Here is a 55,399-nt window from a genome sequence, read left to right as displayed (position 1 = left end):
GATACGGCGCGGGGTGAGGCGTTCGGCGAGATCATTGACGCCGTCGGCCAGACGGGCGCCGGCATCATCGGCCGCGCGCGCAAGATCTTCGATGGTGGCCTGTTCAGTCATTATTCCTGTCCTTCGCCGTCTCTTCTTCATTCTTGGTCAAATCGGAGAACCGGTCAATCTGGGCTTGCAATGCGGTAATGCTGCGGCGCGGTGCAAGGTCGATCTGCTCCAGCCGCGACAGGCCGGTCCAACCCAGCGCCAGGCCAACCACCGCCGCAATTGCGGCCACGATGGCGGTTGCCGCCGTGGCGCCAACGAGTTGCGCCAGCGCCAGCACGCCTGCGACCAGTGCCAGGGTCATGGCGATCATCAACAAGCCGCCGGCGGCCGCCACCATCGCCATCGGCAGGCGCAAGGCGCCGAAATTGGCCTTGAGCTCGGCGGACGTCAGGGCTGCCAACGTCTGCAGCAATGTCAGAAAGCCGGCGACAAGGTGCCGGGGTTTCATCGTCGGACGGGTGGGCGGGCCGTGGGGAGGTGTCATCAATCCTGCGCTGCCTTCATGAAACGACCGGCCAGAAAGCCGATGGCGATCGCCAGGCCCACTGCCACAACCGGTTGCGCGCGAACCAGTTCCCGGCCTTCTTCCACCAATTCCTCGACCGATTTTTCGGCCAGGGCATCGGCGACATTGTCGATGGCGCCGGTGGCATTGCCGATCATGCGGGTGAAGGGTTCGCCGGTATCGCCCAGCGAGCCACCGATCGTGTCGGTGATCTGGTCGGCAATTGATTTCAGGCTGCGCACCTGGCCGACCAGCGTGTCGCGGGCGTCCTCCACCAGGCCGACCAGCCGGCTGCGGGCAAAATCGGCCAGCGCGTTGCGACCAGATCCGCTGCCGCGTCGGGATGGCACGACCTGACTGGTCAAATCTTCGGCCCAATCGGCGGCATCGATGGGCAATGGCGCAGTGGCCGGATCAATCTTGCTCGTCAAAGCGCTGCTCCTTGGTTCGGTGATGCTTGCCCGCACCGGCAACCCCTTCTATCTGGCGTGTCACACGCGCAGGTGCAAGGCCGGGCGCGACACGCCACCGCGCAGAAAGGCCAGACCGTCATGACCGCCATCATCGATATTCACGCACGCGAAATCCTCGACAGCCGCGGCAATCCGACCGTGGAGGTGGATGTGGTGCTGGAGGATGGCAGCACCGGCCGCGCCGCCGTGCCGTCGGGCGCATCGACCGGTGCGCACGAGGCCGTGGAGCTGCGCGATGGCGACAAGGCGCGATATCTGGGCAAGGGCGTGCTGCAGGCGGTCGCAGCGGTGAATGGCGAACTTCATGATGCGCTGGCCGGCATGGAGGCCGAGGAACAGGGCGCCATCGATGCCGCAATGATCGAGCTGGATGGCACGGCCAACAAGGCGCGACTGGGCGCCAATGCCATATTGGGCGTCAGCCTGGCCGTGGCCAAGGCAGCAGCGGATTCGCGCGGGCTGCCGCTGCACCGCTATGTCGGCGGGGTGTCGGCGCGGCTGCTGCCAGTGCCGATGATGAACATCGTCAATGGCGGCGCCCATGCCGACAACCCCATCGATGTGCAGGAATTCATGGTGATGCCGGTGGGCGCCAGCAGCATCGCCGAGGCCGTGCGCTGGGGCGCGGAGATTTTTCACACGTTGAAGGGCGAGTTGAAGGCGCATGGCCACAACACGGCAGTGGGCGATGAGGGCGGCTTTGCGCCGAACCTGAATGGAACACGGGCCGCGCTGGATTTCGTGATGGCAGCGGTGGAAAAGGCCGGCTTCACGCCCGGTGACGACGTGATGCTGGCGCTGGATGCCGCCGCCACCGAATTCTTCAAGGATGGGCATTATCATCTGCACGGCGAGGGCCTGACGCTGTCGCCGGAACAGATGGCGGATTATTGGGCCGCGCTGTGCGGCGATTATCCGATCCTGTCGATCGAGGACGGGATGAGCGAAGACGACATGGTCGGCTGGAAGATCCTGACCGACAAATTGGGCAGCAGCGTGCAACTGGTTGGCGATGATCTGTTCGTCACCAACCCGCTGCGGCTGGGGCAGGGCATCCGTGATGGCCTGGCTAATGCATTGCTGGTGAAGGTCAACCAGATCGGCACCCTGACCGAGACTCTGGCGGCGGTCGATATGGCGCATCGCAACCGGTATCGCACGGTGATGTCGCACCGTTCGGGCGAGACCGAGGATGCCACCATCGCCGATCTGGCGGTCGCCTGTGGTTGCGGCCAGATCAAGACCGGCAGCCTGGCGCGGTCGGACCGGTTGGCCAAGTACAACCAGTTGATCCGCATCGAGGAAGAGCTGGGCACGGACGCGGTGTACGCCGGGCGTTCCGTGCTGCGCTGAGGGCGAGCCGATCGGGGCAGCGGTTGCTCCGGCGCGTGGGCCGTTCTATCCATGGCGGCGTGCGCCGTGTTCTGCTGATCCTGTGCCTGATGCTGGCTGCACCCGCCTGGGCCGCGCGCATCACGGCGATCGAAAGCCAGCCCGGCCGGGTGACCATCACGGCCGACGCGCCGCTGCCGGCGGCACAGGCCTTTGCGCTGATCGACCCCTATCGCCTGGTGGTGGATTTTGTCGGCGTGGTCGATCCGGTGACGGCACCGGGAAGCAACAGTGTCGCCGCCTTGCGGGCCGCCATGTTTGCGCCCGGCACGGCGCGGCTGGTGATCGATCTGAAGGCGCCGGTGATCATCCGGGAAGCGCGTGCCAGCGGCAATGAAGTGGTGATCCTGCTGGACCGCACCACGGCCGACGTGTTCGCTGCAACCGTGGCACGCGGGCGCCGGCCCCTGGCGTTGCTGCGCAGCGATGGCCCGCCGCCGCCGCCGACGGTGGCGACGGACAGTTTCAGCCTGCCGGACAATTTCGGGCGCCGGCCGGAAGCGTCAGCCAGTCAGGCGCCGACTCCGGACCTGGCCCCGACCTTGGCCCCAACTGCGACGCCCGCTCCGGCATCGTTACCCGCCACCGTCGCAGCGCCGCCGGAGCCGCCGCCCGCCCGCGCGCCGGAGCGCACGGCGCCGCGCGGGCGGGCCGGCGGCAAGCCGCTGGTGGTGATCGACGCTGGCCATGGTGGCAAGGATGTCGGTGCGATTGCCGTCACCGGTGGTTACGAGAAGGACATCACCCTGGCCATCGCCCTCGAAACGGCCAAGATCCTGCGCCAATCGGGCCGGGTGCAGGTGAAACTGGTGCGGGAGGATGATCGCTTCATCCCGCTGGGCGGGCGGGTGCGCATTGCCCGCGATGCGCGTGCCGATCTGTTCATTTCGATCCATGCCGACAGTGCGCCGAACGATGGTGCGCGCGGTGCATCGGTCTACACCTTGTCGGCGGTGGCGAGCGACGCGATCGCGGCACGGCTGGCCGCACGCGAGAACAAGGCGGACATCATCGGCGGGGTCAATCTGGGGGTGGAGGCACCGGAGGTGGGCGAGATCATGGTCGATCTGGTGCGCCGCGCCACCGGCAATGTTTCAGCGCAGTTTGCCGAGGAACTGCAGAATGGCCTGGAGCGCGAGGGCGTGAATTTCCGCGGGCAATTCCATCATTTCGCAGCGTTCGCCGTGCTGAAGGCGCCCGATGTGCCGTCGGTGCTGCTCGAAACCGGTTATGTGACCAACAAGGATGATGCCGAGCGTCTGTTTTCTGGCACGGGCCGCAAGCGGTTGGCCAAGGGCATTGCCCGTGCCATCGAGCGCCACCTTGTTGGAACATAGCCTCAGGGCTATCGCGGCGCGCGGTGCGCGGCTATTCGTGGCGCCGTGAAGCGTTTGGGCGTCCTTGTTCTGCTGTTGCTGGTGCCGTTGGTGCTGGCCGGCACTTTCTATTGGCAGGCGACCCAGGGCCTGCCATCGGAGGCGGAGCTGGCATCATTCAGCCCGGCGTTGCCATCGACGGTGCGCGATGTGAACGGCGAGGTGGCAACCATCTACACCCGCGAACGCCGTATCTATGTGCCGTTCGACGAACTGCCACCTCAGTTGGTCCAGGCGTTCATCTCGGCCGAGGACAAGACCTTCTTCGAGCATGAGGGCATCGATTGGGTCGGCATCGCCGGCGCCGTGGTCACCAACGTCCAGTCGTTTTTCTCCGACAAGCGCCCGGTCGGCGCCTCGACGATCACCCAGCAGGTGGCCAAATCACTGGTCGGCAACGAAGTGTCGCTGTGGCGCAAGGTGCGTGAAGCGATCCTGGCGCGGCGGCTGGAGGCCGTGCTGTCCAAGCAGCAGATTCTGGAAATCTACCTCAATCAGATTTTTCTGGGCCGCAACGCCTATGGGGTGGAGGCGGCGGCGCAATCCTATTTCGGCAAGTCGGTCGAGCAGCTCCGGCTGGAAGAAATCGCCTATCTCGCCATCCTGCCCAAGGCGCCGTCCACCTATGATCCGGTGCGTCAGCAGGGCCGGGCGCTGGCGCGGCGCGATTATGTGCTGGGCCGGATGCTGGCCGATGGCAAGATCAGTGCCGCCGAGCGCGCAGCGGCCGCCGCCATGCCGCTGGAGGCCGTGCCCAACCGCGCCATCCCCCGCGGCCGCCAGGATTATTTCATCGAGGATGTCCGCCGCACGCTGATCGCCAAATATGGCGACGCGCCGGAGGATGGGCCGAACAGCGTTTACGGCGGCGGCCTGTGGGTGCGCACCTCGCTCGACCCCGTCATGCAGGCGGCGGCCGAAGCCGCGATGCGCGATGGCATGACCCGGTATGAATCGCAGCGCGCCTGGCGCGGCCCGGCCGGGCAGATCGAGGCAGGCGATGGCTGGCAGAATCGTCTGTCGGGCGTGGCAGTGGCGCTGGGCTATCCAAGCTGGGTGAAGGCGGTTGTGCTGTCGAAAAAGGGTAATGACAGCACGATCGGCTTGTCTGACGGCAGCACTGCTACGCTGCCGGGCCGCAATGCCGCCAAGCCCTATCGCGCCACCAACAGGTCGGCGGCGCAAGTGCTGAAGCCCGGCGATGTGATCATCGTCACCCGCACCTCATCGGGCTGGGCACTGCGCCAGACGCCGGAAATTTCGGGCGGCATGGTGGTGGAGGAAGTGGCCACCGGGCGCGTGCGGGCCATGGTCGGGGGCTTCGATGCGCGGGCCCAGGCCTTCAACCGCGCCACCCAGGCCAATCGCCAGCCGGGTTCGACGTTCAAGCCGATTGTCTATGCCACTGCGATGGACAATGGCTTCACGCCGGCCAGCATCGTTGTGGATGGGCCCTATTGCGTGTTCCAGACCAAGCTGCTGGGCACCAAATGTTTCCGCAATTTCGGCAACATGCGCGGCGCTGGCGCGCAGACCTTGCGTTGGGGCCTGGAACAATCGCGCAATCTGATGACGGTGCGCGTCGCCGATGCCACCGGCATGGACCGTATCGTCACCCAGGCAAAGGCACTGGGCATCGGTGATTATCAGCCGGTGCTGTCGATTGCGCTGGGCGCTGGCGAAACGACGGTGCTGAAGCTGACCAATGCCTATGCGCAGATTTTCAACCAGGGCCGCCGGGTGGAGCCCAGCCTGATCGATTATGTCCAGGATCGCACCGGCAAGGTGATCTGGCGGCGCGACACGCGCGGCTGCCCGGGCTGCAATGCGCCGCGCTGGAATGGCGAGGCGATGCCGCGACCGCAGGGGCGGGTGGTGCAGGCCATCGATGCGCGCACCGCCTATCAGATCGTGCATGTGATGGAAGGCGTGATCCAGCGCGGCACCGGCACGGCGCTGGCGGTGCTCGATCGGCCGCTGGCCGGCAAGACCGGCACCACCAATGGCCCCAACGATGTATGGTTCGTCGGCGGCACCCCCGATATCGTCGCCGGCCTGTATCTGGGCTATGACCAGCCGCGCGCCATGGGCGGCTATGCCCAGGGTGGCACCATGGCCGCGCCGATCTGGCGGCAATGGGGCGAGGCGGCGTTGAAGGACTGGCCGAAGAAGCCATTCGTGATTCCGCCCGGCGTGCGCATGGTGCGCATCGATCGCCGCAGCGGGCAGCGCGTGTTCGGCATGTGGCCGGATGGCGGTCCGCGCCCGGCGGTGATCTGGGAAGCCTTCAAGCCGCAGAGCGAACCGCGCCGTACCGAACGCGCGGAGGATGTGCTGGCGCGCCGCGGTTCGTCGCGCATCCGGTCTGATGCGCAATTCCTGGAGCAGGAAGGCGGGATATACTGACGGCTTCTCTTGCGTCGCCGCCGCTAGCCTCCTATTTGCGCCGTTCAGAATTTTTGTTGGATTTTTGCATGAGAGCCGAAGCCGAAACCGCTGCCCTCCAGATCAAGCAGGCGCTGGACCTGCTGAGGAGGTCTCTTTGACTGGGATCGTGCCCTCCGCCGCCTGGACGAACTGAACGCGCGGGTCGAAGATCCGAAATTGTGGGACAATCCCAAGGCCGCTCAGGCGCTGATGACCGAGCGGCGCCGGCTGGACGAAGCCATCACCGCGACGCGGACCATCGAGCGTGATCTGAACGACACCAGCGAACTCATTGAAATGGCTGAGGCTGAAGGCGACGAGGCGATGGCCAATGATGGCGTTGCTGCGCTGAAGGCGTTGGCGGCCAAGGCCGAAAAGGACAAGGTCGCGGCGCTGCTGTCGGGGGAGGCCGACAACAACGACACCTATATCGAAATCAACAGCGGCGCGGGCGGCACCGAGAGCCAGGATTGGGCCAGCATGCTGCTGCGCATGTACCAACGCTGGGCGGAAGGCCATGGCTACAAGGTCGAGCTGATGGATTTCAACTCGGGCGAAACCGCTGGCATCAAGAACGCCACCCTGTTGATCAAGGGCGCCCAGGCCTATGGCTGGGCCAAGACCGAAAGCGGCGTGCATCGGCTGGTGCGCATCAGCCCGTATGACAGCGCGGCGCGGCGGCACACCAGCTTTGCCAGCGTGTGGGTTTATCCCCAGGTCGATGACGACATCGAGATCGAAGTGAAGGAAGCCGATCTGCGCATCGACACCTACCGCGCGTCGGGTGCCGGCGGCCAGCATATCAACACCACCGACAGCGCGATCCGCATCACCCATGTGCCCACCGGCGTGGTGGTGGCCTGCCAGAACGAACGCAGCCAGCACAAGAACCGTGCCACGGCGATGAAGATGCTGAAGGCGCGATTGTACGAACGGGAACTGGCCATTCGTGAAGCCGAAGCCGCCAAGACCGAAGCCAGCAAGACCGATATCGGCTGGGGGCACCAGATCAGGTCCTACGTGCTGCAGCCCTATCAGTTGGTGAAGGATCTGCGCACCGGGGTGACGTCAACCAGCCCGGATGACGTGCTGGATGGTGATGTCGATCCGTTCATGGCCGCCGCGCTGTCGCAGCGGGTGACGGGCGAGGCGGTGGACGTGGACGACGTGGACTGACCCTTGGACTGATCCGCCTGGTCAAAGGTGGCGCGAGGCGTCCATCCGCTGATGCAGGATGCGGATCACGGCGATCCCGTAGCTTGTTGCCTTGAAGAAGATCACGTGGCCGCCGACGCCGAGGCGACGATAGCCCGGACGAATGGCTTCGCAACTGCGGGCGCGCTGTGGCGCACCGGCCAGCATCGCGAACGCGGCCTGCAGATTTTCGGTGTATCGCAGCGCCGTCGCCAGCCCCCACAAGCTGACGCTGTGTTCGAAAATGTCGTCGAGATCCTGCTGAGCGGCGGGTGTCAGCCGATATTCAGCCATGCTGCGCTGTCTTGCGGTGCCGGAATGCGTCGAAATCAAACGGTTCAGGCTCGCCGCTGGCTTCGCCATCAATCAACGCCTGCCGAAGCGCGGCGAGCGATTCATCGCGTTCCTGGGCACGGCGGATGAGATCGCGAATGGCTTCGCTGTCGTTGGTGTAACTGCCGTTGGCTATCTTGCCCGCAATCCAGGCGTCCTGTTGCGCTGTCAGCGTGATCGTCTTGCGAATCGTGGCCATGGGGCCTCCTCACCAGCATGCTTGATCGTCATACTATTGGTGCAGTTTAGCCAGACGGCAGCGCGGCTTCAATCGAATTGAAATTGCGCCATGTAGCGCGCCAGCCCGGCATCGAGATCGGCGATCAGGTCGTCCACATCCTCCAGCCCGATCGACAGGCGCACGATCGGGCCGGGCAGTGGGGCCGGACTGGTGGCAGTGCGGATGCGGTCAAGCTCCACGGGCAGCACCAGCGATTCATAGCCGCCCCAGGAAAAGCCGATGCCGAAATGCTGCAGGCCATCGATCAGCGCGGCGGTGTGCGGCCGGCTGCCGTGTTTCAGCACACAAGCGAACAGGCCAGTGGCGCCGGCAAAGTCGCGTTTGAACAGCGCGTGCTGCGGGTGGGCGGGCAGGGCCGGGTGCCAGACTTGCGCGACAGCGGGATGGGTTTCCAGCCAGCGCGCGACGGCCAGCGCCGATTGTTCGTGGCGATCGAGCCGCACGCCCAGCGTGCGCAGGCCGCGCAGTACCAGCGCGGCATCATCGGCCGAGACATGATGGCCGAGCCGATAGCTGGTGGCTTTCAGCTGCGGCCACAGCGCGGCGGTGGCAGTGGCGCTGCCCATCATCACGTCGCTGTGGCCGCCGACATATTTGGTCAGCGCCTGGATGCTGATGTCCACGCCCAGCGCCAGCGGTTGCAAGCGCAGCGGGGTGGCCCAGGTATTGTCGATGATGGTGGTGATGCCGCGCGCCCGGGCGACGGCGGTGATCGCCGGCAGGTCCTGAATCTCGAACGACAGGGAGCCGGGTGATTCGAGCAGGATGGCGCGGGTGCGGTCTGAAATCAGATCGACAATGCCGGCGCCGCAGCACGGATCGATATAGCGGGTGGTGATGCCGAGCGGCCCCAGCAACTGATCGGCGAAGCTGCGGCTGGGTTCATAAGCGCTGTCGGTGACCAGCAGTTCATCACCGGCAGCCAGGCAGGCGAGCAGGCTGGTGGCGATGGCGGCGACGCCGGAGGGGAAGAGCTTGGTGCCGGCAGCGCCCGGTTCCAGCGCGGTCAGCGCGTCTTCGAGGGCCCAATGAGTCTGGGTGCCGCGGCGGCCATAATAAAGGCCGGCATCGGGCGTGCGGATGGCGGCATCGAGGGCGGCGAGATTTTCGAACAATATGGTGGAGGCGCGCGCCACCGCCGGGTTGACCATGTTGTGGGCGTGGTCGCGGCCGGCATGGGTGAGCCTTGTGCCGATACCGTAGCCTGAAAGGTCGCTCGGTGTGGGCCTTCGTGCCGTCATTTCACCCTCACCCCCCGGATCAAGTCCGGGGCAAGCCTGTCGCGCTCTCCCCTCGGGGGAGAGGGGTTAAGCCCCTGTCACCACTGGGTTGTGCGGATGTGCGCCCCATTCGCTCCAGCTGCCATCATACACCGCGACATTGGTCTTGCCGAGCAGGGCGGCGCCGAAGGCCAGTACCGGCGCGGTGATGCCTGAACCGCAGGTGGCGGTCACGGGCTTGGAAAGATCGATGTTGGCGGCGTCAAAGAGCGCCTTGATCTCGGCCGGCGGCTTGTAGGTGCCATCTTCGTTGAACAGCGCCGAATAGGGGATGTTGCGCGAGCCGGGCATATGGCCGGGGCGCACGCCGGGGCGTGGATCAGGCTCGGCACCGGTGAAACGGCCGGCGCCGCGGGCATCGACGACCTGTTCGGCCTTGGTACGCAGATTTTCGGTCATCTGGCCCATGTCGCGCACCAGCGCCTTGTCGGCCCACACGGTGAAGTGGCGGTGGCGCACGATCGGCTTGCCGCTTTCGACCGCGCGGCCTTCGGCCTGCCACTTGCCGAAACCGCCATCCAGGATGGCGACTTCGTGGGCGCCGAACAGATTGAGCATCCACCACACCCGTGCGGCTGAGCGCAGCGGGCTGTTGTCATAGACCACGATGCGGCTGCCATCGCCCAGGCCCAGCGCCTGACAGCGCGAAGCGAATTTCTCGGCCGGGGGCAGCATCGACGGCAATGGGTTGCTGGTGTCGGAAACTTCCTCGATATCGAAGAACACGGCGCCGGGGATGTGCGCGGCTTCGAATTCGGCGCGGGCGTTGCGGGCCATGGCCGGCAGGAACAGCGTGGCATCGATAATGCGCAGGTCGGTTTTACCCATCTCTGCGGCAAGCCAATCAGTGGACACCAGAAGGTTCATGCGTCACTCCCGCAGATCTTGTTCCGAGTCCATTGTTCTCGGGGTTGTTGCGGTGACATAGGATTGCGCATGGCGCCTGTCACCCCCAAGCCGGGCAAAGATGACGATATGGAGACGATAAGTGGTGGACGTGTTGCATCTTGGTCAAACTTCCGGCCTGCCCGCCAGCCCCGAGGCCGCCGTGCTGGACTATCCGCCCAATCCGCGGCCGGGCGCGCTGTATCTGGTGCGCTTCACCTGCCCGGAATTCACGTCATTGTGCCCGGTGACGGGTCAGCCGGATTTCGCGCATGTCGTGATCGATTATGTGCCCGGCGCCACCATCGTCGAATCGAAGGCGCTGAAGCTGTTCATGGGCAGTTTTCGCAACCACGCCGGATTTCATGAGGATGTGACGGTGGGCATCGGCCAGCGGTTGGTGACGGAAATGCAGCCGATCTGGCTGCGCATCGGTGGGTACTGGTATCCGCGCGGCGGCATTCCGATCGATGTGTTCTGGCAGAGCGGCCCGGTGCCGGACGGGCTGTGGTTGCCGGATCAGGGTGTGCCGACGTATCGCGGGCGGGGATGAAGAGGGGGAATTTCATGATTCGCAAGATTGTGGCGGCCGTGTTCCTGGCAACTGCGGGAACCGTATCGGCAGCGGCACCGGTAACGGTTGCTCCGTCCGCCGCGCCGACAGCGGCTGATGCGAGGCTGAAGGCCATCTATGACGCTGAATGGCAGTGGCGACTGCAGGAGTTCGCCCAGGTGCAGGACGGCCTGCGCAGCAAGCGTGCCGATCATCTGCCATCCGAAACGCCCGCCGCCTGGGAGCGCCGCCGCGCCTATTGGCAGAAGGCGCTGGCCGATATCGCCGCGATTCCGGTCGAACAACTGAGCCATGAGGAACGGCTGAATGCCGCAGTGCTGACCGAATCGCTGCGCGCCAATGTCACCGACATCGGCTGGAAGACCTATGAGGCGCCGCTCAATTCCGACACCTTCTTCTGGAGTTCCCTGAAGCCTTATTCGGCGCTGGAAGATGCTGCCGATTATCGTCGCTATCTCGGCCGGCTGAAGGACGGCCCGCGCTGGTTCGATGAGCATATCGCCAACATGCGCGCGGGCATGAAGCGCGGCTACACGGTGCCGCGGGTATCGCTGGAGGGGCGTGACAAGACCATCGTGCCGTTCACCCAGACCGGCGAGAAGAACCCGCTGTGGGAGCCGTTTGCCAACATGCCCGACAGCATCCCGCCCGCGGAGCGCGAGGCGCTGCGCGCCGAGGGACGGCGGTTGATCGACGGGACGATGGTACCGGCCTATGCCAAGGTGCTGGCCTTCATGCAGACGGACTATATGCCGGCGGCGCGGACCAACATCGCCGCGGCTTCACTGCCCGATGGCCCGGCTTATTACCGTGACAAGATCCGCGAATTCACCACGCTTGACCTGTCGCCCGACGAAATTCACGCCCTCGGCCTGAAGGAAGTCGCCCGCATCGATGCCGACATGAAGGCGACCATCGCCGCCACCGGCTTCAAGGGCAGCTTTGCCGATTTTCTCGCATTTTTGCGCAATGATCCGCAATTCTATGCCCGCACGCCGGCCGAACTGCTTGGCTATTCCTCTTATGTCGCCAAGCGCATGGATGGAAAACTGAAGGACGTCTTCACGCAGCTGCCGCGCTATCGCTTCACCATTCGGCCGGTGCCCGATGCCATTGCGCCGATCTACACCTCGGGGCGCGGCGGCCTGTCGGCCTGCCTGATGAACACCTATGATCTGAAATCGCGTCCGCTCTACAATCTGACGGCGCTGACACTGCATGAATGCGCGCCGGGCCACAGTCATCAGGCCGCGATGGCGCTGGAAGCGCCCGACCGCCCGGCGTTCCGCCGCGAGACTTATTTTTCGGGCTACGGCGAGGGCTGGGGGCTTTACACCGAATGGCTGGGCACCAAGTTGGGCATGTACGAGACGCCCTACGAGGAATTCGGCCGGGAGACGTTCGAGATGTGGCGCGCGGTGCGCCTCGTTATCGATACCGGCATGCATGCAATGGGCTGGAGCCGGCAACAGGCGATCGACTATCTTGCCGGGCACACGGCGCTCGCGCGATTGGATGTCGAAAATGAAGTTGACCGCTATATTGCTTGGCCCGGCCAGGCGCTCGCCTATAAATTGGGCGAGCTGAAGATCCGTGAACTGCGCGCCAAGGCCGAAGCCGAGCTGGGTCCGCGGTTTGATCAGCGGCCGTTCCATGACACGTTGCTGGGCATGGGATCGGTGCCGCTGCCGGTGATGGAGGCGGAAATGCTGGCGTGGATTGCGCATCAAAAGAAATATAATATAGTTACAAAATGATTGCCGTTTTGGGCCATTATCCTGATTATGTTCGCGTTGCAGCGTCGAATGGCTGGCCCCATTTTCAGGTCGATATGGACCTCTGGCTATCGTGGAGTGAGGATGAACAATGGGCCGAAAACCGGGCTTTTCTCGACAAGGTCATTGCTTTGAGGGGGCGGTTCATCTTGGCAACGCCTCCTAGCAAAGCCAGGGCTGGGTCTTGGTTTCGCAAGGAGTTGGACTACATTGCGCTTTGCGGCTATAGCGCTCGACAGGCTGAAGATTTTTGGGAGCTGCTCCCTTGACGATGATGATGAATTTGAATGTTGCGCAACCTCGGGCGTTTGCGACCAGCAACATAGCGGTTGAGTTTCAACAATGGATTGATTTGCACAAACCGCGACTGATTGACTTTCATGAGGATCCCACGTGCTTCGGTAACGTGACGATGATCATGGAAAAGGACAAGGTTCGTATAAGATTGACCTTAGACAGAAACGACTTTTATATCGATCTTGCTGTCGATGATAACTGGGTTGATGCCGTCTTGGTAGATTCATTCATCCGGTCCGTTCCGGTTTCTATGGGTCGAGCCTGGCCTGAATTTGATCCCCTTCTGAGACCAGCATTGGTGGCCAATGCACTTAGGAGTCCTGCGCTTCCCAACTTTGTTCAGACTGCGAATGAGGAAATGTTGAAGGAAATCGGGTTTTCGGTTGCAAGCTAATGTCGTCATTTCACTTGGATCAAGGCAACCCGATCACCTTGTGCGTCTGCAGGCCAAGCCGCCATTGCGGGTGGGTTAGGCAATAGGCGATGGCGGCCTGGGTGTTGGCGGCCTGATTGGGGCCGTCCATCGGTTGTAGGAAGAAATGCTGAAAGGGCAGGTGTGCGAAGCGTTCGGGCATCGCCTTGGGCTGGGGATAGACGAGTTTCAGTTCATTGCCGGCCGTCAAGGCAAGCGGCGCATCGGCCTTGGGGCTGACACAGATCCAGTCGATGCCGGGCGGCGCCACCTGCGTGCCGTTGGTTTCGATCGCGATTTCAAAGCCATGGGCGTGCAGGGCGGCGATCAGCGGCGTGTCGAGCTGCAGAAGTGGCTCGCCGCCGGTGCAGACGACGAGGCGATGGTCTGGCGTATCGCCCCAGCAGGCGGCGACCGTGTCGGCGAGCACCTGCGCATCGGCGAACTTGCCGCCGCCTGGGCCATTGGTGCCGACGAAATCCGTGTCGCAGAAGGTGCACACCGCGGTGGCGCGATGCTGCTCACGTCCCGTCCACAGGTTGCAGCCGGCAAAACGCAGGAACACCGCGCGGCGCCCGGTCTGGGCGCCTTCGCCTTGCAGCGTGAGGAACAATTCCTTGACCGTGTAACTCATAGGGCCGGGTCCACGACGCCGGCTTCGGCAAAGCCCTTGGCGCGCAGGCGGCAACTATCGCAGGCGCCGCACGGGTTCCCGGCCGGCGTTGGGTCATAACAGGACCAGGTGAGGTGCAACGGTGCGCCGACAGCGTGGGCGGCGGCGATGATCCCGGCCTTGTCGAGCGTCATCAACGGCGTGTGCACCTTGAACGCTGCGCCCTCCACCCCGGCCTTGGTGGCGGTGTTGGCCATGGCTTCGAACGCCGCGATGAATTCCGGACGGCAATCGGGATAGCCGCTGAAATCCAAGGCGTTGACGCCGATGAACAGATCGCGCGCGCCGGCGGCTTCGGCCCAACCCAGCGCCACCGACAGGAAGATGGTGTTGCGCGCCGGGACATAGGTGATCGGGATGCCGGGCATCACGCCGTCCTTGGGCACGTCGATATCGGCGGTCAGCGCCGAACCGCCGAAACCGGTGAGATCAAGCGGCAGCACGATATGGCGTTCGGCTCCCAGGGCGTCGGCGACGCGGGCGGCATGGTCCAGTTCGATGCGGTGGCGCTGGTTATAGTCGATGGTCAGCGCCAGCAACCGCCAGCCTTGCGCCCTGGCCATGGCGGCGACCGTGGTGGAATCCAGCCCGCCCGACAGCAATACGACAGCGGTCTTGGGCGCCAGCCTGCCGGTCATCAGGCCGCAATCGCGAACACGCGGCTGCAGAATTGGCAGTCGACCGAAATCAGGCCCTTGTCGTCGCGCATGTCAGCGCGTTCGGTTTCGGGGAAGCGCAGCAGCACGTCGCGGATATGCGCCGCCGAACAGCGGCAGCCGCGCACCGGTGTCGGGCCCGGCGTGACCCGCACCTGTTCTTCGTGGAACAGCCGCCAGAGCAGGGCTTCGGCCGAAAGATCGGCGTCGGTCAGTTCTTCGGCGGTCGTCGTGCCGGCCAGCGCCGCGACATGTTCCCAATCGGGATGCTGTTCGCCGGCATCCAGGCGTTCGCCGCCGATTTCGGCGCGGGCCAGATGCTGCACCAGGATTCCGCCGGCCAGCCAGCCGGTTTCGGCACTGCCGGCGACGCCGATACGCATCAGCGTCGGCAATTGTTCCGATTGGCCGAACCAGCCTTCCAATGCGGCGGCCAGGCTATGGCCCTCCAGCGGCACGATGCCCTGCCAGCGCTCTTCGGAGGCGGCCTGATCGACGGTGATCGCCAGATAGCCTTTGCCGAACAGTTCCGGCAGGGTCATCCCATCTGAAACAGGGACTTGGGCATCGAACTTGATATGGCCGCGCAGCTCTCCGGCGCGCCAATCGCAGGCCAGCAGTTCGATGGCGCCGCCCTTGGCCGATGCCTGCACCGTCACCTGGCCATCGTGCAGGCGCATGGTGGCGCCGACCAGTGCGGTCAGCATCAACGCCTCGGCGAGCAGCCGGATCAGTGGTTCGGGATAGGGGTGGGCGGCGAGGATGGCGTTCAGCGTGGCGTCCAGGCGCACGATCTGGCCGCGGGCGCCGCGCGCCGGCACCATGAAGCCCAGCGTGCGATCGGCAGTGGGGGCAATGCCTTCCGGGCGCATCAATCGGCTCCACCGATCCGGCCCAGACACCAGAGCAGGATCGCCTTCTGCACATGCAGGCGATTTTCGGCTTCGTCCCACACGGCCGATTGCGGTCCGTCCATCACGCTGTCGGTCACTTCCTCGTTCCGATGCGCCGGCAGGCAATGCAGGAAGATGGCGCCGGGATTGGCCTGCGCCATCAACGCGTCATTCACCTGGAACGGGGTGCAGGCGGCGAGCTTTTCCTTGGCTTCGCTCTGCCCCATCGACACCCAGGTATCGGTGACGACACAATCGGCGTTCACCATCGCCTCCTGGGGGGTGTGATACAGGCCGATGCAGCCGCCGCGCGCGCAGGCGGTGGCCATCATGCCCGGATCGGGATCGAGCCCGCGCGGCACCCCCACCCGCAGATCGAATTTCAGCAGCGACGCCGCCTCGATCAGCGAATTGGTCATGTTGTTGCCATCGCCGACATAGGCCCAGGTCGAGCCCGTCACGGCACGGCCCATACGCTCTTCGAAGGTCATGATATCGGCCATCACCTGGCACGGGTGGGTGAGGTCGGTCAGGCCATTGATCACCGGCACACTGGCATGCTGGGCCAGCTTCTCCAGCTTGTCGTGGCTGTTGGTGCGCAGCATCAGTGCATCGACCATGCGGCTGAGTACGCGCGCGGTATCGGGGATGGTTTCACCGCGGCCCAACTGCATTTCGCCGGCGCTGGAGACGATGGTGGTGGCGCCCAACTGGCGCGCCGCCATGTCGAACGAGAAACGCGTGCGGGTGCTGGGCTTTTCGAAGATCATGCCGAGAACATGGCCGGCCAATGGCGCATCGGCATCGACCCGACCCTTGGGCCAGCCAGCGCGGGCGGCCTTGCGGCGGTGCGCTTCATCGAGAATGGTGCGCAAACCTGCCGATTCGGCAGCGGCAAGATCAAGAAAATGCGGCATCTTCTACTCTCTCCCTTCCCTTTTGAGGGGAGGGGTTTGGGTTGGGGAAGGGTGGGGACAAAGGCTACAGCCCCACCCCTGACCCCTCCCCTGAAGGGGAGGGGAATCTCAGGCAGCCACAGCCGGTTGATAGCTGCGGGCGGCGGCGGACAGGCGATCCACACATTCGCGGATCTGCTTTTCCTCGATGGTCAGCGGCGGCAGCAGGCGCACGACATTGTCGCCGGCGGCAACCGCCAGGATGCCGTGGCTGCGGGCGTGGGCGACAAAGGCGCGGCTGTCGGTTTTCAGCTTGAGACCCAGCATCAGGCCGTGGCCGCGCACGCTGTCGAACAGATCATCATGATTGGGGATCATCTGTTCCAGCGCTTCGGTCAGCCGGGCGCCCATCGTGCGCACGCGCTGCAGAAACGCCGGTTCGGCGACGATATCGAGCACGGCTTCGCAGGCCGCCATCGCCAGCGGATTGCCACCATAGGTGCTGCCATGGGTGCCGATCACCATGCCGGCCGCAGCCTTTTCGGTGGCAAGGCAGGCGCCAACCGGGAAGCCGCCGCCAATGCCCTTGGCAATCGCCATGATGTCGGGCGTGACGCCATAAAGTTCGTGGGCAAACAGCGCGCCGGTGCGGGCAACGCCGCACTGGACCTCATCCAGGATCAGCAGCAGGCCGTGTTGATCGGCCAGCGCACGCAGGCCCTTCAGGAATTCCGGGCTGGCCGGGCGGATGCCGCCTTCGCCCTGGATCGGCTCGACCATGAAAGCGCCGACCGTATCGTCGATGGCGGCTTCGGCGGCGGCGAGATCGTCGAACGGCACCACCTTGAACCAGTCCGGCAGTGGCTCGAAGCCCTTGCGCAGCTTTTCCTGATCGGTCGCGGAAATCGCCGCCATTGTGCGGCCGTGGAACGCGTTGGAGAAGGTGATGACGCGATGCTTGTGCGGGTTCCCCATGGCATAGTGATAGGAAAATGCCGTTTTCACCGCACATTCAAAAGCTTCGGCGCCGCTGTTGGTGAAGAACACCGTATCGGCAAAGGTCAGGTCCACCAGCCGCTGCGCCAGATGTTCCTGCGCCGGGGCCTTGTAGAGGTTGGAGGTGTGCATCAGCGTGGCGGCCTGTTTCTGGATGGCGGCCACCAGGTGGGGATGGCCATGGCCCAGGCAATTGACCGCGATGCCGCTGGCCATATCCAGCCATTCGCGCCCTTGCGCGTCGTACAGGTAGCAACCGTCACCGCGGACGGGCGCAACCTCACACCGGCCATATACGGGCATCAGCGGGCTGATCGTCATCGTCTCGTTCCCAGGCGGCGCCAGGATGCGGGCGCCGGATCGCATGAAGTGCAACGCAAAAAGGCGGCCCTGAGCGAGCACGCCTTCTGCGCCAAGCGTATAGCGATTTGGCCGCGCCCTCTCAACCCCTTCTGCTGAGGCTTGTACGTCGCAGCAAAGCCGGGCAGTTTCAGCACCATGGCGCATGAGGATGTTCTGAACTGGCTGGCAGCGCACGCGCGGGATGTGCCGGTGATCATACCGGGCGCCTCGACAGCGACAGTGGCCGAAGCCGCAGCGGCGCTGGGCGTTGCACCGGGCCGCATTGCCAAGACATTGGCATTGCGGGTGAACGACGCGGTGTTGCTGCTGGTGACACGCGGCGACGCCCGGCTGGACAATCAGAAATGCCGGGCGGCTCTGGGCGGCAAGCCGCGCATGCTGGATGCCGAGGAGACGCTGGCGCTGACCGGTCATGCCGTCGGCGGTGTTTGTCCGTTTGGGCTGGCGACGGCGCTGCCGGTGTGGCTGGACGTGTCGCTGCGGGATTATGCCAGCGTGTTCCCGGCGGCCGGTTCGCGCGAATCCTCGGTGGAAATCGCGCCTGACCGGCTGGCAGCGCTGGTGTCGCGCGGCTGGGTAGACGCCTGCAAATTGGTGTAGGGCCGCACCAGCGCCGCCACATCGACCCGGGCCTTCAGCCGGGCGGCGAGCAGATACATGCCGGCGATCTTGCGCTGAATGAACAGCAGATCGGGCGGCGGCGCCCGGAAATGTTCGCGCGCGGCGATCAGGCTGGCGGATTGTTCCTTCAGGTTGCTGGCCAGGCCATTGCCGCCAAAATCGAAGGCGCCATCCGTGCGCAGCGGCGCAAAGCCGTCGCGGGCCATCTCGATCAAGGTGCCCCGCATCGCCGGCGGCGCGTCGGGCGGGATCAGGCCGATGCCCTGCATCGCGGCGAGCAGGCCTTCATCGTCGCCGGCCATGCCGGTGGCCAGCATGGCGCGATAGGCGTCGCTGGTCGCCGGCAGCACCTCACGCGCGGCGCCGAAATCGAGCAGGACCAGCCGGCCGCTGTTCAAGTCGTAACGATAATTTGCGAAATTCGGATCGGTCTGCATCAGGCGCCAATCGAACAATTCGGCCATCAGCAGGCGCAGCATCAGGGTCATCACCCGATCCCGCTCGGCCTGGGGCAGGGCAGCGATGCGATCGATGGCGACGCCCTTGACATGGCCCATCACCAGGATGGTGGGAGTGGACAGATCGGCGGCGAGCGCGGGCACCACGACTTCGGGCCAACTTGCCGCCAGCGCGCCATAGCGGGCCAGCATCTCGCCTTCGCGCACATAGTCGGCTTCTTCGTGGAGCTGGCGCTTGGCCTCATCGAGCAACGGCCCGATGGCAAAGCCCGATGGCACCAGGCCGGACAGTTTGACCAGCGTGGCGACATTGTCGACATCGGCATCGATGCTGCCGGCAACACCGGGATATTGCACCTTGATCGCCAGATCGCGGCCATCGAGCGCGGTGGCGCGGTGGACCTGGCCAATCGAAGCCGCGGCGATGGGGCGATCATCGAAATGCTGGAACTGCGCGCGCCAGTTGGGGCCCCAGCCGCCGACCAGCACCTGTTCCAGTTGCGCCTGCGGCATCGGATCGGCTTCGGAGCGCAGGCGGGCGAGGATTTCGGACAGTTCCGGCGGCAGGATATCGCCATCGTCCATGGAAATCAGTTGGCCCAGCTTCATGGCCGCGCCGCGCAGCCGGGCCAGTTCGTCGGCCAGGCGCTTGGCGTTGGCCGGGGTGAGCAACAGGCTGGACAATTCGGGCCGCTGCCCGCGCATCACCTGGCCGGCCCCGCCACCGATGACATTGCCGACAATGCCGCCCGCCAGCCGGCCAAAGCCCGCAAGGCGCGACAGGCGGGTGGCGGGAACAGCGCGGGGACGATGGGGGGGGCGGGGCGGCTGCATGGGGGTGCTTTGCCCTGCAGCGGGCGCCTGCGCCAGTGCGTGGCATTGCCGCTGCCACTGGATTGCCGGGACCGGATACGAAAAAGGCCGGCAAAAAGCCGGCCTTTTCAAGATGGTGATCCCTACGGGACTCGAACCCGTGTTTTCGCCGTGAAAGGGCGACGTCCTAGACCGCTAGACGAAGGGACCAGCAGCGAGAGGCGCCTGTTATTGGTCTGGCAGGGCGGCGTCAACCGCGATTTTGAAATTGCCTGTGGAAAGCTCAGCGGCCATCGGCCCAGGCGGCGTCGTCCAGCTCCAGCTCGACGGCGTCACCGCCGGTCCATTCATCACGTTTGACGCGGCCGGCAACGTGGATCGGGCGGCGGCCGGCGCCGTGCCCAGCGCCTTGCAGCGCGGCGCCCAGTTCGCTGTCGCCGTGGCGCCAGGCCATGGCCTTGATGCGGCCGCCATCGGGGCCAGCCAGTTGCAAACGCAGATGATTTTCGCCGACGATGCGCGCATCCACCACCTGAAACGGCCCGGCGGCAACCCGCGGCGCTGGCCAGCCCTGGCCATAAGGGCCGGCGGTTTCCAGCACATCGACCAGCCCCGCATTCAGCCCGCGCGGGGCGACGGCGGCATCGATGGCGAGGTGGCGATGGGCGGTGGCCTGCGTGACAGCCGCAGCCAATCGCTGGTCGAGAAATTCGGCCAGTGCGGCAATCTTGTCGGCCGCCACCGTCAACCCGGCCGCCATGGCATGGCCGCCGCCGGCGATCAGCAAGCCTTCGTCCTTGGCCGCCAGCACGGCAGCACCGAGATCCACACCGGTAATCGAGCGCCCGGAGCCTTTGGCGGTGCCATCCTCCTGTATTGCAATCACGATCGCCGGGCGGCCGAGCCGTTCCTTCAGGCGGGACGCGACGATGCCGATGACGCCGGGGTGCCAGCCGTCGCCGGCGACGACGGCGCAGCCAGCGGCGGCATCGCCGGCGAAGCGCATGGCGGCATCGGTCACGTCCTGCTCGATCCCGCGCCTTTCCTGATTCAGCCGGTCGAGTTCGGCGGCAATGCCGGCGGCTTCGCCAGCATCATGGGTGGTGAGCAGCCGCACGCCCAGATCAGCCTGGCCAACGCGTCCGCCGGCATTGACGCGCGGGCCGAGCGCAAAGCCGAGATCGCGTGCGATTGGCGCGCGGGATAGGCGGGCGGCGTCGCTGAGCGCGGCAATGCCGATATTGCCGCGCCGGGCCATCACCTTCAGACCCTGAGTCACGAAAGCGCGGTTAAGCCCTTGCAAAGCCGCGACATCGGCGACCGTGCCCAGCGCCACCAGATCGAGCAGATCAAGCAGATTGGGCGCCTCTCGGCTGGCGAACCAGCCCTGCGTGCGCAGCAGGCGGTTGAGCGCGACCGCCAGCAGAAAGGCCATTCCGACGGCGGCCAGATGGCCATGGGCGGCGGCCTTGGCGGCTTCGTCGAGTCGATTGGGGTTCACCAGCGCGATCGCGTCTGGCAGCGCCGTGCCGGCCTTGTGGTGATCGACGACGATCACATCCAGGCCGGCCAATTTCGCGGCCGACAGCGCTTCGAAGCCCTGCGTGCCGCAATCGACAGTGACCACCAGATCGGCACCAGCCTGTTTCAGCGCCACCAGCGCGCCGGCCGAGGGGCCATAGCCTTCCAGCAGGCGATCCGGGATATAATGGCCGACCTTGCCGCCCACGCTGCGCAGATAACGGATCAGCACGGCAGCGGACGTGGCGCCATCCACATCATAATCGCCATAGATCACAATGGCTTCATCGCGGCGCAGCGCCAGGGCCAGGCGTTCGGCAGCCACATCCATATCGGCAAAGATCGACGGATCGGGCAGCCAGTCGCGCAGCGTGGGGCTTTTCAGGCGCGCAAAATCGGCCGGATCGGCGCCGCGCGTGCGGAACAGATGCTGCAGCAGATCATCGGCGCCGCGCCCATCCAGGCCGTCGCCGGGCACGATGCCACCGCGCCAGGCCCAGGGCTGGCCGGAAAGGGATGCTGCGACGCCAAGCACGGGGCGCGGGGGAGGAAGGCTCATCCCGGCCTTATGCGAGCCGCCACCTGCGCTCTGCAAGCCGATTAGCTGTGGCGGTGACCGCGATGTTCGCCGCTGACCCAGCGGATGGTGCCGGAACTGGCGCGCATCACCACGCTCTGGGTGGTGATCACGCCATCCTTGCGGCGCTTGACACCTTTCAGCATCGAACCGTCGGTGACGCCAGTGGCGGCGAAGATGCAATCGCCCTTGGCCAGATCGGTGAGATCGTAGATGCGATCGAGATCCTCGATGCCCCAGCGCCGCGCGCGGCCACGCTCATCATCGTTGCGGAACAACAATTTGCCCTGCATCTGGCCGCCGACGCAGCGCAGGGCGGCGGCTGCCAGCACGCCTTCGGGTGCGCCGCCCGAACCCATGTAGATGTCGATGCCGGTGTCGGGATTGGTGGTGGCGATCACGCCGGCGACATCGCCATCGGGGATCAGCATGATGCCGCAGCCCAGGCCGCGCAGTTCCGCCACCAGCGCTTCGTGGCGCGGGCGATCGAGCACGCAGACAATGAGCTCACCGGGCTTCACGCCCTTGGCGGCGGCGACGGCGCGCACATTCTCCGTCGCGCTGCGGCGCAGATCGATCACGCCGTCCGGATAGCCGGGGCCGACGGCAATCTTGTCCATATAGACGTCGGGGGCGTTGAGCAGACCACCTTCTTCGGCAATGGCCAGCACGGCCAGCGCATTGGGACCGGCCTTGGCCGTGATGGTGGTGCCTTCCAGCGGATCGAGCGCGATATCGATGCGTGGACCGGTCCCGATGGCCTTGCCGACCTTTTCGCCGATGAACAGCATCGGCGCCTCGTCCCGCTCGCCTTCGCCGATCACCACCGTGCCATCGAGTTCAAGCTGGTTGAGGGCGTCGCGCATGGCTTCCACGGCGGCAGCATCGGCGGCCTTTTCGTTGCCTCTGCCGATCAGGTGCGAGGCCGCGATGGCTGCGTTTTCGGTAACGCGAACCATTTCAAGCACGAGCACGCGCTCGAGCATATTGCTGACAGACGTCATACCGGGAATACCTCGTTTCGAATCAAAGGTTGCATGTGCTTTACGCGCGGCGCTGGCGCGGCGCAAAGTGTCAAAAATCGAGGATGTGCATCATCACCGGCTGCCCACTGACCGATGGGGATGCCGCCATCTGCGCCAGGCTGGCCAGCACATCGGCTTCGCGTGCCTGGTGGGTGACCATCACCAGCATGGCGGCACCGTCGCTGGTGGTACCGCGCTGCACCAGGCTTTCGATGGAGACGCCGCAGTCGCGCAACACGGCGGTCAGCTCGGCGAGCACGCCGGCGCGGTCGGCGACGCTGAGGCGCAGATAATAGCGGCCCTGGCGGTCGGCCGCCGGCGCGCGGGGCAGGGCGGTGAGATCGGCAACCGGCATCACGAACGGCGGGCGGACATCGCCGCGGGCAATATCGACAAGATCGGCGACCACCGCGCTGGCAGTGGGGCCTTCACCGGCGCCGCGGCCCTGGAAGAACAGCCGGCCGACGAAATCGCCTTCGACCACCACGGCGTTCAAGCTGCCCATGGTGGTGGCGACCGGGTTGTCGATCGGCACCAGGGCGGGGTGAACGCGTTGGAACAGGTGGCCATCCTGCACCTCGGCAAGGCCGACCAGCTTGATGCGGAAGCCCAGCGCGGCGGCCTGGGCGATATCGGCCTGAGCGATGGCGCGGATGCCGTGGGTGGCGACACCGGCAAAATCGATGCGTCCGCCAAAGGCCAGCGCCGCCAGGATCGACAATTTGTGCGCGGTATCGATGCCATCGATGTCGAAGCTCGGGTCGGCCTCGGCAAAGCCAAGCGCCTGCGCGTCGGCGAGCACGGCGGCGAAATCCAGCCCTTCGGATTCCATGCGCGAAAGGATATAATTGCAGGTGCCGTTCATCAGGCCATAGACGCGGGTGATGCGGTTGGCAGCGGCGCCCTCGGCCAACCCCTTGATGACCGGAATGCCACCGGCGACAGCTGCTTCATATTTCAGCGGAAGCCCAGCAGTTTCAGCGATTTGTGCCAGTTCCATGCCGTGGTGTGCGAGCATCGCCTTGTTGGCTGTCACCAGTGGCTTGCCGGCCGCGAAGGTGCGCCGGGCCAGCGTGAGGGCCGGGCCATCGCTACCGCCGATCAGTTCGACCACCACATCGACATCGTCGCGGGTAGCCAGTTCGGCGGCATCATCGACCCAGGCCATGCCATCCAATGAAATGCCGCGATCCCGGCCGCGATCACGGGCCGACACCGCCGCCACCACGATCGGCCGGCCGGCGCGGCGGGAAATGAGGTCGGCGTTCCAGTTCAGCACCTTGACGACGCCGGCGCCGACATTGCCGAGGCCGGCGAGGCCAACCCGCAAGTATGGTTTGCTGGGAGGAATATTCATACGTTCCACCTATTCGAAAACCTGAAATATTTCAGCTTCACCAATCCAAACGCTTGGACAGGCGAACATCAACGCGCGCCTTTGCCGATATTGCACTGATCGCATAACGTACGAAGATTGGAACGTTCATTTGTACCACCATTTGCGACCGCCACTATGTGGTCAACATGAAGCTTCACGCCATCATCCCTACTCGAACCACATACTTTACAACGGTACCCATCACCCTCAAAAACATCATATCTCAGCTTTTGCGAGATCGACTGTCTCAGAACGATGTTGACTGCCAAATTTTCCGGCTCACCAGGCAGTGTCGGACCGGCGAAAACTTGCGAAAATCGCCATTTACGAATTGCCGACGCCATTTGGTTCATTTCACTAAATGATTTCGAAGATCGTACCATCATAGTCGCAGCCGAAAAACCTTGGTCGTAGCCCCTGCGATAAGCTTGCTCTCGCTTTGGGTCAAAGTTTATTAAATCATCGGCACGGTCGGGAAAATAGGCTTCGGTTGTATCTTCAAATACACTTGGTCGAATCCATCGCTTCTCGCCGTTCTTTTCAAACGGCTTAGCGTATCCTTCAAACTTGCAAGCATCCAATAAAAGATCATCAAGCGAGCTTAAATATCCTCGGTCATTTATCCAGTTGTCAGTTTCAACTAAGGCGAGGAATTTTGCAATAACCGATGCGGGGGCGCCAATCTTTTCTAGCATGCGCACATACGCGTCCACACGATGTTGGTTGTGTTCCGGGCGGCCGCCCATGCTTCAGGCTCCCGCCTTTGCCGCCGGCGTGTTGACGCCCATCGATTGCAGATATTTACGGATGTTGCGCGCGGCCTGGCGCAGGCGTTGTTCGTTTTCGACCATCGCGATGCGGACGAAGCCTTCGCCGTCCTCGCCATAGCCAACTCCGGGCGCCACGGCGACGCCGGCGTGGACCAGCAACTGCTTGGAGAATTCCAGGCTGCCCAGATGCTTGAGGGCAGGCGGCAGCGGCGCCCATGCGAACATGCTGGCACGCGGCGGCGGGATGTCCCAGCCGGCGCGGCTGAAGCTTTCGACCATCACATCGCGGCGGCGGTGATAGAGCAGGCGGTTTTGCGCGACGATATCCTGTGGGCCGTTCAGCGCGGCGACGGCGGCGGCCTGAATGGGCGTGAAGGCGCCATAATCCAGATAGGATTTCACCCGGGTCAGGGCCGAAATCAATGTCTTGTTGCCGACAGCGAAACCAATGCGCCAACCGGCCATCGAGTAGGTCTTGCTCATCGAGGTGAATTCCACCGCCACATCGCGGGCGCCGGGCACCTGCAGGATGGATGGCGTCGGGCAGCCATCGAACCAGATCTCGCTATAGGCCAGATCGGACAGCACCCAGATTTCGTGCTTCTTGGCAAAGGCCACAACCCGTTCATAAAAGGCGAGATCGGCGACTTCGGCGGTCGGATTGGACGGGTAGCCCATCACCAGCACCGAGGGCTTGGGCACCGTGAAACGCACGGCGCGCTCCAGCGCCGCGAAATAGGCCTCGTCGGGCGTCGTCGGCACGCTGCGGATGGTGGCGCCGGCGATGATGAAGCCGAAGGTGTGAATGGGATAGGAGGGGTTGGGCGCCAGCACGACATCGCCGGGCGCAGTGATCGCCTGCGCCAGATTGGCGAGGCCTTCCTTTGAACCCAGCGTGACCACCACTTCGGTATCGGGATCAAGATCGACCCCGAAGCGCCTGGCATAATAGGCCGATTGGGCCTTGCGCAGGCCGGGGATGCCTTTCGACGCGCTATAGCCGTGCGCGTCCGGCTTGGCAGCGACTTCGGCGAGCTTGGCGATCACATGCGGGGGCGGCGGCAGATCGGGATTGCCCATGCCCAGATCGATGATGTCTTCGCCGCGGGCGCGGGCGGCGGCGCGCATGGCATTCACTTCCGCGATCACATAGGGCGGCAAACGTTTGATGCGGTAGAATTCGTCCTGCATGTCGGGCTCCGGGGTAGGGCCTGCGTGTAGGCAAGTGCGCCGGAAAAGAAAAGCGGCGCAGGACATGGCGAGAATATGTGGCCAAGCCAGCGCCATCAGGGCAAAGTGGCGGCAGTGGAGACCAGCATGCCCGAAAACACCAAAGCCCCCGGCAAAACCCCCGATCTCGCCGATCCTGCGGCCCTGCAGGTGATCGCCCAGCAGAATTTCCAGAAGGCTACCGACCTGGTGGGCCGCGGCCAGCAGATGATGCTGGAATTCTGGAGCAAGGAGCACGGCCAGGCGCCGCTGGTGCCCGATCCCCTGGGCATGATGACGACCTGGACGCGGGCGTGGACGGCAATGCTGAGCGATCCGATGAAGCTGATGGAGCAGCAGCAGCGGTACATGACCGATGCGCTGGCGCTGTGGCAGCGGTTTCTGGTGTCGGACGCCGAAAAGCCCAGTGTGAAGGACAAGCGCTTCGCCAGCGCCGCCTGGGCGGAAACCCCGGCGTTCGATTTCCTGCGCCAATCCTATCTGCTGACCGCCAATCATGTGATGGCGGCCGCCCAGGGCATCGATGGCCTGGACGCGCAGGAGAAGGCCAAGGCGCAGTTCCTGATCAAGCAGTTCGTCGATGCGATGAGCCCGTCCAATTTCGCCCTGACCAACCCGGATGTGCTGAAGGCGACCGCGGAAACCGGCGGCACCAATCTGCTGAAGGGGCTGGAGCATCTGCTGGATGATCTCAGCGCCGGGCGCATGCGGATGACCGACGAGAAGGCGTTCGAAGTCGGCCGCAACGTCGCCATCACACCGGGCAAGGTGGTTTATCAGAACCGGCTGTTCCAGTTGATCCAATATGCGCCGGTGACGAAGACAGTGTTTGAAACGCCGCTGGTCATCTTCCCGCCGTGGATCAACAAGTTTTACATCCTCGATCTGACCGCCGAGAAAAGCTTCATCCGCTGGTGTGTGGAGCAGGGCATCACCGTGTTCATGGTGAGCTGGAAGAATGCCGACGAAAGCCTCGCCGATGCCACCCTCGATACATATGTGGAGGAGGGGATGTTCACCGCGATTAACGTGGTGCGGGAGATTTGCGAGACGCCGGCCGTCCATACGATCGGCTATTGCGTGGCCGGCACCACCCTGTCGGCGGCGCTGGCGGTGCTGGCGGCGAAGGGTGAAGCCGAACAAGTGGCCAGCGCGACCTTTTTCACGGCGCAGGTCGATTTTGCCGATGCTGGCGAACTGAAATTGTTCGTCGATGATGCCGGGCTCGATACGATGGAGCGGATCAAGGGCGACAAGCCGGTGATGGACGGCCGCTATCTGGCCAGCACCTTCAACCTGCTGCGATCCAATGATCTGATCTGGAATTATGTGGTGAACAACTACATGCTGGGCAAGGATTATTTCCCGTTTGATCTGCTCTATTGGAACAGCGACGCCACCAATGTGCCAGCGAAATGGCACAGCGACTATATCCAGCAGATGTACCGCGAAAACCTGCTGGTGGTGCCGGGGGCCATTTCGGTGGGCGGGGTGCCGATCGATCTGAGCCTGGTGAAGACGCCGGCCTATATCCAGGGCGGCAAGGAAGACCATATCGCGCCGGCGCGCAGTTGCTTCAAGCTGACCAAGGCGTTCAGTGGCGAAACGCGGTTCGTGCTGGCGGGCAGCGGGCATATCGCCGGGGTGGTGAACCCGCCGTCATCGGGCAAATATCAATATTGGACGAACGAGGCCGGGGCGGATTCGCTGGAGGCGTTCGTGGCCGGCGCCAAGGAGACCAAGGGCAGTTGGTGGCCCGATTGGCTGGCCTGGCTGACGCCGCGATCGGGCAAGCAGATCAAGGCGCGGGTGCCGGGGGCTGGCAAGTACAAGGCCATCGAGGATGCGCCGGGGGCGTATGTGAAGGAGCGGATTTGAGGGACCATTAGTTCGGGGCAAATGTAAAAGAGCTCCGGCGCCCAGATATTTGCGGCGCGGAGGAGCGGTTGGCCGGGCGTGACAAGCCCGAGGGCGAGGTGCAGGGCATCGACCGCTCTCAGGTTGTAGCACAAGTGTCAAAGTAACAAATCGTCCTGAACTTGTTCCGGATTGGGTAGCCGGCCTGTCATGTCGATCGGGCGAAGGTGACTTGCGCCTGCCTTCGCATCTGCTGCATGGGTGGCCTTTGGGGGGCGGCATGATTGGTGTCATCATCGTTGCATTTCAATCGGCTGATGTGATCGGCGAATGCGTGGCGAGTCTGTTGGCCAGCCAGGGCGCCGAACTGCGGGTGGTGGTGGCGGATAATTTCTCCACTGATGACAGCGTGGCGGTGGTGCGGGCGGCGGCGGCGGCGGCGGGGGTGGCCTATGCCGAGTATCCGGCGGCGCAGGCGGCGGGGCTGGCGTTCGAGCAGATCGCGCCGGTGACGGTGCTGCGCGGGTCGGCCAATCTGGGTTATGGCGGTGGCTGCAATATCGGGTTGCAGGCGTTGATTCCGCACCGCGAATTCGATCTGTTCTGGATCCTCAATCCCGATTGCGTGGTGATGCCCGATACCGCGGCGGCCTATCGCCGGGCGGCGGATGCCGGCGGGGTGTTCGGCTTGATGGGCGGGCGCACCCTGTATCGGGAGGCGCCGCATCGTGTGCAGAGCGATGGCGGCCGGGTGCGGCGTTGGACGGGGATTGGTGTCAATGTGAACAGCGGGCAGTTGCCCGATGCGGTTACGATGCCCGATCCGGCCACGCTGAACTTCATTTCGGGCGCGAACATGGTGGCGTCGCGCGCGTTCGTCGATCAGGTCGGGCTGATGGCGGAGGATTATTTCCTGTATTATGAGGAACTGGACTGGGCGGCGCGGCGCGGCGACTTGCCGTTCCGGCTGTGTGCCGAGGCGATCGTGCATCACCATGGCGGCACCACCATCGGCAGCGGAACATTGTCGCGCGCCGCCAGCCCGTTTGCCAATTATTTCACCTATCGCAATCGCTTCCGCTTCGTGATGCGTTTCATGCCGGCGATGCTGCCGTTTTCCTGGGTGTGGTCGATGGCGGTGGCGGTGCGGATGCTGCTGCGGGGCGAAGGCTGGGCCCGGGCCGAGGCGGCAGTGCGCGGTTTCCACCAGTTGCCGCCGTCGGCAGCGGTGCGGGCACGATTGTCGCCGGCGGCGGCTGCGCTGGCCTTTGGCGAGCGCCCGAAAGGTTGAGCGGCGCGAACCGGCTGTGGCCGGGAACCGAACCAGATCATGTGCGTTGAGACCCTTGTAACCAAGGAGAAAATCGATGCGCGGTGTTGTGGTGATGATGGCGGGCTGCCTCGCGATTTCGGGCTGTGCTTCGGGGTTTGGCGACAATCGCTTTGGCGGCCGGCAGGGCAATAATTGGGGCCAATATGACTATAATCGGCCCGACCCGCGCTATGGCGGCTATGATGCCGGGCGTTATTATCAGGACAATCGCCGGGTGCGCGAACGTCGGCTGTCGGCGCGTGATCGTGTGTATCGCGGGCAGGATGGGCGTTATTACTGCAGGCGCAACGATGGCACCACCGGGCTGATCATCGGCGCCGCGGGTGGCGGCGTGTTGGGCAATGTGATTGCGCCGGGTGGTTCGGCCTTGTTGGGCACGATTCTGGGCGCTGTCGGCGGCGGGATCGCCGGGCGGGCGATCGAACGTGGCGGCAACCGCAATAATGGGCGCAATGATGTGCGGTGCCGGTGAGGTCATCGGCGCCGTTCGTTACCCCTCACCCGGCTTGCTGCGCGAGTCCGACCTCACCCCCGCGGGGACAGGTGGTCATTCGGCCGCTTCCAGCATGGGGGCGGCCGTTTTGGCGGTTGCGAAATCCATTTCGTCGGTGACCGGGCCTGACAGCAGTTCACGGCGGTCGTATTTGTAATCGGCGGTGACCACCCAGGGCGCGCGGTTGCCGGAGCGGGGGAGGGCGTCGGCGCCGCGCTGGACGTAGCCGGACTGCAGATCCATCGCCAGGCGTTCGGGGGTGACATCGGCGGCGGGCGTGGGCGTCGCGATGTCGGCACCCACTTTGCGCATGTGGTTGAGCAGCCGGCAGACATAATCGGCGATCAGATCGGAGCGCAGGGTCCAACTGGCGTTGATATAGCCGAAGCTGATGGCGAGATTGGGGATGCCGGAGAACATCAGGCCCTTGTAGGCGAGCGCGTCGCCGGTGCGGCGGGGCTGGCCATCGACGGTGACGGCCATGCCGCCCAGCGCCTGCAGTTTCAGGCCAGTGGCGGTGACGATGATGTCGGCCGCCAGCAATTGGCCCGATGCGAGGCGGATGCCGCCGGGTTCGAACCGCTCGATCTGATCGGTGGCGATGCTGGCAGTCCCGGCGGAAAGCGACTGGAACAGATCGGCGTCGGGGACCAGGCACAGCCGCTGATCCCACGGGTTGTAGCCGGGGGTGAAGTGGGTTTCGAGATCATAATCGGCGGGCAGCAATTTCGCGAGTTGTCCCAACAAGGCCTCACGCACCTTGCCGGGGTTCTTCCGGGTCTGCTTGTAGAACCACTGGCCCATCGTGACATTTTTCCAGCGGGTGATGTTGTAGGCGGTTTGCGCCGGCAGCACCGCGCGCAGGGCGTTGGCGATGGGATCGGAGGACGGGCGGGAGACCATCCAGGTGGGCGTGCGTTGCAGCATGGTGACATGCGATGCGCGCTTGGCGAGTTCGGGGACCAGGGTGACGGCCGTGGCGCCGGAGCCGATGACAACGATGCGTTTGCCGGCGTAATCAAGGCTTTCGGGCCAGAATTGCGGGTGGATGATCTGGCCGGCGAAATCCGCCTCACCCGGCCAGGTCGGGCGGTGGCCTTCGGCATAATTATAATAGCCGCTGCACATGTAGAGGAAGCGGGCGGTGAGCGTGGTGGTGCCGGTCGCGGTGGTGGCGGTGACCGTCCAGCGCGCGGCGCTGCTGTCCCACGCCGCAGACGTCACCTTGTGGCCGAAACGGATGTGGGGCGTGATGCCATGTTCTGCCGCGGTTTCGCGGATATAGCTGCGGATGGACGGGCCGTCGGCAATGGCCTTGGCGGCGGTCCATGGCTTGAAGCGGTAGCCCAGCGTGTACATGTCGCTGTCCGACCTTATGCCGGGATAACGGAACAGATCCCAGGTGCCGCCGATGGCGTCGCGACCTTCGATGATCGCCCAGCGTTCGTTCGGGCAGTTCTGCTGCAGATGCACGGCGGCGCCGATGCCGGACAGGCCGGCGCCAACGATCAGAACGTCGAGATCACTATCAGTCATGCCAAGGCTCCCGCTTTACATTTGCGTAAAGCGGGAGGGGCGTTGCAGCAATGGGGCAAAATCGCAGCTACTTGCGAATTGGGCCGAAGGTGGTCGGCAATTGGCGCGGGCGATCGCGGCGGGCGACCTGGGCCTGATAGGCGATCAGGCAATGTTCGTTGCAGTAGGGAAAGCCGGGTTGGGTCGGCTTGCCGCAGAAATGGAAATCCGCATCGTCGGGATGGCCGATCGGCCATTTGCAGACCTTTTCGTTCAGGTCGAGCAAGGTGGTGCGCGCTTGCTTGCCGGATTTGGCCTTGGCCGTGCGCGGCGCCGGGTTGGCGGTCGGGCTCGCCGGGGCGGGGGTGGCGACGGCCTGCACGGGCGCTGCGGCCGGGGCCGGGCTGCTGGCGGCCGGGGCAGGCGGCGGCGCTGGCACTGGGCGGGCCGGGGTTGCCGCTGCGGCGGCTGGCGCGGCTTCGGCGGCGGCCTTCACCGGCGATGGGCGGCTTTCCAGGCCGAGACGGTGCGCCTTGCCAATCACGGCATTGCGAGTGACGCCTTCACCCAGCAGCTCGGCGATCTGGGTTGCGGTCATGCCGCTTTCCCAGCCATGTTTCAGTTTGGCGATGCGTTCGTCGGTCCAGGCCATAGTTTTTCTTCATCCAGGGGGAGGTGGCCGCCTCTTGGCAGCCGCAGCGTTCATCCGTAGGTGAAATAGCCATGACGCCGCCAAATAACAAGCCAGCCCCCCATGCGGAGCCCGGTGTGCCGGTGATATCGCGCTTCAACACGGAAGGGTTGAAGACGCTGTATCTGAAAGAGGTGCGGCGCTTCTGGAAGGTGCAATTGCAGACGGTGTGGGCGCCGGCGATCACCACATTGATGTTTCTGGTGATCTTTGCGCTGGCGCTGGGGCGCGGCGGCAATGTGGTGCTCGGTGTGCCCTTTGCGGATTTCCTGGGGCCGGGCCTGATCGTGATGGGCATGATCCAGAACAGTTTTGCCAACACATCGTCGTCGATCCTGGTGGCAAAAATGCAAGGATCGATCATCGATGTGCTGATGCCGCCCTTGTCGGCCGGCGAATTGTTGCTGGCCTGGGTGGCCGGTGCGCTCACACGCGCCTGGGCGGTTGGTCTGGCGGTGTGGCTGGCGATGGCGCTGGCCCCCGGGGTGAATGTGGTGGTGCGCGATCCGCTGCTGATCCTGTATTTCGGCACGATGGGTTCGGTGTTGCTGGCGTTGCTGGGCGTGCTGACCGGCGTATGGGCGGAAAAATTCGATCATGCCGCTGCGGTGAGCAATTTCGTGATTCAACCGCTGACCTTGCTGTCGGGGACCTTTTACGTGGTGGACCGGGTCAGCCCGTGGATGGCAAGCATGGCGCGGGTGAATCCGTTTTTCTATGTGATCGACGGGTTTCGGGCTGGCTTTCTGGGCATCAGCGACGGGCATCTGCTGGAAGGTGCGATTGGCCTGGCGGTTGTCAATGCATTACTATGGTTTGTCTGTTATTGGGTAATGAAATCGGGCTGGAAACTGCGCGCGTGAACAGATGTGCGGCATGCGGCAACGACGTAATTGCATACCGACCGCTGCAACGGTAACGGCAGCGATAAATAGCTGCGGGGGAAGCGGCGTCGTGCTGCGTATCAGTGTGGGCTGCGTAAGGGTTTGAATAGCAAGACCATGGTTGAATATCCGAACCTTTTGCGTGCCGGGGCTGGAATCGCTCTGTTGCTGCTGGCTGCGTGCGGCAGCAAAACCGAGGAAGCGGGCGGCGCCGGTGATCGGCGGCCGCCGCAATTGGTGGCCGCGATGGCGGTACCGATGGAAGATTATGCGCCCACGCTGGTGGCGTTGGGCACGGTGACGCCGCGTCAGAGCGTGGCGGTGCGGCCGCGTGCCGATGGCCAGATCGACAGCATCGCCTTTGCCGAAGGTGATTATGTGCGCGCCGGCCAGGTGCTGTTCCGGCTCGACCCCCGCCAGGCGCAAGCCGCGCTGGCGCAGGCACGGGCGCAATTGGCCAGCGCGGTTGCCACCGAAGTGCAGGCGCGCGCCGATTTCGAACGCGCCGAAGCGCTGGTGGGCAAGGGCTTTATTTCGGGCACCGTGCTCGATCAGCGGCGGGCGGCGGCCGAAGGCGCGCGCGCGCAGATTGCCAGCGCACGGGCGCAGGTGAACAATGCCGAAACGCAGTTGTCGTTTCTGACCGTGACGGCGCCGATTTCCGGGCGCACCGGCGAATTGCAGCAACGGCTGGGCGCCAATGTGCGCCAGGGCGATGCAGCGCTGGTGACGATCAATCAATTGTCGCCGATTCATGTGCGTTTTCTGGTGCCGGCGGCAGATATTGCGGCAGCGCGGGCCGTGCTGCGCCAGGGCGGCGGGCGTGTGGTGGCGAAAACCCAGGTCGGCGGCGAGATTTTGGCCACCGGCAAGCTGGTGTTTCTGGACAACAATGTCGATCCCGGCAACGGCGGCGTGACCGCGCGCGCCGAATTTGCCAACCAGGGCGACGCGTTGTGGCCTGGCGCGGTGGTGAATGTCGAATTGCCGCTGGCAGCGCCAACCCCGCATCTGACCGTGCCGGAAGGTGCCGTGCAGACCGGGCGTGACGCGCCGTTCGTATGGGCCGTAAGCACGACGGCGGCGGCTGCGGCACCAAAAACCGATGCTGGCGCGGCGGCCGGCGCGGCCCGCGGTGCGGGTGCCACCGTGCAGATGCGCGATGTGATCGTTGCGGGCCGTCTGGGCGGCAAGGTCTATCTGAGCAGCGGCATCAAGGCGGGTGACCAGGTGGTGGTCGATGCGCTCGCCAGGCTGAAGGATGGCGATGCCGTGCGGTTGAAGCGGCCTGGTGACGCGCAGAACGCCGCCCAGATCGCCGGTCGGGCCGGGGCTCCACCGCCGACGGCGCCAGCCGGGGCTGCTGGCTGATGGGTTTCGTCCGCATCTTCGTCGAGCGGCCGGTGGCCACCGTGCTGCTGACGCTGGCGGTGATCTTTGCCGGCATTTTCGGTTATCGCGAGCTGGCGGTTTCGGCGCTGCCCGAGGTTGATCTGCCGACCATCCAGATTCAGGCCAGCCTGCCCGGTGCCAACCCCGGCACCATGGCGGCATCGGTGGCGACACCGATCGAGCGGCAATTGTCGACCATCGCCGGTATCGAGCAGGTGATTTCCACCAGCAACACCGGCAGCACCAGCATCACCATCCAGTTCGCCCTGGATCGCGACATCGATAGCGCCGCGCTGGATGTCCAATCCGTGCTGTCGGCCGTGACACGCCGGCTGCCGCCGGAAATGCCGAGCCCGCCCAGTTTCACCAAGGTCAATCCCGCCGATTCGCCGGTGTTCATCGTGTCGGTGCGCGACAAGACGCGGGCGATGAACGAGTTGCAGACCCTGGTCGACACGCTGATGATCCCGCGGCTGTCGACGCTGCCAGGCGCCGGCCAGGTGCAGACCTATGGCGACCGCCGCTTTGCCATCCGCATCCAGTTCGATCCCGATGCACTGGCGGCGCGCAATCTGACCGTGGATGAACTGCGCAGCGCCGTTGCCAGCGCCAATTCCAATCTGGCGGTCGGTTCGATCACCGGCGGCCCACGCAATTTCGTGCTGGAAGCGTCAGGCAATCTGAGCAAGCCCGAGGAATTCGCCAGCGTGATCGTCGCCACGCGCAACGGCCTGCCGGTGCGGGTCGGCGATGTCGCCAGCGTGATCAGCAGCTATGAACGGGTGCGCGGCGGGGCCAAGTTCAATGGCGAGCCATCGCTGACCATCGCGGTGTCGCGCCAGCCCGGCGCCAATGTTGTCAAGCTGGTCGATGAAGTGCGCCGCGTGTTGCCGTCGGTGCAGGACGCCATGCCGCCGTCGGTTGAGATCAGCGAAATCGTTGACCGGTCCGAATCGGTGCGGGAATCGGTGTTCGATGCGCAGGTCACGCTGGTCGGCACGGCGTTGCTGGTCATCCTGGTCATCTATCTGGTGCTTGGCGACGCCCGCGCCACGTTCATTCCGGCCATCGTGCTGCCGGTCGCGGCGATCGGCACCTTTGCCGGCATGTACATGTTCGGCTTCAATCTCGACAATCTGTCGCTGCTGGCGCTGACGCTGGCCACGGGTTTCGTTGTCGATGATGCCATCGTCGTGCTGGAGAATATCGTCCGCCACATCGAGGATGGCGAGGAGCCGCGCGTTGCCGCCGTTACCGGCGCCAACGAGATCGCGTTCACCGTGCTGTCGATTTCGGTCAGCCTGGTCGCGGTGTTCATCCCATTGTTGTTCATGGGCGGCATTATCGGGCGATTGTTCTTCGAATTTGCGGTGACGATGACGATTTCGATCGCGGTGTCGGCGGTGCTCAGCCTGACGTTGATCCCGATGATTGCCGCGCGCCTGCTGAAATCCGGCCATCAGGAGCCCAGCAAGGTGGCACGCATCACCACGGGCGCCTTCGACAAATTGACCAACACCTACATGCGTGGTTTCGATTGGACGCTGCGCCGCCGCAAGATCGTTGGCGTGCTGACGGTCGTGTCGATCGGCGTGGCGGTTTGGGGTTTCACGGTGGTGCCGAAGGGCTTTTTCCCCACCGAGGATACCGGCACGGTGTTTTTTGGCACCGAAGCCGCGCCGGACGCCAGCTACAGCGACATGCAGGCCAAACAGGATATTGCGGCGGCCATCGTGCAAAAAGATCCGGCAGTGGCGCGGGTGAACAGCATTATTGGCGGTGGCGAATCCAACCGGGGCCGCATGTTCGCGCCGTTGAAGCCGCGCCATGAACGCGATTCGGCCGAAGAGGTGTTGTCGCGGTTGCGCATGGCAGTGGCGGGCATTCCCGGCTTTTCGGCGTATCCGAACATGCCGCAGAATCTCAATCTGGGCGGGCGGCCCAGCCCGACCAATTATCAGTACACGATCAGCTCGGTGGACAAGGACGAGCTGTATGAATTCGCGCCGAAGCTGGAAGCGGCGATGCGCGGCCTGCCCGGCCTGTTGGATGTGAACAGCGATTATCAGCGCGGCAGCCGCCAGGCGTTCGTCGAGGTGGACCGTGATGCTGCCGCGCGCCTGGGCGTGCCGGTGGATGCGGTGCGCCGCGTGCTGCTTGCCGCCTATGGCAACCAGCAGATCAGCCGGATCTTCACCGATGCCGATGATTATCAGGTGATCATGGAAATCAACGAAGCCAGCCAGATGAACCCCGACAGCATCGGGCGGTTGACCGTGCGCGGTGCCAACCAGGGCGGCGGCGGCCAGGTCGGTGGCGGCACGCTGGTGCCGTTGTCGGCGGTGACACGCATCCGGGTGGAAGGCGCACCGCTGACCGTTTCGCACCAGAGCCAGTTGCCGGCCGTCACGCTGTCGTTCAACCTGGAACCGGGCGTGGCCTTGAGCGCGGTCAAGCCGTTGATCGAGGCGGCTGCGGCTGATCTGGGCCAGCCGGCAGGCGTTTCCGGGGCGCTGGGCGGCAATGCGCAGCAATATGAAGCCAGCACCAAATCCATGCCGATCCTGTTCCTGGCGGCGATCATCGTGATCTACATCGTGCTGGGCGTGTTGTACGAAAGCTTTGCGCACCCGATCACCATTCTGTCGGGCTTGCCGGCGGCGGGCATTGGGGCGGTGGCGTTCCTGTGGCTGTTCGGCATGCCGCTGGATGTGATCGGCATCATCGGCGTCGTGCTGTTGATCGGCATCGTCAAGAAAAACGCCATCATGATGATCGATTTCGCGTTGGCCGGGCAGCGCCAGCATGGCTGGACGCCGGCCTATGCCATCCGCGAAGCCGCTGCCAAGCGTTTCCGCCCGATCATGATGACGACCTTTGCCGCCATGGCCGGCGCAGCGCCGCTGGCGCTGGGTATCGGCGCCGGTGCCGAACTGCGCCAGCCGCTGGGCATTGCCGTGATGGGTGGGCTGGTGGTGAGCCAGGTGCTGACCCTGTTCATCACACCGGTCGTGTATCTCGGCATCGAAGGCTTGATGGCGCGGTTCCGCTCACGCGGCGGCGCGGGCGAGATCAAGGAACTGCCGGGCCGGGCGGCGTTCCGGCCGGAGGCCGCGGAGTGAGCTTCCCCTCCCCCAAGCGGGAGGGGCTTGCGGTGACTTGGTTGCGGTAACCTCCACACTCAGGAGGATCATACCCATGCCCACAACCGCCGAAAATCTGTCCCGCTGGCACGCGCATGTGAAGGCGCCAGACCATGCAAATTTGTGGGACATGCTGCATCCCGATGCGGTGTTCGAAAGCCCGGTGGTGCACACGCCGCAGCGCGGGCGCGATATCGTGTTCAAATATCTGGCCAGTGCCGACAAGGTGCTGGGCGGGGAGGGCTTCACTTACACGGGCGAATGGCTGAACGCGCACGGAGCGATCCTGGAGTTTGAAAACACCATCAACGGCATCAAGGTGAATGGCATCGACATGATCACCTGGGATGAAGATGGCCGCATCGTGCATTTCAAGGTGATGGTGCGGCCGTTGAAGGCGATCCAGATGGTGCACCAGATGATGGGCGAGATGCTGCAGACGATGGCCGGGTGAGGGTGCGCCCGCGACGTCGTGTCGGCAGGGCAGGGGCGGGGCATTTCTGCTAGGGCCCTGCCCATGCGTATCCCATCGCTCTTCGCCCTGATCGTGCTTGCCGCCTGCAGCAGCGAGTTGCCACCCGAGCAGGTCGCGGCCCAGCGCGCGGAGGCTCTGGTGCAGGGTACCGGGCGGCCGAATACGCTGTTGCTCGGGCCGATCATGGGGCTGGATTCACGTAGCAAGGCCGGGGTGTGCGGGCTGATCGAGACGCCGAGTGGCCCGGTGCGGGTGGTGGTCGATCTGGCCGACGCCACGGTGCGCACGGGCGTGCCGGCGACGCAGGGCGGCCACCGCGTCGATCTGGGCGAAAGCCGGTTCTGCGACGAGGACGCCCGCACGCGCTGGGAACAGGTGAAGAAAGTCGATCCGGTCGGGCTGATGGCGCGGGTAACGGGTTAAGCCCCGTAATTCGGCGCGCGCTTTTCGAGGAAGGCGGCGAGGCCTTCCTTGAAGTCGTCGCTGGCGGCACACATCAACTGGTTGCGGTTTTCGAGCGCGATGGCAGCTTCCAGGCTGGGGGCGTCGATGGCGAAGTTCAGACCTTCCTTGGTCATCCTGAGGCCGATCGGCGACGTGGCGAGCATTTCGGCCACCAGCGCTTCACCGGCGGTTTCCAGTTCGGCATCGGGCACCACCTGGCTGACGAGGCCGGTCGCCAGCGCGCGCGGGGCGTGGATGAAGCGGCCGGTCATCATCAGTTCGGCCGCCAGACTTGCGCCGACCAGGCGGGGCAGGAAATAGGAGGTGCCCATGTCGCAGCTTGAGAGGCCGAGCTTGATGAAGGCGGCATTCAGCTTTGCGGATTCGCCGGCGATGCGGATGTCGCTGGCCAGCGCGAAGGCGAAACCGCCGCCGCAGGCCGCGCCGTGGATCAGGCTGATGATCGGTTGCGGGCAGCGACGCATCTTGACGTAGACATCGGCCAGCCAGCCCTGAAAGCCGAAGCCGCCAGCGAAGGGGGCGGGTTCGCTCCCCTGTGCCTTGATATCCAGCCCGGCGCAAAAGGCCCGGCCGGCGCCGCGCATCACGACGATGCGGGTGCCTTGGGCATGGGGCAGGCGGCCAAAATAATCGGACAGATCGGCGACCATCTGGTTGTTGATGCTGTTCAGCGCTTCCGGCCGGTTGAACGTGAGCCAATCGACCGGGCCGCGCGCTTCGATTGCAATGGTTTCGTAGGTCATAACGTCCCTCACCGGTTCGACTGGCCGTCGTCGATCTTGATCACCGTGCCGGTCACGGCTTCGCCGGCGGGCGCGACCAGATAGAGCAGGGTTGAATCCATCATCGCCGGATCGCCCAGCCGCTTGCGGCGGAAATGCTGGGTGATGTCCCCCATCCGCGCCAGCATGCCGTCCATCATCTCGCTGGCAAAGGCGCCCGGCGCGATGGCGTTGACGTTGATCGGATAGCGTGCCCATTCCACCGCCAGCACCTCGGTCATCCGCACCACCGCAGCCTTGGTCATGCTGTAGAGCGCGGCGCCGTGGCCCTGATATTCGAACGCCGCCATCGATGCGATGTTGACGATGCGCAATGGCTTGCCGTCGGCGATGCGGCGCGCGGCGAGGCTGGTGGACAGCAGCCAGGGCGCGTTCACATTTACCGCCATCACCTGGTTGAACAATTCGGGCGGCAATTTGTGGGCGCGCGCGGCATCGGGGATGCCGGCGTTGTTGATCAGGATGGACACCGCGCCCATTGCCGCCTCGACCCGTTCCGCCAGCGCCAGGCACTGCGCCTGATCGGCGACATCGATGGCGAAGGCCTGTGCAGTGCCGCCGGCAGCGGTGATTTCGGCAACCAGCGCATCGAGCTTGTCGATCCGACGGGCGCACAGGGCCACCTGCGCGCCGGAAGCAGCCAGCACCCGGGCAAAGCGCGCGCCCAGCCCGGATGACGCGCCGGTGATGATGGCGATCTGGCCGGTCAGATCATGGCTGGCATTGGGCAGCGGCAGGGGCATCGGGCAGGACCTTTGGCAAGTGGTTCACTGCCGATGATGCGCCTGCCAACCCCTGCCGGCCATTGCCACAAGTGACGGGCCAATGTGCCTCAGCCGATCACATCGACATAGACAAAATCATCGAAGGTGGGGATCTTGCTGCCCATCACCAGACCGACCATTTCGTCCCAGCCGTCCCAACTGTTGTTGCCGTTGGTATCGAGGAAAATGCCCGTGCCGCGCTCGCCCGCAACACCGACATTGTACCGGATGAAATATGTGCCGGCCGCCAGTTGGATGCGGTCACCTTCGGAAAAATCGGTGATCACGGCGCGGTCGATCAGGCCGTTACTCTTGTTGTTGCCATCTTGGTAGAAAGCACCGCGGGAATCGCCGAGCACGAACAGATCATTGCCGGCGCCGCCGGTCATCCGATCGGCGGTGCCGGTCCCCAGCGTCGGGTCGTTGCTGGGCACTCCGATGATGATGTCGTCCCCGTCGGTGCCGATCAGCACATCGGAATCGGACGTGCCGAGGATGATGTTCGGGAGGTCTTCCGGGGGTGGCGGCGGTGGTGGCGGTTCTTCCTCTGGCGGTGGTGGAGGTTCTTCCGGCGGCGGTAGCGGTTCTTCCTCTGGCGGTGGCGGCGGTTCTTCTGGCGGCGGCGGTTCTGCCGGGATGGCGCCCGCTGTAAGCATGTCGGCGACATTGAGGCGGCCACCCGTAACGGTGAGCGCCATCGATGTGGTGGGCGTGGCGGTGTCGAGCAGCAGGTCGCGAAGCTCGGCGCCGGACAGGCCTTCGTTGGCACTCGACAGCAAGCCCAGCGCGCCAGCGACATGTGGCGCCGCCATCGAGGTGCCGCTGTAGCTGGCATAGCCGCCATTTGGCGTGGTCGAGATGATCGAAGACCCCGGCGCCCCGATATCGACCGTCAACGCGCCAAAGTTGGAGAAGCCGGAGCGGCCACCGGTCTTGGTGATGCTGGCCACTGCGACCACGGCTTCCCATCCCGCCGCGGCGAGCGTGGAATAGTTGGCGGGGTAGGTTGGCTGCAGATCATTGTCCTTGCCGATATTGTTGCCGCTGCCATTGCCGGCAGCGGCGACGAACAGCACATCTTCGCGGGCGCCGGCGACGACCGAACCCAACAGCGCATGTGAATAGCTGCCGGTGGCCCAACTATTGTTGGTGGCGACATAATTGCCTGGGCCGTCGCCATGGGCCTTGGCTGCTGCCGTATAATAATCCAGCGCGGAAATCGCCGCCGATATTGTGCCCGATCCGCTGTTGGGCAGGGATTTCAGTGCCACCATCTGCACCGTCCAGTTGACGCCAGCCACGCCGATACCGTTGTTGCCCATCGCGCCGATTGTGCCGGCCACGTGCGTGCCATGGCCGTTGCCGTCCATCGGATCATTGGTGTTGGTGACGAAATTCCAGCCGATCAGATCATCGATACGGCCATTGCCATCCAGATCGATCCCGTTTGCCCAGCGCACGTCTTTCAGCAGATCGCCGGCATCGATGCGGCCATTGCCGTTGATATCGCTGACGGCGTGGGCATTGGCGCCATGGTTGAGATCGCGGAACGTGATCATGCCGTCGCCATCGGTGTCGATCAGATCCAGATTGGTCGGCACTTCGCCGGGGTTCAGCCAGATATTCAGATAAAGATCGGGGTGGGTGTAATCGATGCCGGAATCGACGACGCCGATCACCGTGCTGGTCTTGCCGGTGTGGCCGGCCGCCCAGGCTTCGCCGGCCTGGCTGCCGAACGGATTCACGATGTCCGTCTCATCACCCAACATGCCCCACAGCCGGCCATCCATGTAGCGCGGCTCGTTGCTGCCCTGCACGGTGAGCGTCGCATTGGCTTCGGCAAACTCGATCAGCGGATGGCGTTGCAGAGCGGCCAGGGCTTGCGTTGCCTTGGCATTTGCCACCGAAACAAGCAGCAGATCGCCGCTGGCATCACTGCGCACCACATTGCTGATCTGCCCGCCGATGGCCTCAATCGTGCTGGCCTGGCTGGCGGCGGCGCCGGGTTTGAACTGCACCAGAAATTCCTGGGCGGTTGTCGGGGCTGCGGTGCGGGCAGGTTCAGGCACAGCCCCATCCGGGCGACCGGCGGCCCATACGGCCCCTGGTTCGCGGGCATGGCTTTCCCGTTCCTTGCCATAGGCAGAATTGCGATCCTGTCGCATGAAGCTTGGTTCCCCCAGAGTTACATGTCGTCGCAGATTGGGAAATCAACCAACCCGACACATGGACGCTGAAAATTACGAGTGGCTGCAGGACTTACTGGAGACACGACACGTATATTTACTTAGGTTGCCCTTGTTTGCACGGATTGTCTTGAGGGCAATCTGCACAATCAGGTGATTAGCCGCAATTGATGTAAGGATTGTAAATGTAATGAGTGAATACCACCATCCCGCCGTTTTTTATCAATGTGGATTCTACGGTAATACAGCGCGGTTGAAACGGGCGCAGGGGCTGGACGGGCCAAGAGGGTCCTGTGGCGCGACCAAATTATCATATAAATGAACGGCGTCGGCAGGGCGCACCGCGGGGTCGCCGAACTGTTCAGCGGACGGCGCAATGCAGCAGCCGCGCCCCGAATCGCGCGGCGTATCGTTGTGACAAAGCGATGGCCCTTGCAGCAGGCCGCCGGGCTCAGGCTGCCGGGTTCAGGCTGCGGCGCTGCTGGCGAGGGCTTCGCGTTCGGCCTTCAGCGCCTCGGCGATCAGGAAGGCCATTTCCAGGCTCTGGCTGGCATTCAGCCGCGGGTCGCACTGCGTCTGGTAACGGGCGCCCAGGCCTTCATCGGAAATGGCGATGGCGCCGCCGGTGCATTCCGTCACATCCTGGCCGGTCATTTCCAGATGGATGCCGCCGGCATGCGTACCCTCGGCGCGGTGGATGGCGAAAAAGCTCTTCACTTCCGACAGGATGCGATCGAACGGGCGCGTCTTCAGCCCGCCAGCCGCCTTGATGGTGTTGCCGTGCATGGGATCGCAGCTCCACAGCACATGGCGGCCTTCGCGCTTCACGGCGCGGATCAGGCGCGGCAGATGCTGGTCAACCTTGTCGTGGCCAAAACGCGCGATCAGGGTCAGCCGGCCGGGGGTGTTGCCGGGGTTGAGCGTATCGATCAAGCGCAGCAGATCGTCCGGTTCCAGCGACGGCCCGCATTTCAGGCCGAGCGGATTGCCGACGCCGCGCAGGAATTCGACATGGGCGCTGCCGGCAAAGCGGGTGCGATCGCCGATCCACAGCATGTGCGCGGACGTGTCGTACCAATCGCCGGTCAGGCTGTCCTGCCGGGTCATCGCCTCTTCATAACCGAGCAGCAGCGCCTCGTGGCTGGTGAAGAAGCTGGTGGCCTGCAATTGCGGCACGGTATCGGGCGACAGGCCGATGGCGGCCATGAAATCCAGCGCTTCGCCGATGCGATCGGCCAGTTGTGCATATTGATCGGCCCAGGGGCTGCGGGCGGCGAAATCCAGGTTCCATTTGTGGACCTGATGCAGGTTCGCATAACCACCGGACGCAAAGGCCCGCAGCAGATTGAGCGTGGCGGCCGATTGCATGTAGCCGCGGATCATGCGCTGCGGATTGGGCACACGCGCTTCGGGGGTGAATTCATTGTCGTTGACGTTATCGCCGCGATAGCTGGGCAGCGACACGCCATTGATTTCCTCGAAATCGCCCGAGCGCGGCTTGGCGAACTGGCCAGCCATGCGGCCGACCTTCACGATCGGCATCTTGCTGGCGAAGGTCATGACCACGGCCATCTGCAGCAGCACCCGGAACGTGTCGCGGATGGTGTTGGGGTGGAATTCGGCAAAGCTTTCGGCGCAATCGCCGCCCTGCAGCAGGAAGGCGTTGCCGGCCGCCGCATCGGCGAGGCGGGTGGTCAGGTCGCGGGCTTCGCCAGCAAACACCAGGGGCGGATAGGAACGCAGTTCGCTTTCCACGGCCTGCAGCGCGGCGGCATCGGGATAGGTGGGGAGCTGCCGGGCTTCGGCAGCGCGCCAGCTGGCGGGGGTCCATTTGTTGGTCATAACGGGGGTGCTTTGCGTCGGTTGCGGTTCCGATGCAAGTCCCGGTCGCGTCAGGCCGTGGCGATCCAGTTGCCGTGAAAGCCGAGCGGCACACGTTGCGGCAGGGCAACACTGGCGCTCGCCGGCGCGGCGAGATCGCGCGCATCGAGCAGGACAAGATCGGTCGCGTCGGCGTGCGGGTCGACAACATAGCCCATCAACCAGCCGTCATCCTCGGCCGCATCGGCGGTGCGCGGCACAAAGACGAACTCGCCGGGCACGCGGCCAGCATCGAAAACATGCATCGTGCGCCCGCCGGTTTCGAGATCGTGGCGGATGACCCCCGCCGGGCTGCCGGCCGGGCCGTCGGTCATTGTCACCGTATAGGCGTAGCGATAGGGCTTGCCGGTCAGGCGTTCATCGCAGCGTGGAAATTCCTGCGGGGTGGTGTCGATCACGCGGCGCTCGACCCGGCGGGTGGCCGGGTCGCATGTCCAGCGCTCGAAAGTGACCACGGAGCCTTCGGGGCCGGTGGGATGCTCGTTGTCGAAGATCCGATCATGCGCCGCCACATCGATGACAACGCGGCCATCGGGCAGATCATGGGCATTGCACGGGTGAAACACCTGCGCCGGATCGACATCGCACCAGATCACATCATCAGCGCAGCCTTCGCGCGGCAACAGGCCGACGCGGGCGGGATGATCCTTGTTCCAGCAATAGGGAAAGCCCACGCCGGCGCGCGCTGCGGGCAGCGAAAACGTGACCGGCAGATCGAGGATGATGACGAAGCGCGCGGTGAGGGCGCAATCATGGATCATCGGGCCATCGGTGACGGGAATCGGCAGTTCGCGCCGCACCCGGCCATCGGTGCCAACCACGACATGCCGGATGAAGGCGCGATTGCCGCCGTTGTAGCAAATGGCGTGAAGCTCGCCGCTGTCAGGGTCGCGATGGGGATGCGCCGAAAAGCCGCCGAGTTGCAGCGTGCCGTCAAGGTTGCTGTGCGCCACGGTGCCCAGCAGGCTGTCGAGTTCGACCGGGAAACCGCCGGCTTCGACCAGCGCCAGCAGCTTGCCGGCATGGCCGATGATGTTGGTGTTCACGGTATCGCTGCGCGCGTCACGCGGACCCGGCGCAGCGGCCTCGCCAAGTGCGGCGCTGACCCGGTTCGAGCGCACGAAGCGGTTGCGATACCAGAGGGCCTTGCCCGCCTGCAGGCGGACGCCGTGGACCATGCCGTCGCCGGCAAACCAGTGGTAAAAGCGCGGATCCGGCGGCGTCGCCGGATTGGGGCCGATCCGCACATAAAGGCCATCCAGTTCTGCGGGCAGTATGCCAGTGACCGGCAGCGATTCGACGCTCAATTCCTCGGCGACCGGGGCATAAATGCCCTCCAGGAAGGGATTGGTTTCGATCTTCGCTTGGCTGGCCATGATATCGTCTCCCAAGCGCAAGCTTGCTGCTTCAGGGCAAGCCGGTCAAGCTAGCGCATCAGCACCAATTCCTCGCTCATCGTCGGATGCAGCGCCATCGTGTCGTCGAACTGTGCCTTGGTCAGCCCGGCCTTCACCGCGATGGCGACCGCCTGCAGGATCTCCGGTGCATCCGGGCCGATCATGTGGGCGCCGACGACGCGATCCGTGGAGGAATCAACGATCAGCTTGTAGAGCGCGCGTTCGTTGCGGCCGGCCAGCACGTTGCGCATCGGGCGGAAATCCGATGTGAACACGCGCACCTGGCCAAAGGCGTTGCGGGCCTCGGCCTCGGTCATGCCGACGCTGCCCAGCGGCGGGTTGGAGAAGACCGCGGAGGGGATGGCACCGTAATCGACATGCCACGGCTTGTCGCCGAACTGGCTGTCGGCAAAGCTGTGGCCTTCGCGGATGGCAACCGGCGTCAGTTGCACGCGGTCGGTCACGTCGCCCACCGCGAAGATATTGGGGACATTGGTGCGATTGTCGCGATCCACCGCAATGGCGCCCTTGGCATCCAGCATCACGCCGGCGGCATCCAGGCCCAGGCCTTCGATATTGGGCACGCGGCCCAGGGCCCACATCAGCACATCGGTATCGAGCGACTTGCCATCGGTGAAATGGATGCGCAGCGATCCGTCTTCAAGCTTTTCAACGCGGTCGAGCCGGCAGTTGAGCTTGAAATTCAGCCCCTTCGCGATGCTGATCTGCAGCAGCCGATCGGCCAGCGCCGGTTCCCAGCCGCGCAGGATGGTCTCGCTGCGGTTGATCACGGTCACATCCGTGCCGAGTTCGTGGAACACGCCGGCAAATTCGGTGGCGATATAACCGGCGCCGGCGATGACCATGCGTTTCGGCAAGGCCGGCAGGTGGAACACTTCGTTCGATGTGATGCCATGCTCGGCACCGGGCACTTCGGGCAAATAGGGCCGGGCGCCGGTGGCAATCAGGATGGTTTTGGCGGTGTGGCGTGTGCCGTCGATGTCGATCGTGTTGGCATCGATCAGCCGGGCATGGCCGTGAAAGGTGGTGACCTGGTTGTTGTCCAGCGTGGTCTGATAAATGCCGTTCAGGCGATCGACTTCGGCCAGCACATTGTCGCGCAGTATCGCCCAATCGAAGCAGCGTGCCTCGATCGTCCAGCCAAACCGGCGCGCATCTTCCAGATCCTCGGCAAAATGCGATCCATAGACCAGCAGTTTCTTGGGCACACAGCCACGAATCACGCAGGTGCCGCCAACGCGATGTTCTTCGGCCACTGCCACGCGCGCACCGTGCCCGGCCGCGATCCGGCTGGCGCGGACGCCGCCCGAACCGGCGCCGATGACAAACAGGTCAAAATCAAAATCGCTCATGCCAATCTCCTGTTCACTGGTTAGGGCAGGCACGATAGCGAGGCCAATCAATTTGGCCGCTCAGGCTGAATGATGTGGCCAATCAGCCAGCGAGCCACCACCAGAAGCCGCCGAGCAGCCCGCCGGCTTGCAGCCCGGTGATGATGAACAACGGCTGCTTGAAACTGTCTTTCGAGGATTTGTGGCGCAACTTGTTGATGGCCAGCCAGGCGGCCGGGCTGCCGCCAAACATGGCCCAGCCCAGAAGCGTGTTTTCGGCGATGCGTTCGCGGCTGCGACCGGCGACGGCGCGTTGCTTGTCGATGGCGAACAGCGCCCAGGTGATGCCGTTGATCAGCAGCAGCGCCAGAACGAATATTGCGGGCCACAGCGTCACGGCAGCAAACGTCAGCGCCGGCGGCAGTCGAGTTTGCCGTAGCGCGGCACCGCCTGACGGGCAGCGATCATCGCGCAACTGATGTTGACGCCATCGGCGGTGCAATTGACGATGGAGCGGCCATAGCGATCGACGTCGCGCACTTCGCATTTCACCGCGCGGCCGCGGGTGAGGCGGCGCAGATAATCGCGGCTGGCGTAAGGATCGCCGCGCACGCAGCGGCGGCCGGGGCGGCACGATCCCGGCATTTCGGGGGCGTCGATGCCATAGAGGCGCATGGTCTGCTTGTGGTTGCGGCAGCGCATGTTGTCCCCGTCGCTGTGCGTGGGGGCGACGCACATCAGCGTCGCGGCGGCGGCGAGGGCGAGGAGGGACATATGCTATTTGTACCGGTAATGTTCCTGTTGGCAACCCCTCACCCCGCTCGGCTGCGCTGAGTTGCCCTCTCCCCTGAGGGGAGAGGGGTTAATCTCTGAAGGGGTCTTTCACCAGGATGATGTCGTCGCGTTCCGGCGATGTGCTGACCAGCGCCACCGGGCATTCGGTCAGTTCCTCGATGCGGCGGATATATTTGATCGCCTGGGCTGGCAATTGTGCCCAACTGCGCGCGCCGGCGGTGGATTCGCTCCAGCCTTCGAAGGTCTCGTAGATCGGCTCGACCCGGGCCTGCGCCGACGGGTGGGCGGGCAGGTGATCAAGGATTTCGCCGTCGAGGCGATAGCCGGTGCAGATCAGCACTTCATCGAAGCCATCGAGCACGTCCAGCTTGGTGAGCGCCATGCCGGTGATGCCGCCCACCGCCATTGCCTGACGCACCAGCACGGCATCGAACCAGCCGCAGCGGCGCTTGCGCCCCGTCACGGTGCCGAATTCATGGCCGCGCTCGCCCAGTTTCTGTCCGGCTTCGTTGTCCTGCTCTGTGGGGAAGGGGCCGGAGCCGACGCGGGTGGTGTAGGCCTTGACGATGCCGAGCACATAGCCGGTGGCATCCGGCCCCATGCCACTGCCGGCGGCGGCCTGGCCGGCGACGACGTTGGACGAGGTGACGAACGGCCAGGTGCCGTGATCGACATCGAGCAGCACGCCCTGCGCGCCTTCGAACAATATGCGATCGCGGCGCCAGCGGGCGTCACGCAGGCGTTTCCACGTCGGCTGGATGAACGGCAGCACCGCCGGCGCCACTTCGGCGAGTTGTGCGCGCAGTTCCGCGGCATCCACCGGCGCCACGCCGAAACCGGCGCGCAGGGCATTGTGGTGGGCGAGCAGGCGTTCGAGTTGCGGGGCGATATCGTCCAGGTGGGCAAGATCGATGACCCGCAGCGCCCGGCGGCCGACCTTGTCTTCATAGGCCGGGCCGATGCCGCGCCGCGTGGTGCCGATCTTGCCGGCGCCCATCGCGTCTTCGCGCAAGGCATCAAGATCGCGGTGCAGCGGCAGGATCAGCGGGCAGGTTTCCGACACGGCAAGATTGTCGGGCGTGATCGCCACGCCCATCCCGCTGATGCGGGCGACTTCATCGCGGAAATGCCAGGGATCGAACACCACGCCATTGCCGATGATCGACAGGGTTCCGCGCACGATGCCGGACGGCAGCAGGGACAGCTTGTAGACCTGATTGCCGACCACCAGCGTATGCCCGGCATTATGGCCGCCCTGGAAACGCACGACGACATCGGCGCGCGCCGACAGCCAATCGACAATCTTGCCCTTGCCCTCATCGCCCCACTGGGCACCGATCACGGTTACATTCGGCATGAATTCGTCCTGTTAGCGCACATAGGAGGCGCCGTTGATGTCGAGCGTGGCACCGGTCAGCGAGGCCGGGGCTTCACTGGCCAGCCAGCGGATGGTTTCGGCGACCTCCTCGGCAGCGGCGACGCGGCCAAGCGGGATGTCGGCAAGCAATTTGTCGCCGCCGCGGCTGGCGAGATATTCGTCGGCCATGCCGGTCATGGTGAAACCCGGCGTGATCGAAAAGGCCAGGATATTCTGCGCTGCATAGCCGCGCGCGATGCTCTTGGTCATCGCCAGCATCCCGCCTTTGGCGGCGGCATAATGCCAGTGTTTCGGCGAATCGCCGCGATGGCCGGCGCGGCTGGCGACATTGATGATGCGGCCGCCGCCAATCGATTGGAAATGCAGGACGGCGTGGCGGCACAGATCGGCGGCGCTTTGCAGATTGATGGCCAGGCTGCGCGCCCAGGCAGCGGCGAAGGCATCGGCGTCGGCCGGGTCAGCGGCTTCGAACACGCCGGCGTTGTTGACCAGCACGTCGATGCGGCCATCGCACTGCGTCAGCGCTTGTTCCCACAGGACATCGGCAGCGCCGGCGTGCGCGAAATCGGCCGCAATCAGGCCATCGCCGCCTGCGGTCGATTGACCGATCACATGATGCCCGGCGGCGGTGAGCGCGGTGCGCGCCGCAGCGCCGATGCCGCGTGACGCGCCGGTGAGGAGGATATTGGCCATGCCGCGCCTATGACGGTTTGGCGACGGCTTTGTCCAGCCGGCGCGTGATGGCCCTCTGTTCCAGGGCGCGCGTGATCGCGCGCAGCGCGCGGGCCCGCCGTTCATCCCACGTCCCGGCGATCAGCACTGCGTCGATGCCGCGCGCAGCAAGTTCATCCTCGACGACGGCTTGGAACGCCAGCCGGTCCTGACCGACGAACTGCCGTGTGCCGTCGTCCACCCACGGCGTATCGGGCGCGAACAGCAAGTGCAGATCGGCCAGCGCCGGAATGGCGGATATTTCCGGGTCACGCGCGCCATGCAGCATGCGGAACCAGGCGGCGGTCATCACCACATCGGTATCTTCGACCAGCAGCGGCGGGCGCGTCTCGCGCAATCTGGCCAGGCGGGCGGCATGTTCGCGGGCAATGTGGCGCAGGGCATCGGGCGTGAAATCGGTGCTGATCGTTTCGGCATATTCGCGGCCATATTCGGGCATCACGATGCCGCCCAGGTGCGGCGCCAAGCGTTCAGCCAGCATGGATTTGCCGGTGGATTCGACCCCCAGGAAGCAGACATGCAGCATCAGGCGGGCGACGCGAGGTGCCATTGGCGCCAGCTATAGACGGCGATGGCGAGGAACAGCAGATACAGGCCGGCGGTCACCCACAGCGCCTGGCCGGCATAGAGCGCGACCGAGGCGATGTTGATGCCGACCCACAGCGGCCAGGATTCGACCATGCGCCAGTTGGTGAGAGCCTGTGCGACCAGCGACCAGGCAGCGACACTGCCGTCGGTAATCGGTGCCGCCGCATCTGTCTGACGCAGGATCAGCGCGATGGCGACGGAGAGTGCGGCACCGGCCAGCAGCACCAATGGCCAGCGGCTGGCGGGCAGGCGGCGGACAGGGACGCCGTCTTCGCCGCGGCCGGCGCGCCGCCAGGCCCACAGGCCATGGATTTGCGCGGCGAAGAAGAAGACCTGCAATCCCGCCACGGCGTAGAGTCGCGCCTGGAAGAAGATGACCGCGAAGATCGCCACCATCACCATGCCGCACGGATAATTCCACACCGACCGCCGGGCGAGCAGCAGCAGATTGGCCAGGCCGAAGGCCGAGGCGAGGAGTTCCCATGGGTTCATTGGCCCGTGGTGAAGCACGCCAGGCTTTATGTTGGCAAGCATATGAAAAGGGGGCGGGCCATCGCTGACCCGCCCCCATCACACCCAACGCAAAGCCGGTCAGAACCGATAGCGCACTGTGCCGCCATAGGTGCGCGGCGCGTTCGGGTAGCCGGAGAAGCTGCCGTTCTGCGCCACCGACGGGAAGGCCGACAGCAGGAACTGATCGTTGGTCAGGTTGCGGCCCCACACCGACACTTCGATGCCCTGGCGGAACTGCAGCGTCGCAGCGGCATTCAGCAGATTCTGCTCGCGGCGGAACTGCGGGAAGCCATCGACCACCTGGGTGTTGCTCTGGTGCTGGTAATCGGCGCGCAGCAGCAGCCGATTCTCGTTGCCGAGGTTGATCCGCCACGACGGCGCCAGCGTCAGCGTGACAGTCGGGATGCCGGCCGGGCGGGTGCCCGACAGATCACCGAAGGCCGACTGGGTGAAGCTGTCGTAGGTCGGATCGAGAAGGGTCAGGTTGATGCCGAGGCTGAGGTTGCGGGTCGGGCGCAGCACCGAATCAACCTCGACGCCCCAGGTCGACTGCTTTTCGGCATTGCCGAGCTGGAAGCCGGTGCCGGTGAAGATGTTCTGCTGAAAGCCGTTCAGGAACTGGTAGAACCCGGCGACATTCATCGAGAAACCTTCGACATCGACCTTCACGCCGACTTCATAGACGGTGGCATGTTCGGGCTGCGCAAAGCGCGTGCCGGTGGTGAGATTGGCCACCGCCAGGCCCGCGGTGCGGATCGGCGAGGCCGGCGGGTTCGTCACCGGCGAGCCGGGGATGAAATCCGACCGGAACGGCCGGCTGTCCCGCGACAGGTTGAAGCTTGATGCCTTGAAGCCGGTGGCATGCGTGGCATAGAGCGACAGCTGGTCGGTGGCGCGCCACGCCGCGCGCAGCGTGTAGGCCAGATCGCGATCATTGGTGCGGCCCGGCTCCACCGCGTTGGGGAAGTTCAGGAACGGCGGCAGGAACTGCAGCGGCTGCAATGCCAGCAGCGGGTTGACCGCCGGATTGGCCGCAAACTGCGGCGGCACCCCGATGGCTGTGCCGATGGCGACCAGATCGAGGCCGGAGAAAACATCGGTCGATCGCACATTGGTGGTCACCCGCTTGCGATCATCGGTGTAGTTGAAGCCGGCGGTGAGCGTGAAACGATCGGTAACGGCAAAATCCAGCGTGCCGAACAGCGAGATGGCGCGGTTGGACAGGGTGTAACGCTCGAACAGGCCCTGGCCCTGGCCGCCAAAGGTGCCGGCGGGCAAACCGAGCGCCGGTTCCAGGCTGGTGTAGCCGCCGCCGGTCAACAGGTTGGCATAGTTGCGGAAATCACGGCCGTAGGTGAGGTTGTTGGAAAAATCGATATCCTCGTTGAAGTAGAAGGCGCCAACCAGGAAGTTGAAGAAGCCATCGAAGTTCGACGCCAGCCGCAATTCGGAGGTGTAGGTATCGATCTTGGTATTGGCATCGTTGCTGCCGATCAGATCAGCGGAGGTGAAATCACTGTCCTGATTGGTGAAGCTGTCCACCCGGCGCCAGGCGTTGATCATCGTCACCTTCAGGCTGTCGTTGGCGTCCCAATCGGTTTGCAGCGACACGCCATAATTTTCGATATCGTTGGTCGATGCGAAATTGTTGAAGGTCACGAAGCTGAACGGATTTTGCGAATCGATGCGGCCGCCGACGGCGCGCACCGCATTGCCGGTCGGGCCATCGGTGAGATTGGCGGCGATGCAGCAATTTTCGTCGATCTTGTCGTAATCGCCGATCAGGCGGAAGCTCAACCGGTCGCTGGCCTGCCAAAGCAGTTGCCCGCGCACGCCCCAGCGGTTGCGATCGTTGAAATCGAGATCGAGGCCGGGATCATAGGCAAAGCCGTCGCGCTTGTTGATGTTGCCGGCCAGGCTGAAGGCCAAAGTTTCGCTGATCGGCCCGGTGATGTCGGCCTTCAGGATGAAGGCGTTGTAATTGCCGTAAGTGGCTTCGGCCGAGCCGCCCCATTTGAACTTGGGCGCTGCGGTGACCACCGAGATGATGCCGGCCGACGCGTTCTTGCCGAACAGGGTCGATTGCGGCCCGCGCAGCACTTCGACGCGCTCCAGGTTGGGCAGATCGCCGATCTGGGCGGCGGAACGGCTGCGATAGACGCCATCGATGAACACGCCCACGGACGGCTCGATGCCCGGATTATTGGCGCCGTTGCCAAAGCCGCGGATGATGAAATTGGTGTTGGCCGAGCTTTGGAGCTGGGTGACGCGAAGGGACGGCACCAGCGTCTGAATGTCGATCAGATCGCGGACCTGGGCCTGCTGCAGGGCGGCACCGGTTGTCACTGCGACCGAAATCGGCGTGTCCTGCAGCGTGGCGGTGCGCTTGGACGCGGTTACGATGATGACATCGTCTTCCTGGGCCATCTCGTCGTCGGCGGTCGCGGCGACGGGCGCGTTGGCGGAAGCGGTTTGGGCAAAGGCGGGGGCAGCAAACGCGGACAGACCAAGCAACAAGGCTGCCTTCTTGGCAGCAACGAAATTCGACATGAGGTTCCTTCCCGGGGGGTTTTTGGCGGGCGGTGGCGCCCGGTATTGCTCGTTGCGCGAGCGAGGGCGGCGGGGTTACAATGTTTTCATGAATATGCAACCCTGTGGAAACACGGGGTCGTGTGCGCTTGCCCAGCCGGGGTAGGCGGTGGCAGGGGAGGTTGCCTGGCAACCCCGCAACCAGATTGCAATCATGGCCGAATGGGACATTACCAGCGATCGCCTGCTCATCCGCCCGATGCGGATCGAGGAAGCCATGCATTGGCACCGCATCCGCGCCAGCGCGCCGTTCGATCCGCTGACCCGCAGTGTCGCAGAAAGCATTGCGCTGATCACCGCGATGCAGCGGCGGGCAGCGCCGGATTCCGACGGCTGGCAGCAATTTTCGATTCTGAACCGAGACGAGGAAATGCTGGGCGATCTGGGCATCCGTTTCTCGCCGCCATGGAATGCCACGGTTGAAATCGGCTTTGCCGTCGATCCAGCGCAGCGCGGCAAGGGTATCTGTTCCGAAGCAGTTGAGGCGATGCTGAAACGATTGTTCCACCGCAGCCGGCGCCGGGTGGTGGCCGTGACCGATGTGCGCAACCGCCCGGCGCAGCGGGTGCTGGAACGCAACTGGTTCCGCCTGGAAGGGCGCTTTGTCGAAAGCTGGCGCGATGGCGATATCTGGTACGATGAACTTTCCTATGCGCGGTTGGTGAGCGATTGATGATGGTGCCAACCCCCGAGATTGTCGCCGCGCTGATCGATGCGCCGGTAACCCGCGTGGAGGCGCTGTCGGGCGGAGCCTCTTCGGCAACTTATGCGGTGGATGCGGTGCGCGATGATGGGTCGCAATGGCCGTTGATCCTGCAATGCGCCGCGACGGGCAGCGTGCCGGAGGGCGGCCTGCCGCGCGCTGACCAGGCCCGGTTGCAGCAATTGGCCTTTGCCGCCGGACTGCCGGTGGCCGAGGTGGTGCGGGTGCTGCAGCCCGATGATGGCCTGGGCGAAGGGTTCATCATGGCGCGGCTGCCCGGTGAGGCGCTGGCATCGAAATGGCTGAAATTGCCGGACTATGCACCGGCGCGGACGAAGCTTACGCAGCAATGTGCCGCGGTGCTGGCGCAGCTGCACCGGCTGCCGATGGCGGCGGCGGCCGATCTGGCGTTGCCAATGGGCAGCACGGCGGAGCTGCTGGCGCGGATGTTTGCCAATTATCGGCGGTTTGGCGTGGACTCGCCGGTGTTCGATCTGGCCTTTGCCTGGCTGAAGGAGCGGGTGGCGGACCGGCCGGCGACCAGCATCGTGCACGGCGATTTCCGGTCCGGCAATTTTCTGGTGGCCCCTGAAGGCCTGGTCGCGGTGCTGGATTGGGAATTGGCGCATCTGGGTGATGGCCATGAGGATCTGGGCTGGCTGTGCTGCAATTCGTGGCGCTTTGGGGTGTGGCAAAATCCGGTGGGTGGTTTTGGCCAGCGCGACGAACTTTATGCGGCCTATGAAGCGGCGGGCGGCGGGCCGGTGGACCGGGACCGTGCCGCGCTGTGGGAAGTGTGGGGCACGTTGAAATGGGGTATTGCCTGCCTGCAATTGGGCGATGATCATGTTTCGGGTCGGCTGCGATCAGTCGAGCGGGCCGCGGTCGGCAGACGCGTGTCGGAGGTGGAACTCGACCTGATGCACATGCTGAAATACGGGAGCGTGTGATGGCTGAGCAGATCGAAGCACAGACGCTGATCGAGGCGGTGGCGGGGTTTCTGGCCGAGCTGGAGCCGGCGCTGAAGGGGCGGCAGGCGTTTCATGCCAAGGTGGCACAAAATGCGCTGGCCATTGTGGCGCGGGAGCTGGCGCAGGCGCCGCAACAGCGCGAGCAGATGTTGCTGGCGGGTGTGATGGGCAGCGGCGATGATCTGGCGGCGCTGCGGGCCGGCCTTTGTGCGGATCTGCGCAGCGGCGCGAAGAGCGTGGATACGCCGGGGCTGGTCGATGCGCTGCTTGGCGTGGCGCTGGCCAAGTGCGCGGTGGACAATCCGCGCTATTCCACGCTGAAGCGGTTGCAGGGCTGAAAAGGCGCAGGCGCGCGGTCTAGGCTCCGGACTCAATTGCACCAGAACGTGAGGCTTGCGGCGAGGTGCGTGGCTGAGAGGTAGTTTCTGGCGAGCT

General features: G+C 64.5%; 53 protein-coding genes and 1 tRNA gene (1 of these 54 cut by a window edge). 20 read left to right on the top strand and 34 right to left on the bottom strand.

What is annotated here, in order from left to right; translation table 11 throughout:
- The 3 genes in view from ACTIEZ_RS05470 to ACTIEZ_RS05460 are tightly spaced (at most 35 nt apart) and all read right to left on the bottom strand, a layout consistent with a single transcriptional unit that may run on beyond the window.
- Positions 1-111 carry the 5' portion of a hypothetical protein gene (locus ACTIEZ_RS05470; protein ID WP_439545647.1) on the bottom strand. 399 nt of this gene lie to the left of the window's left edge, so the window shows 111 of its 510 coding nt (coding positions 1-111); it begins with the start codon at positions 109-111; the stop codon falls past the left edge of the window.
- Positions 104-499 (bottom strand): phage holin family protein, encoded by a 396-nt coding sequence (locus ACTIEZ_RS05465; RefSeq protein ID WP_439545646.1) that lies wholly within the window; start codon positions 497-499, stop codon positions 104-106. The genes ACTIEZ_RS05470 and ACTIEZ_RS05465 overlap by 8 nt, the downstream gene beginning before the upstream one ends.
- A gap of 35 nt (positions 500-534) precedes the next feature.
- Positions 535-987, bottom strand: a complete 453-nt coding sequence (locus ACTIEZ_RS05460) for a hypothetical protein (RefSeq protein ID WP_439545645.1) — start codon at positions 985-987, stop codon at positions 535-537.
- Positions 988-1,107: 120 nt separating this feature from the next.
- Here ACTIEZ_RS05460 and eno point away from each other — a divergent pair, with 120 nt between their 5' ends.
- The 4 genes from eno to prfB all read left to right on the top strand — a co-directional run bounded on the left by eno (position 1,108) and on the right by prfB (position 7,400).
- Positions 1,108-2,382, top strand: coding sequence for a phosphopyruvate hydratase (gene eno, locus ACTIEZ_RS05455; protein ID WP_439545784.1), 1,275 nt, complete (start codon positions 1,108-1,110; stop codon positions 2,380-2,382).
- 59 nt (positions 2,383-2,441) lie between these two features.
- Entirely contained in the window at positions 2,442-3,758 is a 1,317-nt protein-coding gene (locus ACTIEZ_RS05450) for an N-acetylmuramoyl-L-alanine amidase (RefSeq protein WP_439545644.1), read from the top strand.
- Between the two features lie 45 nt (positions 3,759-3,803).
- Entirely contained in the window at positions 3,804-6,203 is a 2,400-nt protein-coding gene (locus ACTIEZ_RS05445) for a penicillin-binding protein 1A (protein WP_439545643.1), read from the top strand.
- A 68-nt stretch (positions 6,204-6,271) separates the two neighbouring features.
- Positions 6,272-7,400 (top strand): peptide chain release factor 2 gene (gene prfB, locus ACTIEZ_RS05440; RefSeq protein ID WP_439545642.1). Its coding sequence is split into 2 segments (ribosomal slippage): positions 6,272-6,340 and positions 6,342-7,400, totalling 1,128 coding nucleotides; the frame shifts between segments, so codons are not numbered across the junction.
- Between the two features lie 21 nt (positions 7,401-7,421).
- Here prfB and ACTIEZ_RS05435 read toward each other — a convergent pair.
- From ACTIEZ_RS05435 to sseA, 4 genes are all read right to left on the bottom strand, one after another.
- Positions 7,422-7,712 (bottom strand): type II toxin-antitoxin system RelE/ParE family toxin, encoded by a 291-nt coding sequence (locus ACTIEZ_RS05435; RefSeq protein ID WP_439545641.1) that lies wholly within the window; start codon positions 7,710-7,712, stop codon positions 7,422-7,424.
- Positions 7,705-7,950 (bottom strand): type II toxin-antitoxin system ParD family antitoxin, encoded by a 246-nt coding sequence (locus tag ACTIEZ_RS05430; protein ID WP_439545640.1) that lies wholly within the window; start codon positions 7,948-7,950, stop codon positions 7,705-7,707. The genes ACTIEZ_RS05435 and ACTIEZ_RS05430 overlap by 8 nt, the downstream gene beginning before the upstream one ends.
- A gap of 68 nt (positions 7,951-8,018) precedes the next feature.
- Complete coding sequence (metC, locus tag ACTIEZ_RS05425) at positions 8,019-9,233, bottom strand: cystathionine beta-lyase (protein WP_439545639.1); 1,215 nt, start codon at positions 9,231-9,233, stop codon at positions 8,019-8,021.
- Between the two features lie 66 nt (positions 9,234-9,299).
- Positions 9,300-10,139, bottom strand: a complete 840-nt coding sequence (sseA, locus tag ACTIEZ_RS05420; RefSeq protein WP_439545638.1) for a 3-mercaptopyruvate sulfurtransferase — start codon at positions 10,137-10,139, stop codon at positions 9,300-9,302.
- 124 nt (positions 10,140-10,263) lie between these two features.
- Between sseA and queF the strand changes: the two genes are divergently transcribed.
- Genes queF through ACTIEZ_RS05400 form a run of 4 tightly spaced genes read left to right on the top strand, consistent with a single transcriptional unit; the run spans position 10,264 to position 13,197 of the window.
- Positions 10,264-10,710, top strand: a complete 447-nt coding sequence (queF, locus tag ACTIEZ_RS05415) for a preQ(1) synthase (RefSeq protein WP_439545783.1) — start codon at positions 10,264-10,266, stop codon at positions 10,708-10,710.
- Positions 10,711-10,724: 14 nt separating this feature from the next.
- The gene (locus ACTIEZ_RS05410) at positions 10,725-12,488 is read left to right on the top strand and encodes a DUF885 domain-containing protein (protein WP_439545637.1); all 1,764 of its coding nucleotides are present in this window, start codon (positions 10,725-10,727) and stop codon (positions 12,486-12,488) included.
- Positions 12,485-12,775, top strand: a complete 291-nt coding sequence (locus ACTIEZ_RS05405) for a hypothetical protein (protein ID WP_439545636.1) — start codon at positions 12,485-12,487, stop codon at positions 12,773-12,775. The genes ACTIEZ_RS05410 and ACTIEZ_RS05405 overlap by 4 nt, the downstream gene beginning before the upstream one ends.
- On the top strand, positions 12,772-13,197 hold the full coding sequence (locus ACTIEZ_RS05400; RefSeq protein WP_439545635.1) for a hypothetical protein: 426 nt from the start codon (positions 12,772-12,774) through the stop codon (positions 13,195-13,197). The genes ACTIEZ_RS05405 and ACTIEZ_RS05400 overlap by 4 nt, the downstream gene beginning before the upstream one ends.
- Before the next feature lie 19 nt (positions 13,198-13,216).
- Here the strand turns inward: ACTIEZ_RS05400 and queE are convergent, their stop codons facing one another.
- The 5 genes from queE to ACTIEZ_RS05375 all read right to left on the bottom strand — a co-directional run bounded on the left by queE (position 13,217) and on the right by ACTIEZ_RS05375 (position 17,650).
- The gene (gene queE, locus ACTIEZ_RS05395) at positions 13,217-13,849 is read right to left on the bottom strand and encodes a 7-carboxy-7-deazaguanine synthase (protein WP_439545634.1); all 633 of its coding nucleotides are present in this window, start codon (positions 13,847-13,849) and stop codon (positions 13,217-13,219) included.
- Positions 13,846-14,526 carry a 7-cyano-7-deazaguanine synthase QueC gene (queC, locus tag ACTIEZ_RS05390; protein WP_439545633.1) on the bottom strand — a complete coding sequence of 227 codons (681 nt, stop codon included), beginning with the start codon at positions 14,524-14,526 and terminating at the stop codon, positions 13,846-13,848. The genes queE and queC overlap by 4 nt, the downstream gene beginning before the upstream one ends.
- Positions 14,526-15,416: an Hsp33 family molecular chaperone HslO gene (locus ACTIEZ_RS05385; RefSeq protein WP_439545632.1), complete on the bottom strand. Its 891-nt coding sequence runs from the start codon at positions 15,414-15,416 to the stop codon at positions 14,526-14,528. The genes queC and ACTIEZ_RS05385 overlap by 1 nt, the downstream gene beginning before the upstream one ends.
- Positions 15,416-16,354, bottom strand: coding sequence for an ornithine carbamoyltransferase (gene argF / locus ACTIEZ_RS05380; protein ID WP_439545631.1), 939 nt, complete (start codon positions 16,352-16,354; stop codon positions 15,416-15,418). The genes ACTIEZ_RS05385 and argF overlap by 1 nt, the downstream gene beginning before the upstream one ends.
- Before the next feature lie 108 nt (positions 16,355-16,462).
- Positions 16,463-17,650 (bottom strand): aspartate aminotransferase family protein, encoded by a 1,188-nt coding sequence (locus ACTIEZ_RS05375; protein ID WP_439545782.1) that lies wholly within the window; start codon positions 17,648-17,650, stop codon positions 16,463-16,465.
- A 177-nt stretch (positions 17,651-17,827) separates the two neighbouring features.
- Between ACTIEZ_RS05375 and ACTIEZ_RS05370 the strand changes: the two genes are divergently transcribed.
- Positions 17,828-18,292: a YbaK/EbsC family protein gene (locus ACTIEZ_RS05370; protein ID WP_439545781.1), complete on the top strand. Its 465-nt coding sequence runs from the start codon at positions 17,828-17,830 to the stop codon at positions 18,290-18,292.
- On the opposite strand, the gene ACTIEZ_RS05365 is transcribed toward ACTIEZ_RS05370, so the two are convergent.
- From ACTIEZ_RS05365 to ACTIEZ_RS05335, 7 genes are all read right to left on the bottom strand, one after another.
- Positions 18,178-19,605 (bottom strand): ABC1 kinase family protein, encoded by a 1,428-nt coding sequence (locus ACTIEZ_RS05365; protein WP_439545630.1) that lies wholly within the window; start codon positions 19,603-19,605, stop codon positions 18,178-18,180. The genes ACTIEZ_RS05370 and ACTIEZ_RS05365 overlap by 115 nt on opposite strands.
- A 113-nt stretch (positions 19,606-19,718) precedes the next feature.
- Positions 19,719-19,794: transfer RNA gene (locus ACTIEZ_RS05360), tRNA-Glu, on the bottom strand.
- 73 nt (positions 19,795-19,867) lie between these two features.
- Positions 19,868-21,664: a single-stranded-DNA-specific exonuclease RecJ gene (gene recJ / locus ACTIEZ_RS05355; protein WP_439545629.1), complete on the bottom strand. Its 1,797-nt coding sequence runs from the start codon at positions 21,662-21,664 to the stop codon at positions 19,868-19,870.
- A 41-nt stretch (positions 21,665-21,705) separates the two neighbouring features.
- Positions 21,706-22,686, bottom strand: a complete 981-nt coding sequence (gene glpX / locus ACTIEZ_RS05350) for a class II fructose-bisphosphatase (protein WP_439545628.1) — start codon at positions 22,684-22,686, stop codon at positions 21,706-21,708.
- A 70-nt stretch (positions 22,687-22,756) separates the two neighbouring features.
- Complete coding sequence (locus tag ACTIEZ_RS05345) at positions 22,757-24,064, bottom strand: homoserine dehydrogenase (protein WP_439545627.1); 1,308 nt, start codon at positions 24,062-24,064, stop codon at positions 22,757-22,759.
- Between the two features lie 68 nt (positions 24,065-24,132).
- The gene (locus ACTIEZ_RS05340) at positions 24,133-24,831 is read right to left on the bottom strand and encodes an HNH endonuclease (RefSeq protein ID WP_439545626.1); all 699 of its coding nucleotides are present in this window, start codon (positions 24,829-24,831) and stop codon (positions 24,133-24,135) included.
- Between the two features lie 3 nt (positions 24,832-24,834).
- Positions 24,835-26,046 carry an LL-diaminopimelate aminotransferase gene (locus tag ACTIEZ_RS05335; RefSeq protein WP_439545625.1) on the bottom strand — a complete coding sequence of 404 codons (1,212 nt, stop codon included), beginning with the start codon at positions 26,044-26,046 and terminating at the stop codon, positions 24,835-24,837.
- A gap of 126 nt (positions 26,047-26,172) precedes the next feature.
- Here ACTIEZ_RS05335 and ACTIEZ_RS05330 point away from each other — a divergent pair, with 126 nt between their 5' ends.
- The 3 genes from ACTIEZ_RS05330 to ACTIEZ_RS05320 all read left to right on the top strand — a co-directional run bounded on the left by ACTIEZ_RS05330 (position 26,173) and on the right by ACTIEZ_RS05320 (position 29,747).
- Positions 26,173-27,963: a PHA/PHB synthase family protein gene (locus ACTIEZ_RS05330; RefSeq protein ID WP_439545624.1), complete on the top strand. Its 1,791-nt coding sequence runs from the start codon at positions 26,173-26,175 to the stop codon at positions 27,961-27,963.
- A gap of 259 nt (positions 27,964-28,222) precedes the next feature.
- Positions 28,223-29,233, top strand: coding sequence for a glycosyltransferase family 2 protein (locus ACTIEZ_RS05325; protein WP_439545623.1), 1,011 nt, complete (start codon positions 28,223-28,225; stop codon positions 29,231-29,233).
- A 76-nt stretch (positions 29,234-29,309) separates the two neighbouring features.
- Entirely contained in the window at positions 29,310-29,747 is a 438-nt protein-coding gene (locus ACTIEZ_RS05320; protein WP_439545622.1) for a hypothetical protein, read from the top strand.
- A gap of 75 nt (positions 29,748-29,822) precedes the next feature.
- Here ACTIEZ_RS05320 and ACTIEZ_RS05315 read toward each other — a convergent pair whose 3' ends face one another.
- Positions 29,823-31,304, bottom strand: a complete 1,482-nt coding sequence (locus ACTIEZ_RS05315) for a flavin-containing monooxygenase (RefSeq protein WP_439545621.1) — start codon at positions 31,302-31,304, stop codon at positions 29,823-29,825.
- Between the two features lie 67 nt (positions 31,305-31,371).
- Positions 31,372-31,935: a GcrA family cell cycle regulator gene (locus ACTIEZ_RS05310; protein WP_439545620.1), complete on the bottom strand. Its 564-nt coding sequence runs from the start codon at positions 31,933-31,935 to the stop codon at positions 31,372-31,374.
- Between the two features lie 71 nt (positions 31,936-32,006).
- Between ACTIEZ_RS05310 and ACTIEZ_RS05305 the strand changes: the two genes are divergently transcribed.
- The 5 genes from ACTIEZ_RS05305 to ACTIEZ_RS05285 all read left to right on the top strand — a co-directional run bounded on the left by ACTIEZ_RS05305 (position 32,007) and on the right by ACTIEZ_RS05285 (position 38,291).
- Complete coding sequence (locus ACTIEZ_RS05305) at positions 32,007-32,837, top strand: ABC transporter permease (protein WP_439545619.1); 831 nt, start codon at positions 32,007-32,009, stop codon at positions 32,835-32,837.
- A gap of 186 nt (positions 32,838-33,023) precedes the next feature.
- The gene (locus ACTIEZ_RS05300; protein WP_439545618.1) at positions 33,024-34,229 is read left to right on the top strand and encodes an efflux RND transporter periplasmic adaptor subunit; all 1,206 of its coding nucleotides are present in this window, start codon (positions 33,024-33,026) and stop codon (positions 34,227-34,229) included.
- Positions 34,229-37,372, top strand: coding sequence for an efflux RND transporter permease subunit (locus tag ACTIEZ_RS05295; protein WP_439545617.1), 3,144 nt, complete (start codon positions 34,229-34,231; stop codon positions 37,370-37,372). The genes ACTIEZ_RS05300 and ACTIEZ_RS05295 overlap by 1 nt, the downstream gene beginning before the upstream one ends.
- Before the next feature lie 76 nt (positions 37,373-37,448).
- Positions 37,449-37,847: a nuclear transport factor 2 family protein gene (locus ACTIEZ_RS05290; protein ID WP_439545616.1), complete on the top strand. Its 399-nt coding sequence runs from the start codon at positions 37,449-37,451 to the stop codon at positions 37,845-37,847.
- Positions 37,848-37,910: 63 nt separating this feature from the next.
- Positions 37,911-38,291 carry a hypothetical protein gene (locus ACTIEZ_RS05285; protein WP_439545615.1) on the top strand — a complete coding sequence of 127 codons (381 nt, stop codon included), beginning with the start codon at positions 37,911-37,913 and terminating at the stop codon, positions 38,289-38,291.
- Here ACTIEZ_RS05285 and ACTIEZ_RS05280 read toward each other — a convergent pair.
- The 13 genes from ACTIEZ_RS05280 to ACTIEZ_RS05220 form a co-directional block, all read right to left on the bottom strand.
- The gene (locus tag ACTIEZ_RS05280) at positions 38,288-39,076 is read right to left on the bottom strand and encodes an enoyl-CoA hydratase/isomerase family protein (protein WP_439545614.1); all 789 of its coding nucleotides are present in this window, start codon (positions 39,074-39,076) and stop codon (positions 38,288-38,290) included. The genes ACTIEZ_RS05285 and ACTIEZ_RS05280 overlap by 4 nt on opposite strands.
- 8 nt (positions 39,077-39,084) lie before the next feature.
- Positions 39,085-39,858, bottom strand: coding sequence for an SDR family NAD(P)-dependent oxidoreductase (locus ACTIEZ_RS05275; protein ID WP_439545613.1), 774 nt, complete (start codon positions 39,856-39,858; stop codon positions 39,085-39,087).
- Positions 39,859-39,947: 89 nt separating this feature from the next.
- A complete protein-coding gene (locus ACTIEZ_RS05270) occupies positions 39,948-42,044 on the bottom strand; it encodes a S8 family serine peptidase (protein WP_439545612.1) in 2,097 nt (698 codons plus the stop codon).
- Between the two features lie 486 nt (positions 42,045-42,530).
- Complete coding sequence (locus ACTIEZ_RS05265) at positions 42,531-43,907, bottom strand: class II 3-deoxy-7-phosphoheptulonate synthase (protein WP_439545611.1); 1,377 nt, start codon at positions 43,905-43,907, stop codon at positions 42,531-42,533.
- Positions 43,908-43,957: 50 nt separating this feature from the next.
- Positions 43,958-45,322: a carotenoid oxygenase family protein gene (locus ACTIEZ_RS05260; protein WP_439545610.1), complete on the bottom strand. Its 1,365-nt coding sequence runs from the start codon at positions 45,320-45,322 to the stop codon at positions 43,958-43,960.
- 50 nt (positions 45,323-45,372) lie between these two features.
- Positions 45,373-46,716, bottom strand: coding sequence for a glutathione-disulfide reductase (gene gorA, locus ACTIEZ_RS05255; protein ID WP_439545609.1), 1,344 nt, complete (start codon positions 46,714-46,716; stop codon positions 45,373-45,375).
- 82 nt (positions 46,717-46,798) lie between these two features.
- Positions 46,799-47,092, bottom strand: a complete 294-nt coding sequence (locus ACTIEZ_RS05250; protein WP_439545608.1) for a DUF1294 domain-containing protein — start codon at positions 47,090-47,092, stop codon at positions 46,799-46,801.
- A gap of 11 nt (positions 47,093-47,103) precedes the next feature.
- Positions 47,104-47,469, bottom strand: a complete 366-nt coding sequence (locus tag ACTIEZ_RS05245; RefSeq protein ID WP_439545607.1) for a thermonuclease family protein — start codon at positions 47,467-47,469, stop codon at positions 47,104-47,106.
- Between the two features lie 88 nt (positions 47,470-47,557).
- On the bottom strand, positions 47,558-48,847 hold the full coding sequence (locus ACTIEZ_RS05240; protein ID WP_439545606.1) for an adenylosuccinate synthase: 1,290 nt from the start codon (positions 48,845-48,847) through the stop codon (positions 47,558-47,560).
- Positions 48,848-48,859: 12 nt separating this feature from the next.
- Positions 48,860-49,561, bottom strand: coding sequence for an SDR family NAD(P)-dependent oxidoreductase (locus tag ACTIEZ_RS05235; RefSeq protein ID WP_439545605.1), 702 nt, complete (start codon positions 49,559-49,561; stop codon positions 48,860-48,862).
- A gap of 7 nt (positions 49,562-49,568) precedes the next feature.
- Positions 49,569-50,150, bottom strand: coding sequence for an AAA family ATPase (locus ACTIEZ_RS05230; RefSeq protein WP_439545604.1), 582 nt, complete (start codon positions 50,148-50,150; stop codon positions 49,569-49,571).
- Complete coding sequence (pnuC, locus tag ACTIEZ_RS05225; RefSeq protein WP_439545603.1) at positions 50,126-50,680, bottom strand: nicotinamide riboside transporter PnuC; 555 nt, start codon at positions 50,678-50,680, stop codon at positions 50,126-50,128. Before pnuC ends, ACTIEZ_RS05230 begins: the two co-directional genes overlap by 25 nt.
- Positions 50,681-50,779: 99 nt before the next feature.
- The gene (locus tag ACTIEZ_RS05220; RefSeq protein WP_439545602.1) at positions 50,780-53,251 is read right to left on the bottom strand and encodes a TonB-dependent receptor; all 2,472 of its coding nucleotides are present in this window, start codon (positions 53,249-53,251) and stop codon (positions 50,780-50,782) included.
- Positions 53,252-53,444: 193 nt separating this feature from the next.
- On the opposite strand from ACTIEZ_RS05220, the gene ACTIEZ_RS05215 reads away from it, so the two are divergent.
- From ACTIEZ_RS05215 to ACTIEZ_RS05205, 3 genes are read left to right on the top strand one after another with little or no spacing between them, the layout of a single operon-like run.
- Positions 53,445-53,963 (top strand): GNAT family N-acetyltransferase, encoded by a 519-nt coding sequence (locus ACTIEZ_RS05215; protein WP_439545601.1) that lies wholly within the window; start codon positions 53,445-53,447, stop codon positions 53,961-53,963.
- The gene (locus ACTIEZ_RS05210; protein ID WP_439545600.1) at positions 53,963-54,943 is read left to right on the top strand and encodes a phosphotransferase family protein; all 981 of its coding nucleotides are present in this window, start codon (positions 53,963-53,965) and stop codon (positions 54,941-54,943) included. Before ACTIEZ_RS05215 ends, ACTIEZ_RS05210 begins: the two co-directional genes overlap by 1 nt.
- Positions 54,943-55,302 (top strand): DUF6285 domain-containing protein, encoded by a 360-nt coding sequence (locus ACTIEZ_RS05205; protein WP_439545599.1) that lies wholly within the window; start codon positions 54,943-54,945, stop codon positions 55,300-55,302. Before ACTIEZ_RS05210 ends, ACTIEZ_RS05205 begins: the two co-directional genes overlap by 1 nt.
- Positions 55,303-55,399 lie beyond the last annotated feature (97 nt).

It is taken from the genome of Sandarakinorhabdus sp. (assembly GCF_051860625.1).
In the GTDB taxonomy this organism is placed as follows: Bacteria; Pseudomonadota; Alphaproteobacteria; order Sphingomonadales; family Sphingomonadaceae; genus Sandarakinorhabdus.
This window is presented reverse-complemented; position numbering and strand designations above follow the sequence as displayed.

Bases quoted from the DNA above. Each gene is read 5' to 3' on its own strand.
- ACTIEZ_RS05465 (WP_439545646.1), bottom strand. From the start codon at position 499: ATGAAACCCCGGCACCTTGTCGCCGGCTTTCTGACATTGCTGCAGACG.
- eno (WP_439545784.1), top strand. From the start codon at position 1,108: ATGACCGCCATCATCGATATTCACGCACGCGAAATCCTCGACAGCCGC.
- ACTIEZ_RS05435 (WP_439545641.1), bottom strand. From the start codon at position 7,712: ATGGCTGAATATCGGCTGACACCCGCCGCTCAGCAGGATCTCGACGAC.
- ACTIEZ_RS05430 (WP_439545640.1), bottom strand. From the start codon at position 7,950: ATGGCCACGATTCGCAAGACGATCACGCTGACAGCGCAACAGGACGCC.
- metC (WP_439545639.1), bottom strand. From the start codon at position 9,233: ATGACGGCACGAAGGCCCACACCGAGCGACCTTTCAGGCTACGGTATC.
- sseA (WP_439545638.1), bottom strand. From the start codon at position 10,139: ATGAACCTTCTGGTGTCCACTGATTGGCTTGCCGCAGAGATGGGTAAA.
- ACTIEZ_RS05410 (WP_439545637.1), top strand. From the start codon at position 10,725: ATGATTCGCAAGATTGTGGCGGCCGTGTTCCTGGCAACTGCGGGAACC.
- ACTIEZ_RS05405 (WP_439545636.1), top strand. From the start codon at position 12,485: ATGATTGCCGTTTTGGGCCATTATCCTGATTATGTTCGCGTTGCAGCG.
- queE (WP_439545634.1), bottom strand. From the start codon at position 13,849: ATGAGTTACACGGTCAAGGAATTGTTCCTCACGCTGCAAGGCGAAGGC.
- queC (WP_439545633.1), bottom strand. From the start codon at position 14,526: ATGACCGGCAGGCTGGCGCCCAAGACCGCTGTCGTATTGCTGTCGGGC.
- ACTIEZ_RS05385 (WP_439545632.1), bottom strand. From the start codon at position 15,416: ATGCGCCCGGAAGGCATTGCCCCCACTGCCGATCGCACGCTGGGCTTC.
- argF (WP_439545631.1), bottom strand. From the start codon at position 16,354: ATGCCGCATTTTCTTGATCTTGCCGCTGCCGAATCGGCAGGTTTGCGC.
- ACTIEZ_RS05375 (WP_439545782.1), bottom strand. From the start codon at position 17,650: ATGACGATCAGCCCGCTGATGCCCGTATATGGCCGGTGTGAGGTTGCG.
- ACTIEZ_RS05370 (WP_439545781.1), top strand. From the start codon at position 17,828: ATGGCGCATGAGGATGTTCTGAACTGGCTGGCAGCGCACGCGCGGGAT.
- ACTIEZ_RS05365 (WP_439545630.1), bottom strand. From the start codon at position 19,605: ATGCAGCCGCCCCGCCCCCCCCATCGTCCCCGCGCTGTTCCCGCCACC.
- recJ (WP_439545629.1), bottom strand. From the start codon at position 21,664: ATGAGCCTTCCTCCCCCGCGCCCCGTGCTTGGCGTCGCAGCATCCCTT.
- glpX (WP_439545628.1), bottom strand. From the start codon at position 22,686: ATGACGTCTGTCAGCAATATGCTCGAGCGCGTGCTCGTGCTTGAAATG.
- ACTIEZ_RS05345 (WP_439545627.1), bottom strand. From the start codon at position 24,064: ATGAATATTCCTCCCAGCAAACCATACTTGCGGGTTGGCCTCGCCGGC.
- ACTIEZ_RS05340 (WP_439545626.1), bottom strand. From the start codon at position 24,831: ATGGGCGGCCGCCCGGAACACAACCAACATCGTGTGGACGCGTATGTG.
- ACTIEZ_RS05335 (WP_439545625.1), bottom strand. From the start codon at position 26,046: ATGCAGGACGAATTCTACCGCATCAAACGTTTGCCGCCCTATGTGATC.
- ACTIEZ_RS05330 (WP_439545624.1), top strand. From the start codon at position 26,173: ATGCCCGAAAACACCAAAGCCCCCGGCAAAACCCCCGATCTCGCCGAT.
- ACTIEZ_RS05325 (WP_439545623.1), top strand. From the start codon at position 28,223: ATGATTGGTGTCATCATCGTTGCATTTCAATCGGCTGATGTGATCGGC.
- ACTIEZ_RS05320 (WP_439545622.1), top strand. From the start codon at position 29,310: ATGCGCGGTGTTGTGGTGATGATGGCGGGCTGCCTCGCGATTTCGGGC.
- ACTIEZ_RS05315 (WP_439545621.1), bottom strand. From the start codon at position 31,304: ATGACTGATAGTGATCTCGACGTTCTGATCGTTGGCGCCGGCCTGTCC.
- ACTIEZ_RS05310 (WP_439545620.1), bottom strand. From the start codon at position 31,935: ATGGCCTGGACCGACGAACGCATCGCCAAACTGAAACATGGCTGGGAA.
- ACTIEZ_RS05305 (WP_439545619.1), top strand. From the start codon at position 32,007: ATGACGCCGCCAAATAACAAGCCAGCCCCCCATGCGGAGCCCGGTGTG.
- ACTIEZ_RS05295 (WP_439545617.1), top strand. From the start codon at position 34,229: ATGGGTTTCGTCCGCATCTTCGTCGAGCGGCCGGTGGCCACCGTGCTG.
- ACTIEZ_RS05290 (WP_439545616.1), top strand. From the start codon at position 37,449: ATGCCCACAACCGCCGAAAATCTGTCCCGCTGGCACGCGCATGTGAAG.
- ACTIEZ_RS05285 (WP_439545615.1), top strand. From the start codon at position 37,911: ATGCGTATCCCATCGCTCTTCGCCCTGATCGTGCTTGCCGCCTGCAGC.
- ACTIEZ_RS05280 (WP_439545614.1), bottom strand. From the start codon at position 39,076: ATGACCTACGAAACCATTGCAATCGAAGCGCGCGGCCCGGTCGATTGG.
- ACTIEZ_RS05275 (WP_439545613.1), bottom strand. From the start codon at position 39,858: ATGCCCCTGCCGCTGCCCAATGCCAGCCATGATCTGACCGGCCAGATC.
- ACTIEZ_RS05270 (WP_439545612.1), bottom strand. From the start codon at position 42,044: ATGCGACAGGATCGCAATTCTGCCTATGGCAAGGAACGGGAAAGCCAT.
- ACTIEZ_RS05265 (WP_439545611.1), bottom strand. From the start codon at position 43,907: ATGACCAACAAATGGACCCCCGCCAGCTGGCGCGCTGCCGAAGCCCGG.
- ACTIEZ_RS05260 (WP_439545610.1), bottom strand. From the start codon at position 45,322: ATGGCCAGCCAAGCGAAGATCGAAACCAATCCCTTCCTGGAGGGCATT.
- gorA (WP_439545609.1), bottom strand. From the start codon at position 46,716: ATGAGCGATTTTGATTTTGACCTGTTTGTCATCGGCGCCGGTTCGGGC.
- ACTIEZ_RS05245 (WP_439545607.1), bottom strand. From the start codon at position 47,469: ATGTCCCTCCTCGCCCTCGCCGCCGCCGCGACGCTGATGTGCGTCGCC.
- ACTIEZ_RS05240 (WP_439545606.1), bottom strand. From the start codon at position 48,847: ATGCCGAATGTAACCGTGATCGGTGCCCAGTGGGGCGATGAGGGCAAG.
- ACTIEZ_RS05235 (WP_439545605.1), bottom strand. From the start codon at position 49,561: ATGGCCAATATCCTCCTCACCGGCGCGTCACGCGGCATCGGCGCTGCG.
- ACTIEZ_RS05230 (WP_439545604.1), bottom strand. From the start codon at position 50,150: ATGGCACCTCGCGTCGCCCGCCTGATGCTGCATGTCTGCTTCCTGGGG.
- pnuC (WP_439545603.1), bottom strand. From the start codon at position 50,680: ATGAACCCATGGGAACTCCTCGCCTCGGCCTTCGGCCTGGCCAATCTG.
- ACTIEZ_RS05220 (WP_439545602.1), bottom strand. From the start codon at position 53,251: ATGTCGAATTTCGTTGCTGCCAAGAAGGCAGCCTTGTTGCTTGGTCTG.
- ACTIEZ_RS05215 (WP_439545601.1), top strand. From the start codon at position 53,445: ATGGCCGAATGGGACATTACCAGCGATCGCCTGCTCATCCGCCCGATG.
- ACTIEZ_RS05210 (WP_439545600.1), top strand. From the start codon at position 53,963: ATGATGGTGCCAACCCCCGAGATTGTCGCCGCGCTGATCGATGCGCCG.
- ACTIEZ_RS05205 (WP_439545599.1), top strand. From the start codon at position 54,943: ATGGCTGAGCAGATCGAAGCACAGACGCTGATCGAGGCGGTGGCGGGG.